This window comes from Pseudomonas sp. Pseusp3 (assembly GCF_047304225.1).
In the GTDB taxonomy this organism is placed as follows: Bacteria; Pseudomonadota; Gammaproteobacteria; order Pseudomonadales; family Pseudomonadaceae; genus Aquipseudomonas; species Aquipseudomonas fluorescens_CD.
Map to the genome: position 1 here is coordinate 1 of NZ_JBGLYV010000021.1, position 57,671 is coordinate 57,671.

Genomic DNA, 57,671 nt, shown 5'->3' on the forward strand with positions numbered 1-57,671 from the left:
TAAAACCGTGACCAACACTCAGGCGGCCACAGCCTACTGAGGCGGCAGTTTCATCTCGGAGAAAGGCGCCGAGAGGCATCCCCCCTGAAAGGCCCCCATAAAACCAGATAGCCGTCATACAAGCTTAACGGCAGCTACGCCCCCCCCGCAGATCCGTGTTGAGCAGTTGCCATCATCAGCGTTCCCCCGCTCCCATTCTTGCCCCATCAGGCATACGGCGCGACCGCTACATCAAGATTGGCAGCTTGCTCAATGAACGGAAATACTCTATCGTTCATGAACAAAATCAGCATATAGTTCACGAGCGTCCAGCATCCAGGCTCCCATCCCCTGAAAGCCCATGCGCCGTGGCGATGTGTGAGCCCTACCTGGATCTCAGCGGCAGGTTGGGTGGATTTGGCCATCCGAAGCTGATTGATACTGAGGCCGCTCCAGGTAATGAATTCATCACGGTCATAACATTGTCACATCGGCGGTTTTGACCACTAGGCAAATCACAAATCATATCGGGATGAGATTATGCAAACTACAGCCAACAATTACATTTTAAACGTAAGCTGTCCGGCTACGTCGGGGATAATCTCAGCGATTTCCTCTTTCCTTGCTGAGAGCGGTTTCTATATTAGTGAAATGGCACAGTATGACGACGAGCAAAATGGAAGGTTTTTCACACGCGCGTTGTTCCGCTGCAACGATGGAGCGGCTATCGATCTCAATTCTGTGCGAAACGATTTCGCTTCGATCGCCGAAAGATTCGATATGCACTGGTCTATTCATCCCGAGAATGACCCGATGCGGGTGCTTTTAATGGTGAGTAAATTCGACCACTGCCTCTCTGATCTATTATACCGACGCGCCAAAGGGGATCTCGAAATGGAGATTACTGCGGTTGTGTCCAATCATCTGGACTTACGCCCCATGGTAGAGCGCGAGGGAATCAGATTTGTTTACCTGCCAATAACAAAGGAAACAAAGGCGCAACAGGAGGCTGCATTAATGAAAATCGTGCAGGACACTGGCACGGAGCTGGTTGTACTAGCGCGCTACATGCAAATTCTCTCCGACAATCTGTGCAAGCAGCTGTCCGGACGCGCTATCAATATTCACCATTCCTTCCTTCCTGGCTTTAAAGGAGCGAAGCCGTACCATCAAGCATATGAACGCGGCGTGAAACTCATCGGCGCTACTGCACACTACGTCACCAGCGATTTGGACGAAGGTCCAATAATCGAGCAAGAGGTGCAACGCGTCGATCACGCATACGTTGCCGAGGCATTGGTCGCGGTTGGCCGTGACACCGAAACTCTCGCCCTCTCTCGAGCGGTGAAATGGCATATCGAACGCCGTGTATTCATGAACGGCAGTCGGACCATTATTTTCCGCTGACAACGGCTCGTATTTTCTTCAAGAGCTTGCCCATAAGCATTTAATTCATCAATCCGGCCTCCCGAAAATTAAGACTTGGAGGCTTAATTTGAGCGCAAATTTAAACATCGCGGATGAATGCGAGCCATGAACAATACCGTTCTTGAATCCTCGGCTTTTGCTGGAAACAAAAGGCGTAATATCGAATCCGGTAGCTCGCTTCTGTATAGCACTGCCACTACCTTATTCCTTTCAAAAGGGTTTCATGGGGTAAGCTTGCGGAAGCTTGGCGATCAGCTGGGCATCCACGCTGGTTCGCTTTATCACCATTTTGAGAGTAAGCAAGCGCTGCTTTTCGACCTACTCGAGGAACATGAGTACGCCCTGGCTGCGGCCCTTAAAGCTGTAAGAGGAGCAACTCCGAAGATTCAGCTTCTTGATTTCATCAAGCGATATTTAAGCTTCCTGTCTAGCCATTCGGAGAATTTCCAACTGGCGGTGCTTGAGCATAGAAATCTAACGCCTAACCAGCAGGTTGTTATCCGAGAATCTCGCGAGCGTTGGCAGCATTCGCTGAATTGCATATTGCAGCAGGGAAAGAACGTGGGTCTTTTTGCTTACGACGATCTACGGTGCACGAAGACCAGCATCATAGCAATGCTTAACCATTTGAGCACTTTGGAAATCTCCAGCACTGAAATTATTTGCCATGGGCAACGCCAGATCCTGCGAATGCTCAATCCAGCACCGGGCTAAAAATAGCGAAAAATGCTACCAAGAAATTAATCGTAAATATTTCTCTACCCGACTCCCTGAGAAAAAACAATGACAAAATCCGACCTGATTATCGATGGAAAATCTTTCGCCGCTCGTCTACTTGAGACGGTTTCAGTGGAGGCATTCGAATTCCGTGACCAGCATGGACATGCTCCTGGGCTTGCTGTCATCTTGGTAGGACAGGACGCCGCCAGCCAAGTCTATGTGTCTACGAAAATGAAAAAAGCTGAGGAGGCGGGGATTAAATCCTACCCGTACTTCCTGGAGTCAACCAGCAGCGAGGAGGAGATTCTCTCGCTCATTTGCAAACTTAACAGCGACCCTTTAGTTCACGGCATCTTGGTTCAATTACCACTCCCTCCCGAAATTGATGAACGGTTGATCACGACCGCGATCGATCCTGCTAAGGATGTCGATGGTTTCCATCCCGTTAACGTGGGGATGCTTAGTCAAGGGCACCCTAAATTGGTCCCTTGTACACCTTTAGGATGCCTGCTGCTTCTGAAGGATCGCTTAGGAGATTTGGCGGGAAAGAAGGCGGTAATAGTGGGGAGGTCGAACATCGTAGGAAAGCCTATGGCGAGCCTGCTATTGAACGAAAACTGCACCGTGACCATCGTACACTCACGATCACGGAACCTGCGGTATGAATGTTCAAAGGCTGACATACTAGTAGTAGCTGTTGGGCGGCCGCGCTTTATTTCCTCTAACTACATAAAGCCAGGCGCCGTGGTAATTGATGTCGGGATCAATCGTATTGATGACGACAGTGGCAAACAGCTCGTTGGAGATGTTGATTACGCCTCAGCTCTGAGTGTTGCCGGCGCGATAACACCTGTTCCAGGAGGAGTTGGCCCAATGACAGTAGTTTGCTTAATGAAAAACACGCTAATTGCAGCAAAGTCGCTTGCCGCAGCCATTGACAATTGATACCACCCGGCGAAGCCGACGATGTTTTACACCACTGCCGATAGTGAGGTCTTTTATGCCGCGCACAATTTCCAATGCTCAAGAAGCACTAGCATGGATGGATGTGTCGGCGCTGATTGAAAACTGACCCACCCTGCCGATTGAAAATTGACCTAGGGCGGATTGCTGATTTTTGCATCAGCAATTGTGGATAAGCTTAGCAGTCGTGTCCCGATGGAAGGGGCATTTAGCCCCACCGCATGTGGGCATGCGGCAGGGTATTTTCGGTGCAGATCAAAACAGCTCATCGTCCTCGGCACCATCATCGTCTTTGCGCTTTCGTTCACGTGATTTGATCTTGGTCTGGGCGACCAGGCTGCTGTGTTGCAGACGGTAGGACTCGTTGCCCGTTTCGACGATGTGGCAGTGATGTGTCAGCCGATCCAGCAACGCCGTGGTCATCTTGGCGTCGCCAAACACACTCGACCATTCCGAGAAGCTGAGGTTGGTGGTGATCACCACGCTGGTGTGTTCGTACAGCTTGGATAGCAGGTGAAATAACAGGGCGCCACCGCTCTGGCTGAAGGGCAAATACCCCAGTTCATCGAGTATCACCAGGTCTGTTCGTAGCAGCCCTTGAGCGATTCGGCCTGTCTTGCCGTCGTACTTTTCGCGCTCCACTAAATTGACCAGATCCACCGTGGAGTAGAAGCGCACGCGTTTGTGATGCGTCGTGATCCCGGAAACGGCCAAGGCGGTGGCGAGATGTGTTTTTCCTGTGCCAGGCCCGCCGATGAACACGACATTTTGTGCGGTATCGGTGAACTCGAGGTTGGACAGATCCTTGATCAGGCGGGCGTCTGCGCTGGAAGCGCTGAAGTCGAAGCCGGCCAAATCTCGATGCATGGGCAGTTTGGCCATGTTCATCTGGTGGTTCACTGAGCGTACCGCCCGATCCGCATGTTCTTGTTGGAGAAGATGCTCAAGTAGCCATTTCGACGACGCTGTCGAGGCTTCTCCTTGAGACGCCAGTTCTTCCCAGGCGCTGGCCATGCCATGCAGGCGTAGTTCTTTGAGTTCAGCCATCAGATCACGCATTGCGAGTCTCCTCATCGGTGGTACGGAGCCGGTCGTAGCGCGCCGTATTGGCGACAGGCGCTATCTTCAGTTGAAGGCTGGTTTCGGCTGACGGAGGGGCTGCTGTCGATGTCAGTCGAGCCAGGACATTCAGGATGTGGTCAGCAGTCAAGCTGCCTGATTCAAGTACCAACTCCACAGCCACCAATACGGCGTCGAGCCCGGCGATGGGAACCGCCGCTAGTACCTGCGTCATGACTCGATCACCATTGGTGTGACGCCTTAGACCGCGTTTTAGTAGTTGCAACGGCTTCGGCAGATCGGCAAATGGAGCGCCATTGCGCAGCGCACCGGGCTTGCGTTCGATGAGCGGGATGTAATGCTGCCAGTCAAAACTGACCTGATCTCGATCAAACAGGCGCTCGTGACAGGCAATCATCGTTTCTTCGGCGATCACCACCACCCGCGTGGGATACAAGCGGCTGCTGACCCACTGACCGACCCGCTCACACGGCACCGAGTAGCGATTTCGCGCCACGCTGATCAGGCAGGTGCTGGAGACCCGTACGGTGCGCTCGACGTAGCCATCAAAGGCGGTGGGCATCGACATCAATTCGGCGCGTTTCAGCTCCAGGACGTCCGCCACTGTCAGCCCGTTGTACTGCGGGTGCACCAGTTCGTCCCAGAGCACACGGCAGCGTTGGCCGAGCCAGGCATTCAGTTCCTCGAAGGTATGGAACATGCAGTTTTGAGCATCGAGCCAGATGCGCCGTCGGCTGTCTTGGACGTTCTTTTCAACGATGCCTTTTTCCCAGCCGGAGGCCACGTTGCAGAAGTCCGGATCGAATAGGTAGTGGGTACACATAACGGCAAACCGGGCATTGGCCGTGCGGCCTTTGCCTTTGTTGACCTTGTCGACAGCCGTTTTCATGTTGTCGTAGATGCCGCGACGCGGCACCCCACCTAACGCGCCAAACGAGCGGGTATGGGCATCGAACAACATCTCGTGGCCTTGGCTGGGATACGCAACCAACCAAAATGCGCGACTGGCGCACAGCTTCATATGGGAGACCTGGATGCGTCGGAACAGGCCGCCGATCAGCAGACCTTCTTCGCTCCAGTCGAATTGAAAGGCCTCCCCGAGTGCAAAGGTCAGCGACACAAAGGCCCGTAAAGACTTGCCTTGCTCGCCGCGCCACGAGCGTATGAAGGCGGTGAGCTGACTGTAGCCGCCGTCGTAGCCCTCGGCCTTGATCTGTTCGAAGAGTGCTTTGGCACTTCTGCGGTTGTGCTTTGCCCGAAACGAATCGGCCTTGAGCGCCTGCTCCAGCGTCTCGTGAAATGGACTGAGTTTGTTGAAGGTTGCGCACCGCTGGTACGCTGGCTGGGTGGCTTCGGATGCTCTGACCCATTTTCGAATGGTATTTCTCGACAGTCCGGTACGCTTGGCTATCTGATGCAGCGAGAGCTTGTCGCGGAAGTACATCCGCCGGATTTTTCCCAACATTTCCATGCTGATCACCCTGTGTTCTCCTGCTCGAAAAGTGAGCAGAAGCAGTTGAACACCTGGGTCAGTTTTCAGTCGGCAGAACAGCCTTTACTGGGTCAGTTTTCGGTCAGCGGCAACACTCACGCCCCTGTAAGGCACCAGATCCGCAACCTGGAAGACTGGTTTGACTTCCCGCTGTTTCGGAGAGATGGCCGAGGAATTTGCTTAATCGCATCGGGACAGGCGCTGTTCGACCGAGTATCTCCTCTATTCGAGTCTATGGCTGACTTCATCCAAAGGCGGCCAATTAACTTGACCGCATAACATAGCTCAGGGTGAGAGGGGAGCTTCCGCACTCATTATCGATGCTCTGAATTTAGGCCGATGCGAACCAGCCCACAGCCCCTTTTATCTCAAGATAGTCATGGATCCCCCAGTGAGCATATTCCCGTCCATTACCGGACTGCTTGTAGCCTCCAAAAGGAGCTTGGATGTTCCACTCTGGATAATTCAAATATACCGATCCGGCACGCATGCGTTTTGCAACCTCTCGAGCCCTCGCTTTGTCCGTGGACTGCACATATGCAGCTAGGCCATACACAGTGTCGTTGGCCATGCTGATGGCCTCCTCTTCTGTTGTATAGGGCATGATCACCAGCACTGGGCCGAAGATCTCCTCACGAGCCACTCGCATTCCAGGAGTGACATCGGCAAAAATCGTGGGGCGCACATAGTAGCCCGACGTTAGTCCGTTCGGACGTCCCAGCCCGCCACAAACTGGGGTAGCCCCCTCATCTAGGCCACTGGATATCAGTTCCTGAATCTTTTCGTATTGGAGAAGGCTGACAACAGGCCCAAGATTGGTATTTTCGTGACGTGGATCCCCGGTAACTATTTGCGATGCGGTACGCTTGGCAATCTCGATCACCTCGTCTTGCCGACTCGCTGGAACCAACATGCGAGTGGGCGCGTCGCACGACTGCCCTGTGTTCGAGAAGCAAGCTTGAACACCCTTACTGACAGCCATTTCAAAATCAGCGTCTTCTAGCAGGATATTCGCGGACTTTCCGCCTAGCTCCTGGGTCACTCGCTTGACGGTATCTGCTGCTGCTTTGGCAATACTGACCCCTGCTCTGGTTGACCCGGTAAATGAGACCATATCAACTAGAGGATGGCTGACCAAGTGCTCACCGACTTGAGCACCTGTACTGTTTATTAGATTGAAGACACCTGGTGGAACACCAGCGGCATGGATTATCTCTGCAAAAATAATTCCGCTAAGGGGAGCCACCTCGCTAGGCTTCAGCACTACTGCACAGCCCGCCGCCAGTGCGGGCGCAACTTTGCAGACGATCTGGTTTAAAGGCCAGTTCCATGGAGTGATAAGTGCACACACTCCAATGGGCTCTCTGATCACGAGGGTATTTCCGAGCCGCTCTTCGAAGCTGAATGCTTCCAAAGCCCGAATGTTTTCCTCTAAATGAGCACGTCCGGAGTAAACCTGTGCAGAACGAGCAAATGCTAATGGAGCACCCATCTCTTGACTGACGGCTTGTACGAGATCTTCGTAACGCTCGTTGTATGCCACTAATATTTTGCGGAGCAAATCAAGACGCTCCTGCCTTGTGGTCTGCGAGAAAGAATGGAAGGCTCGTTTCGCAGAGTCGACCGCCATATCAACATCAGCAGCTCCCCCGCACGCTATTTGAGCAATTGTTTCCTCGCTCGAGGGGTTAACAACATCAAGCCTTAGGGATGCCTGAGACTCAACCCAACACCCGTCAATGTAAAATTTCAGATATGACTGCATCAAAGAACTCCGAATATGGGTTACGAGGCACTGAAACAAAAATCTTTATCTGCTGCAGATTCGTCGAAAAAGAAACGGGGTCGGTAGGCAGCAAGCGGTTCTCGCCGCTTGATTAGGTCGGAGGCTTTTTCTGCAATCATGATCACTGTCGCATTGAGGTTGGCACTGATCACGTTCGGCATGACAGATGCGTCGATTACCCGCAGGCCTTCAACACCATGTACCCTCAAGTCAGGCCCGACTACTGACCCCCTATCAGTTCCCATTCGACAGGTGCAGGACGGATGGAACTCGGTATTCGCACACTGACGTATAAACCGAAGAATATCCTGGTCAGTGCTCACGGCCTCACCTGGATAGATTTCCTTCCCTCGAAATTTGCTCATGGATGGTTGGCCGATGATGTGCCGAGCCACACGAACTGCGTCGATTAACTCCCTCTTGTCATTTTCTGTATTGAGGAAGTTGAAAATAATTTTTGGAGGAGATTTAGGATTGGCATCGGCAAGCTCTACCCGGCCGCGAGACTCTTGACGTAACTGACTTACGTGCAGCTGAAATCCTTGTGTTAACTTCAGTTGGCCGTTAACGCTGTTAATACCGACAGGGGCAAAATGGAATTGGATATTTGGAACAGAGATACGCGAGTCGGTTCTAACCAAGCCGCCAGCTTCCCAAATATTGGATGCAACCGGGCCCTTTTTTGTAACGAGCCATTGAGCCCCAACCACAGCTTTTACGAATGGATTCTGCAGATACGCCAATGTTACGGGCTCAGGACAATTCCATTGCATCATGAAGTCGACATGATCTTGCAGGTTCATTCCAACTCCTTCTAACTCGATAAGAGTTCTGAGCCCCATCCTGCCTAAATGCGCGCTTGGCCCTATCCCTGAGAGCAGGAGTAACTGCGGAGAATTGATCGCGCCACCACACAGCAGAATTTCTAGCTTGGCGGACGCCAATAGTTGGCTGCCATCCTTAAGGAAGCGCACGCCAGTAGCTTTTGCCCCTTCGAGAACTACCTTCTGCACTGTCGCGTGAGTCAAAACCGTCAGATTCGCCCGCTGCATGGCAGGACGCAGGTAACTCACCGCAGTGGAACAGCGTTGGCCATTCCACTTGGTACTGTCGTAGCGACCTAATCCTTCTGGTCGGTAACCATTCAAATCCTCCGATGCCCCGTAACCTGATTCCGCTCCCGCCTCGACAAACGCGTCATATAGCACGTTTGGGGAACTGCTTACGCTAACGCCCAAAGGGCCATCTCCCCCGTGCCAATCGTTTGCACCACGCTCACTACGTTCAGCCTTTTTGAAATACGGGAGACAGTGGGCGTAATCCCAATCGTGTAGACCAAAATCTTTGGCCCAGCTGTCGTAGTCAGATGGATGCCCTCTCAGGTACACCATTGAGTTGATAGACGAGCTACCGCCCAAAACTTTCCCACGCGGAATCGGTATGCGCCGGTTTTCCATTTGGGCTTCTGCCTGGCTCACGTAGTTCCAATTAAACCTCGCATCGTGCCAAGCCTTGTACACGCCTCCCGGCATGTGGATGAATAAGTTGTTGTCATTCCCACCTGCTTCGAGCAGAAGCACCGAAATCTCTGGATCTTCAGAAAGTCGATTAGCGAGGACACAACCGGCAGACCCGGCCCCAACGATAATGTAATCGTATTCTTTACACTTGGACTCCATCAGCAGCTCTCTCCTTTACGCTTCAGTTACGTTTTCGTAACGTCGCGCGCGCCGCTGGCTCATTAGGGTAATTGCAAGCATGACGCATGAGAGCAACGTCATGATGGTCGCGACCACAGCTATTACCGGATCAATGTCCGAACGAAGCGAGGTAAACATGCGCTTGGTGAGCGTTGCGCCATCACCACCACTTATGAAAAGCGATACAACTGCTTCATCCAGCGACACGGCGAAGGAAAACAACGCAGCGGCGATTACCGAAAACCGGATTTGAGGGAGGGTAATATCCACAAAAGCGCGAATACGAGATGCGCCGAGGATGCATGCAGCGTGCTCTTGAGTCATATCGTAGGTCTTGAGGCCAGCGCTTACATTGATGATTACGTAGGGCAACGCCAATAGAGTGTGCCCAATGACTAGCCCTGGTATTGAATTGTTTAAGCCAAAATGGGCAAAGACAAAAAACAGACCGAGCGCGGTGAAAATAGTCGGCACAATCATGGGTGCCATCATCAGACCACGCAGTATCCTGACATAGCGCTGCGTGCTGTTATGTAGTGCATAAGAGGCAGCCGTGCCCAAAATCGTTGCCAGCAGTGTCGTAATCGTAGCTGTGATCAGAGACACGGTGGTGGAGGATCGCCATTCCACCGATGCCACATAATTCAAATATGCCTGAAAGCTCAGCGTCTTTGGTGGAAAGCTAAGATAGCGAGCATCAGAAAACGACATCGGAATGACGATTAGTGTCGGTATCAGTAAGAACAACATTGCGAGGATCACAAGCGCATATAGCCAGGATTGACTGGCAACGCTAGTTAGTCTGCGTTTGAAATTAGATTTCATGAGGTCACCCATTTCGCCGACTTCTATCGGCAATTCTCTTAACGGTGAACAGCAAGACTAAGGTCGTTACCAAAAGCACGACGCCCAGCGACGAAGCCACCCCCCAGTTAGCGCTCAGAGACACGTCACTTTCGATTCGCATCGACAGCACCTGAACTCGTCCTCCCCCCAAAAGTGATGGGGTGACGTAGAACCCAAGACACAAGACAAATACAAGAGTTGCGCCGGCAGCGAGACCAGGTAACGACAGGGGTAAGAACACGCCAAAGAATGCCCGCAAAGGAGAAGCACCGAAAGCTGCAGCCGCTTGGACATAGATCGGATTTATGCTCTTCATCGCTGCGTACAACGGCAGGATCATGAACGGTAACATGATGTGCACCATACCAATCATCGTGCCGACTTCGTTGTGTACTAACGTGAGCGGTGAATCAACGAAACCAAACGACATTAACAAGTCATTAACCAATCCACGTCTCTGCAGCAATACCAGCCAGGCATAAGTTCGCACCAACAGCGATGTCCAGAGAGAGATCAATAGGATAGCCATTGCCAGCCCCGCAAGCTTGCGAGGGCCATGTACCATGAAGTAGGCATACGGATAGCCTATAAAGACGCATGCCGCAGTTACTAGAAGGCTGATTTTAAAAGTTTGCGTGAAAGCCAATACGTAAATGGGTTGGACAAGGCGCGTGTAGTTTTCAAAACTAAGGTTGCCTTCCGCGTCGAGGAAAGACATCCCACCTAGCCAAAGCAAAGGCAACACGAACGTGAAACACACCAGTAATACAGCCGGGAGCATAGGTGTCAGCAGCAACCAACCTTGGCGTTTTCGTGCTCGACGCAACTCGCTTGTATATAACGTACTTTGCATGTTTAGTGCCGTCATGCTGCATCCCCAACCACGAGACTATCTTGTGGATGAAGACCAAGCACTACCGCGTCCCCGCGAAGTGGCAATGGAGCACCTTCTTTATTACGAGATGGTCGGCGGATAGATACACGCTCGCCTTGACCCAAATCCACCTCCAACAGCAGGCTTTCACCCTGATAGATAATGTCCAAGACTCGCCCATGAAATTGATTGTATGAGCCGTCTTCCGAGCTAATAAACCGCAACTTCTCAGGGCGAATCACCAGGCAAGGATTTTTCATTGCGCCTGGAACTACAAAGGCGTTCACCGGTTTATCTCTGAACCATGCAGTGCCATCTCGCATGGCGACCGGAATGCAAGACGACTCTCCAACGAACTCGGCGATGAAACGGCTGGCAGGACGCTCATAGAGAACCTCCGGAATATCTATTTGTTGAATACGACCTGCCTGCATAACCGCGATGCGATCAGACATAGTCAATGCCTCACGCTGATCGTGAGTTACGTATACAACAGTCATCCCTAGACGCTCATGCAGACGCCGAAGTTCAAGCTGCATGGATTCACGAAGGCGCTTATCCAAAGCAGAAAGAGGTTCATCCATTAGCAAGATCTTTGGTTCAAAAACGATTGCCCTGGCAAGAGCTATCCGTTGCCGTTGACCGCCAGACATCTCGTCGATGCGCCGCATTGAAAGATGCGCCAACTCGACCATCTCTAACACGTTTTGAACCCGTTTCTTGATGTCGCTGCTCGAGTAGCCGCGCAATTTCAATGGATAGGCGACGTTTTGAAAAACATTCATGTGAGGGAACAAAGCGTAATTCTGGAACATCATGCCCAAATCACGTTTGTGTGGCGGCTCAAATACCATTTCGCGCTCGCCGAAGCGAACGCTCCCGGTATCCGGCTGAACAAATCCTGCGAGCGCCATTAGCAGAGTGGTCTTGCCGGATCCTGACGCTCCGAGCAGTGAAAGGAATTCTCCACTGCGGACATTTAGGGAAACGTTGTCGAGAGCAACGAACTCACCATATTTTTTTGTCACACCCTCAATGGTGATCGAGGACGAAAGGTTATTATCAGTGGTCATACTCACCTCATTTCATCTAAATCATGTGAGCTCAAAATTCGGGCGGGACAAGAGCCCGCCACCGAACATCAATTGACGATGAACAAGCTGAAGCGCTGTCGCAAAGCTGCCTCGTTTTTCATCCAGTAGTAGGGATCGACAGTTGCAACTTTCCCGATATTTTCAGGTGAAGTTGGAAGTTTACGGCTGAGCTCTGGGGAAATTAGGCCTAACTCATAAGCCTTTGAGTTGACAGGTGCATAAGGAACCAAGGTAGCTAATGTCGCCTGACTTTTAGGTTGGAGAATTTCATTGATTAACTTCATCGCTAGGGCTTTGTTCGCTGCGCCTTTAGGGATGACAACACAGTCATGGTTGAGAATCCCCCCATCCATACTGAAGTCAACTTGGTCATCTTGGGCCTTTATATCCGCAACCCGCCCATTCCAAATTGCCAGGAAATCCACCTCGCGACTGCGCAGTAGTTGCGCCGAGTCTGCACCAGCACTCCACCAGCTAACCACTTGTGGCTTGATTCTTTCGAGCGCTTTAAATGCCCGGTCAACATCAAGCGGATACAGATCTTTTGGAGCAACACCATCACCAAGTAGTGCAGCTTCGAGTGTAAGGTGAGGTTGGCGATACAGCGCTCGAGCTCCTTTTACATTTGGATCGAAGAACTCTTTCCAGTTGTGAGCAACGGGTTTACCTGTGTCCTTCGCCCACGCAACCACTGTAGCGTACGCAAAAATCCCCACCCAGGTTTTACTGACGACCGCCGGATCTACGCCTTCGACGTTAATCACTTTGAAGTCAAGCGGTTCAACCAGACCCTCCTCTTCGGCTTGTGTACATTCGCTGGTGCCTAGCTCAACCAAATCCCAAGTAGGTTTTCCCGATAGAACTTGTGCACGAAGAGCGGCCAATCCATCAAGTGTATCTTCATTGATTTTAATTCCAAGCTTCTCGGACGCAGGTACGAGATAGGCTTTTCTTTGAGCGTCCTGCAATACTCCGCCCCACCCTGCAAACGTCATTGTTTCCGCTGCTAAAGCACTCATACATACCAAGGACGAGGCAGCTATAGCAAAAAGACTTTTTATTTTGTATCGCTTCATTTTCAACTCCGTATTTTTTTTGATAATTAGACAGTTGAGGTGAAACGGTTGGACATACTTCAAAGCAACGATCTATGTCGCTGTCTATCACTGCTACGCTGCATCACAAAAAAATCCAATCAGCACTTGATGCGCGTCATTTCTGGGTCATAGAAAGCTCGAAGACTTGCCTCAACCTTGTAACGCTTACAGGCGATCTCGATTTCGTAATCACCTTGTTTGATCCAGTCAGGTGTAGCGCCGGACTGATTGATGACATAGCCCATTGCAATGTTGCTTCCGACGTAATGACCGTACATGCCAGAAGTGGTGCGCCCCACAATTAAACCATCTCTATAGATGGGCTCCTCGTGGTAGCTAATTCCATCAGGGTCGATGAAACGAAAAAGCACCATGCGACGAGTGATGCCTTTGAGCTTCTGTGCCTCCAAGGCTTCCTTGCCAATAAAACCACCAGCCTTGGTGAAGTCAGATGCGAATCCCAACCCAGCCTCCAGGGGGCTATCCTCCTCCATCACATCGTGGCCAAAGTGGCGATAACCCTTTTCCATACGCAGGGAATTGAGCGCGTGGTAGCCACATAACTTCAATTCAAACGCTTTACCCGCCTCAAAAATGCAGTCGAATACATCGGGAGCGAATTCTGTAGGGATGTACAACTCCCAGCCCAGCTCACCGACGTAGGTGATGCGAGATGCACGTATGCGGGCATAACCCAGTTCGATCTCCCTTGACGTTGCAAACGGGAAGCCCTCGTTGGAAAGGTCGTCTTCGGTGAGCGACTGCAACAGAGCCCTTGAGTTGGGGCCCATCACACTAATTACCGCCATCGAGGAGGTCACATCTGTGACCACCACTGCCGCATCATGTGGAGTATTGCGGCGCAGCCAGTTCAAGTCACGAGTCTGAGTAGTGGGGCCAGTAACGACGAGAAATGATTCTTCAGAGAGACGTGTAACGGTAAGGTCTGCTTCAATTCCTCCTCTCTCGTTCAGCCACTGGGTATAGACAATCTTTCCTGGTTCAACATTTATGTCATTGCTGCAGATACGATTGAGCATCGGCATCGCATCACGCCCTTGCACCAAAATTTTGGCGAACGAACTTTGGTCAAAAAGACCTACATTTTCGCGAACTGCTCGATGCTCAGCAGCAGACCACTCGAACCAGTTCTGCTTACCCCAGCTATATTGGTATTCCGGCTTTACACCTTTAGGCGCGAAGAAATTCGCTCTCTCCCACCCAGAGACCTCGCCATAGCAAGCGTTCTCCTTTACCAGGCGGTCATGGAGAATACTTTTCCGTACATTTCGCGCAGTCTCAAATTGGCGGAATGGCCAGTGCATGGCATACAGCAGCCCTAGACCTTCAGTCGTGCGATCAAAGAGATATTTCGGCGCTCCTTGAAATGGCATGCTGCGGCGAATGTCTACGTCCCACAAATCCATGGGAGCATGGCCCTTCACAATCCACTCAGCTAGAACTTTCCCAGCACCACCGGCGGACTGTATACCCACCGAGTTAAAGCCCGCAGCCACGAAATAATTGCGCAGCTCTGGTGCTTCGCCGAGATGATAGCGATCGTCCTGAGTAAAGCTCTCTGGGCCGTTGAAAAACACCTGAAGTCCGGTTTTCTCAAGCGCTGGAATGCGCCGAATTGCGTTCTCCAGATAAGGTTCAAGATGCTCCATATCAGCCGGAAGTTCATCGAAGCTGAAGCTATCCGGAATGCCCTCATGGCCCCAAGGTTTGGCGTTGGGTTCAAAGGTACCAATCAGAAGTTTGCCGGCGTCGGTTTTGAAGTAGTTACAGGAGTCAAGATCACGCAACGTAGGCAAAACACCAGTGACTTCTGCCATCGGTTCAGTAACCACGTAATAATGTTCGGCAGCATGCAAGGGGATATTAACGCCTGCCTTCTTTCCGAAATTCCGAGCCCACATACCGGCGCAATTCACCACAAACTCGGCATCAATGTCGCCAAATTCGGTAACGACACCTGCGGCTCTACCATCTTTTATTTTTATATCAAGAACCTTCGTGTTCTCAATAATTTTCGCGCCCCCCATCCGCGCCCCCTTGGCAAGCGCCTGGGATACGTCGACAGGGTTCACGATGCCGTCCATAGGCAGGTAAATACCGCCGACGACGTCTTCAATATTCAGCAGCGGCCACAAATCCAGAGCTTGCTCTGGACTTACAACATCACAAGGAAAACCGCAGAGTTTAGCCATGGAAGCACCACGCTTCAGCTCGGTCAAACGCTCAGCATGGGTGGCAATGCTCAACGAACCATTGCGCACGAAACCCGTTGCCTGACCAGTCTCCTGTTCCAGTGACTCATACAGGCCAGCGCTATATTTGGCGAGCATGCTCATGTTGTATGTCGCGCGTAACGTCGGCACCAAACCTGCTGCGTGCCAGGTAGTGCCGCAAGTTAGGGTTTTGCGCTCAAGTAGCACGACATCCTTTATGCCTAATTTCGTCAGATGATATGCAACACTGCAGCCGATTACTCCGCCGCCTACAATCACCACTCGAGCCGAACTCGGTACGGAATTACTCACTTTTCAACTCCAATGGGTAGTGGTTAGAAAACGACTGTTTTGTTGCCATAGACAAGAACCCGATCTTCCAGATGACTACGCAAACCTCGAGCGAGGACTGTCTTCTCGACGTCCTTACCTAGGCGCACAAGATCATCGACGTTTTGCTGGTGGCTCACGCGGACGACGTCTTGATCAATGATCGGGCCTTCGTCTAAGTCTTCAGTGACGTAATGGCAGGTCGCCCCAATGAGTTTTACCCCGCGACGGGAAGCCTGGTGATATGGCTTCGCACCGATAAATGAGGGCAGGAAACTATGGTGAATGTTGATCACCTTGTGGCGGTATCTCTCACAAAGATTTTGTGGAAGGATTTGCATATAACGAGCAAGCACGATGCAATCAGCCTGATACTCGTCAATGAGCGCCTCAGTCCGGTCAAAACCTTCAGCCTTGTTATGTTTTTCGATAGGGACATAGTGAAACGGAATGTCGAACCAATCTGCTAATCCACGCATATCTTCGTGATTGGAAATGACACACGCGATATCGCAATGGAGATCACCACTTTTCCAGCGATCCAGGAGATCAGTCATACAGTGCGATCCCCTGCTGCACATCAGCACAACCCGCTTTCTACGGTGACTGTCGACTAGGCGCCAATTCATCTGCAGTTCCTCAGCAAGCGGTAAAATCTTGCGTTTGAGGGCTTCATAGTCGAACGGAACACTGTCTGCGCGAATCAGGATACGACTGAAAAAGCGGCGACTTTCTTCGTCGGAGTGATGCGAGGCCTCAGCTATCCAGCCACCATGATCTGCAAATATCCCCGAGACCCGGGCAACTATGCCCACCTTGTCGGGGCAGTCGAAAGCAAGACAATAAGTACGATCCATGATCATGTGCTCAAATGACTATGAAAGGGCGGCTTCAAGTGCCGGCAAGGCCTCGAACAGGTCATCTACTAACGCGTAATCCGCTACACGAAAGATCGGCGCATCTACGTCCTGATTAATGGCGACGATTACCTTCGAATCCTTCATCCCTGCCAGATGCTGAATGGCGCCAGAAATACCAACGGCGATGTACAGATCCGGCGCTACAATTTTTCCGGTTTGCCCAACTTGCATATCATTGTCTGCAAAACCTGCGTCCACAGCGGCCCGAGACGCCCCAACTGCTGCACCGAGTTTGCAGGCTACTTTCTCGATGAGTGCGAAATTCGACCCGCTGCCCATTCCTCTTCCGCCAGAGATCACAATCCTGGCGCTGCTCAAGTCGACCCCTGTTGAGTCCCTCAGCTCAGCACTAACAAATTGCGATAAGCCAAGATCATGGCAATCTGTGATTTCATCAATAACTGCGCATCCCTCCCCCTGATGGCTCGACAGGAAGGCACTACCACGCACACTGATAACTTTCACCGAGTCTTGGCTCTGCACCTTAACTAACGCGTTACCGGCGTAGATGGGGCGTATGAAGGTGTCTGAAGAAACAACTTCCACCACGTCAGAAATTTGCGCGACATCTAGGAGAGCAGCTACGCGTGGCAGGAGATTTTTTCCAGAGACACTAGCAGCCGAAATGACGTGACTGTAATGCTCTTGCTCTACAAGCCGCACTACTAGAGCCGCTACGTTTTCGGCTAACTGAGCGGAATATGCCGCATCATCAGCAACCCGAACTCGAGATACACCATTTAGCTTCGCAACCTGCTGAACCACCTCATCGCAGCAGTGGCCTGCGACCAAGATGTCCACTGGAGCACCTAACTCCACGGCAGCAGTTAACGTGTTGAGAGTAATAGGCTTCAAAACGTGGTTGTCATGATCTGCAACAATCAAAACGGCCATCAGATTACCCCCGCTTCATTCTTTAGTTTATCTACTAGCTCGTGGACGGATTGCACTTGCTTACCTGCCAAGCGCACCGGTGGCGAAGAGACCGCCAATACTTTTAGGTGTGGGGTCAAATCAACCCCAAGTCCCTCAACAGGCAAAACATCCAACGGCTTTTTTTTCGCCTTCATGATGTTCGGCAGCGAGGCGTAACGTGGCTCGTTCAACCGCAAATCAGCGGTTATTACCGCAGGAAGACTAAGGTGAAGAACTTCCACTCCACCATCGACTTCACGGGTGACTTTTAAACCAACACCAGCCACCTCGATATGCGAGGCAGATACACCTTGGGAAATCCCCATAAGCGCCGCCAGCATTTGACCGGTCTGGTTGTTATCACCATCAATTGATTGCTTTCCAAGCAGTATTAAGTCAGCGTTCTCTTTCTGGACGATGACCTGTAGAAGTTTGGCAACCGTCAGCGGCTCCAGCCCGTCCGCCGCCCGAACCAACACTGCACGGTCGACCCCCATGGCAAGCGCCATGCGCAACTGCTCCTGACACGCCTCACTGCCGACTGAGACAGCAATTACTTCCGACGCCTTACCTGCCTCCTTCAGACGGACAGCGGCCTCAACTGCGACTTCGCAGAACGGGTTGATCGCCATTTTGAGATTACTAAGTTCGACGCCCAAACCGTCGGGCTTGACCCTGACTTGAATGTTCGCATCCACCACACGCTTGACAGCGACCAACACTTGCATAAAGCCCCCGGAAACCTCGCATACTTTGGAGGCGATCCTAGGGAAGGTTAAAACTTGTGACAAACGATGGATTCAGTGCCTATGGATTAGTCAGCCTTATCGATTGGCAAAGACACAAAAATTACTTGTTAGGCCCCAACGCTAACTCTATGACATTGAAAGAAAAACCCCATACCTAAGATTAAGTCTATGCGCTCACAAGAACATACAACCTGGCCACCAGATGACTTAGCAGATTACCAAGAGAAATTTCTTATAAGCCAATCTTATTCATGGCACCGATATTGATCGTTTGTCGACGTGCAAGTCAGCGAGGTAGCATTTTCCCAAAATACGAATACCGCGTGAAAACCCTGCCGTGCACGTCGGTACCCCATGCGATTTATTCAATTACGTGAAAAGGTGCCAAGTGGCTAATATTACAATCTGCGAGTCAGAGCAAGAGAACTTGCCAAACGCGAGCCTGATCGATGGGAAGGCGATGGCAGAGAGTCTGCGGTTAGAAACGGCAGCTCGTGCCGTTGCATTTCGTGTCCGTCGCGGCTATCCGCCGGGACTGGCAGTAATTCTGGTTGGAGCGCATTCTGCAAGCCAAATGTATGTGCGCAACAAGATCAAGAAGGCTCAAGACTCGGGAATAGAGTCTTTCCCTCATTTTCTTGAAGAATCAACGTCCGAAGAGGAGGTGCTCGCCCTCATCCAGAAACTGAATGAAGACCGGTTCGTGCATGGGATACTGGTGCAACTGCCGCTTCCTGCCCACATTGATGAGTCAAAAATAGTTTCTGCCCTCTCTCCGTCAAAAGATGTTGATGGATTTCACCCTATTAATGTCGGCTTACTCGCCCAAGGTCACTCCAGGTTCGTGCCCTGCACACCTCAGGGATGCATGACCATGTTGAAACATCATTACGGGGATTTGCAAGGAGCAAAGGTTGTCGTAGTGGGGCGATCCAACATCGTTGGAAAACCTATGGCAGCTCTCCTCACGCAGGCCAATTGCACCGTGACTCTTGCGCACTCTCACACAAAGAATTTGGAAGCAGAATGCCGACAGGCTGACATAGTAATTGTAGCCGTGGGGAGGCCAGGCTTTCTCTCTGCAGCAGCCATAAAACCAGGAGCTATTGTTATAGATGTCGGCATAAATCGAGTCGAAGTCGACGGCATCGTCAAATTGGTGGGAGATGTTGATCAACAATCAGTCATGCGGGTCGCATCTGCTATAGCCCCCGTTCCTGGTGGTGTTGGCCCAATGACAGTCGCTTGCTTGATGAAAAACACCTTGAGCGCTGCTGAGGAAATTGAAGGAGATGCCTACGGACGCCTTACCGGCTAGTCACACAGCGAAGCCGTTTCGACCACATTTCCTAGTCCAATACATCGATTTTTAGAAGGTGAGAACATGTCAGCAGAAACCGCAGCACTACCGAACAGTCTCTGGGCAGCGACTGCTGCAGCTCTTAATTCCTGCCAAGAATTACCGAATAGCGTCAGAACCCACCACTTGATTATCGGTGCTGGCTACGTTGGGCTAAGCACCGCACTCCATCTTCTTGAGAAAGGAGAACAGGACGTCTTGGTCATTGACTCAGCTGAACCGGGTTGGGGTGCGTCAGGAAGAAATGGCGGACAGATAATTTCTGGTTTGAAGCAGCTACCCAGTGATTTGCGAGCCACTTTTGGTAAAGAAGTAGGAGACAAAATAATTAAGGGGTTTGGTTCAAGTGGTGAGTTGCTGTACTCGTTGGTGGAGCGGTATAACATTGATTGCAACTTAGTCAAAACCGGCTGGATCCAAGTCGCTCACGCTGACAAATCCTACATCAATACCTTAGTTCCGAGGCACCAAGAATGGTGTTTGGAAGGCATTCAAGGCCGACTCTTAAACCGCGATGAGGTTGCAGGGCTTGTAGGCTCTTCCAAAGGAGAATATGTCGGCGGATGGTTCGACCCTCGTGGTGGAACTCTGCAACCTCTGAGTTACGCCCGAGGCTTGGCGAATTCCGTTATGGCTATGGGTGGGCGCATCATAAAGCACTGCCCTGCCCTGTCTATGGAACGTAGCGGTGCCGGGTACCTAATTAAAACACCGTCGACCACAATCAACGCAGCCAAGGTAATCATTGCAACTAACGCCTACACCGGGTCATTGGTACCAGGGCTGAGCAAAACGGTAGTACCAGTCACAAGTTTCCAACTGGCAACGAAACCATTATCAGTACAGCAGTTAGATTCCATCCTTCCAGGTCGTCAAGGAATAACGGATACCAGGCGCCTGTTGCACTATTTCCGACTCGATGGAGATGGTCGTCTATTAATGGGCGGCCGCTGCCCTGTTGAGGATGCGCCTACATTCCATGACGCGAAGAACATTTATCGAGCGCTAACCAAAACCTTCCCACAGGTCGAAGGCATCGAAATGGAATACGTGTGGAGTGGCAAAGTCGCGCTCACCAAAGACTCAATGCCACATATACATATTTTAGAGCCAAATCTCTTTGCAGCACTCGGCTGCAACGGACGTGGGGTGGCCAATGCAACATTCCTGGGCCGGGAAATGGCAGCGCTTGTGAGTGGGGCATGCCGTGACACCCTGTCCTGCCCGATTACTGCGCTAGACCCATTCGCGTTTCATGCCTTCCGTCGAGTCGGAATCGTAGCTACCTCTACGTACTACCAGATGCTTGACAAGCTGGAAATGCTCAGAACCAAAAAAATCGCATCATAAGTAATACGACCCGCCGCAATAGAGATCCACTGACGAGATGACAACGATACACGCAGCCACCGTTCGAAAAGCCCAGATTGTGATTGATTGATCAATCAGTTTTCTGATATCTAGACTCTGCCACCCACAATTCTGGCGCAGAGCCGATCTGCCCATGTGGAGGTCAGTCGAGCTCATGCGTCGTTATCAATTGGAGGCTTTGATGAATTCTGCACAAATGAATACTGCGACTGATGAAAAGGCGAAACGCCATCTGCTGACGCCCGCTGAGAACATGTCGACTCTTGGAAGCACGTCTCGCCCGATGCTAGCCAGTGGTGATGGGATTTATGTAACGACACCAGAGGGCCGCAGGCTGATTGATGGCCCGGCAGGGATGTGGTGCACCCAAATCGGATACTCGCGCGGCGAGATGGCTGACGCGATCGCAAAGCAGGCGATGAGTTTGTCTTATAACTCACCGTGGTACACAACAAACTCCCCGGCAGCACTCTTGGCGGAGAGAATTGCTCGCGTCACCCCAGGCGACCTCAATCGGTTTTTTTTTACAACTGGGGGCTCCACCGCAGTAGACTCAGCATTGCGTTTCACTGAGTACTTCAACAATGTACTTGGCCGTCCAATGAAGAAGCGAATCATTGTTCGAAAAGACGGCTACCATGGAAGCACATACCTGACAGCTGCATGCTCTGGGCGTGAAGGTAATTGGCAAAACTTCGATATCCATCAGGATCGCATTCGTTTCATATCGAGCCCGAATATACGTTTGGCAAACGGCTTGACCGAAGAACGTTTCTTAGATCAGCTGGTGACTGAATTCGAAACAACAATTATGGAGTTAGGCGCCGACACCGTGGCTGCATTTCTTGCAGAGCCTTTCCTTGCATCAGGTGGCGTTATTATCCCGCCAAAAGGCTACCACTCTCGTATTAAAGCGCTCTGTGAGAAGTTCGACATCATCTATATCTCCGACGAGGTAGTTTCAGCCTTTGGGCGATGCGGCGAGTGGTTTGCTTCAGAAAAAACTTTTGGCTTCGTACCTGACATCATCACTTTCGCCAAAGGTGTTACCTCTGGATATGTACCACTCGGGGGGATGGCTGTGTCCGAAAAACTAATCTCGCGAGTGTCCGGAGACTCATCAAAGGGCGGTTTCTTCACAAATGGATATACCTGGAGCGGCCATGCGGTGAGCTGTGCTGCTGCATTGGCAAACATGGACTTAATTGAAAAAGAAAACCTTCTCGAACATACACGTGAGTTAGCACCATATTTCCAAAATCAATTAAGAACTTTAGCAGACCTTCCTGGCGTTGTTGATGTTCGCTCAGTCGGCCTGGTGGGTTGCGTAGAATGCATGACTCAGCAGGATTCTGTAATTGCAAGTGATGCAGATAAAGCATTCGCCAATAGGGTCGACGACATATGCTTCGACCTGGGTTTAATTGTGCGTCCGATTGCTAATATGTGCGTCATCTCGCCACCTTTGATTATCACCCGAGAGCAGATCAACGACATCATCAGCATTTTGAGGAAAGGGATCAAACTGGCCGCCGAAGAACTTCTATAATTTATTTTTGTTCCAGTGCGTACCGAACGCGAAGTTACTCAAAGGAGCATTACTACAATGCTAACTGTTTTCTGTGAAGATCACCGCCTACACTTCGGGCCGTCTGAAATGTTTCGCGGAAAAGTTGAGCCCTGGTTTGAGAAGCCGAGTCGCGCAGACATGGTACTAAACCGAGTGATGTCGGAGAATCTAGGGGACATCGTGGCGCCACATGATTTCGGGCTTGATGTGATCCACAAAGTTCATGACGAAGCCTACGTGTCCTTCATCCGGGAAGCATGGGGCCGGTGGGTCGCCGCTGGCCGATCCGGCTACATTTTCCCATCAACCTTTCCGACACATAAAATGTCCCGACAAGGCCCGATTTCCGATGCCATTGTTGGGCAGATGGGCTACTACAGTTTTGATAACGAAGCCCCAATTAGCGAAGGGACATGGAAGGCGGTATACGGATCCGCCCAAGTGGCACTCACCGCTCAAGACCATATTCGGCAAGGTGCTCGAGCCGCATTTGGATTGTGCCGCCCTCCTGGTCATCACGCTGGCACCAATTTTATGGGGGGCTATTGCTACTTGAACAATGCAGCTCTAGCCGCACAGGCTTTTTTGGAGCAAGGAGCAAAGCGTGTCGCCATTCTTGACGTTGATTACCACCATGGTAACGGTACTCAAGACATTTTCTACCAGCGTAAAGATGTGTTATTCGCGTCCATACATGCGACCCCCCAAGCTGAGTACCCATATTTTGTAGGGCACAAGGACGAACGTGGCGAAAGCGACGGTGAGGGGTTCAATTTCAACTATCCATTAGAGCTTGGAATCGCTTGGCAAGAATGGTCTGCCGCGTTGGAAGACGCATGTAAAAAAATCTCTGCTTACGCCCCTGACGCAATCTTAATTTCATTGGGCGTTGATACCTTTGAAGGCGATCCCATTTCACAGTTCAAGCTCCGCTCGACGGACTTCATACGGATGGGTGAGCGAATAGCTGATCTCGGGCTACCCACCCTTTTCATAATGGAAGGGGGGTATGCCGTGTCGGATATAGGGGTAAATGCGGTGAATGTACTTCTTGGTTTTGAGGGCAGAAGCTGCTGAAGTCATTCAGCCAGCGGCAGAAATGCACTGGCTGAATTACTCAGGGAATTTCTTTGTTGGTTCTTCTCTGCTGCTGTTTCTCGTAAGATAAATTTGGACTCGCCAATATGTCGCTCTCAAATCTACAATTGAACTGGCTGCGTACGTTTGAGGCGGTTGGCCGGCATATGAGCTTTTCTGATGCAGCAGATGAGTTGAACATGAGTCAGTCTGCCGTCAGCCAACAAATTAGGCTGCTCGAAAATAAACTGGGAAAAGACCTTTTTGTTCGCAAGACCCGGTCTATTCAGTTAACGATAGCCGGCCGCGCTTATTTAAGCGTAGTTCGCGAGGGACTGTGGCATATTCATCAAGGTGTAGTGAATATCTTTAGTTCAGTTGCCCAAGGAGTTCTTGAGATCAGCGTCAACAACTCTTTTGCTCAACTTTGGCTTGCACCTCGCATGTCCAGGTTCACTGCTTTGTACCCACAAATATCCTTACGTATCTATGGAGTAAACTGGGAAGCAGACGCCCCACCGTCAAAAGCAGAACTGGATATTCGGTATGGACTTGGTAACTGGCCACAATACGACATCACCCCACTAATTTCTTCTATATTAAGGCCTTATTGCTCGAACGCAATCGCCTCCCGACTGAAAGAAAGCGGTTCTGACTTTATGGATTTCCCATTAATTGACGTTCTGGGAACCCCTAGTGGTTGGAGCGATTGGCTGGCCACACATCCGCATAATGAATCAGAAAGCTATCAAAGATATTATGTCGACAGTTACGGGATAGCTGTCAGTATGGCTATAGAAGGTGCGGGTATTTGTTTGTTGAATGAAGAATTGATAGAGATGTCTACACTTCGAGGGCAGCTCGGCTCACCAACTCCCCTATCAATTGACAGCCATGCACGGTTCTTCCTTCTCAAGCCATTCAACAAACCTCTTTCAGCTGCTGCTCAAGCTTTTTGCAGCTGGCTCGAAATGGAACTACGATAAAGATTGTTACTAGAAGTCGTCCGGAAAATAAGATCTTAGTAAATCACGGCAGGAGTTTTTCGATAGTTTCTGCCATTCGACTCCTGTATTTCTCAACACAAGGTTCGACGTCCAAAGGCCATGGATCAGGGCATTCAACGAGTGGGCAACAAAGGTACTATCCAGATTTAGCGATCGCTGCTTTGCGAGCGCTGAAATCAGCTCCCCGTCCAGCTCAATATACCGCGCCTTGATATCCGCGCATTTTTTTCTATAGCTTTCCACTCTCACTGATTCAGCCCAAAATGCCAACCAAAGTGCCGCGCTTCTGGGCGTGCAGACATGCGTATCAAAGTCGTTTTCAATTAAAGCATTTAGATTTTCCAAAGGTGTTGCAGTGGGAGAAATTACCTGCCGCCGTTGCTGATCATACTCTTCGGCCAAGTAATCAAGGGCCGCAAGTATCACACCTTCTTTGGATTTGAAATGAAACGCGACCACACCAAAACTGCACCCAGCAGCCTTAGCAATCGCCCCCATTGTGATCCCCGTGAGCCCTTGTTGTGAAATTACATCCAATACCGCTCGAAGAATGCTGGACTGGCGTTGAAGCACCTTATCCTCACGCAATGTCGGCTTTGACTTCAACTCTCCATAAGAAGCTTTACTGTTCAATTAACTACCCTCATTAGACGGCTCATGAAGAATCGGCACCCCTCAAGTTTAACTTAATGCGCCCTACCACTGCTATTTAGCAAGCATACGCCCAACACGTCCCCGATTAGGAATTGCAGGAGTTGGAGCTAGATGTTGGTGACTCGTGACTTTTGATATACGAGCTTGTCAGCAACACACCCTGCCTAGTCCTATCTCAAAAATCCTCAAATTGCGGATCGAATTGACGCGCTCACTGAAGCATCGGATAGCGGACAATATGGCAATGCCTAGGAGAAATGAGGCGACGGCGATTCGCTTGCGTGATTCGCCTAGTCGACCTTCTGGCGTGACCTGAAAGCAGCCCATTCGCACGGCCAGCCCGAACGCTTCAAACGTAAACGCGAGCATTTCGGTTAGAAGCGAGGCCCCGGAGGTTCGCGGCTCCAAGGCCTCTATTTTCGCCTCCATCCCTTAATGGTTTGACGAACGTGATCAGGACATTACCAGCGTCGTTTTGATATTTCACTACGACTTTGGATAAACGTGTTCGATCAGCGACGTGTTTACCATGGACGCCGTTTCAACAGGAGGACTGCAAATGGATCTGAAATTCAGTCACGTAGATGTACTGGTCAAGAATCTCGACGAAGCCTGTGCCTACTACGCGCAAATACTCAACGCCAGTATCTCCAAAACGCTCGTCTGGGAACGAGGCGGTCTGCATGTGCGCTACGCGATTGCGCTGATGGGCCAAGAGCGCTTCATGTTGGTACAGCCGTTGGCGGGGAACCTGAAAGAGCTATTGGATACGTCGGGTGAAGGGATTATTTACCGCCACTACTACTCGACGCCGGACATCGAGAAAGCTTATGACGAATTGATGGCTGCAGGTGTTCAGCCAGAAGACGAAAATGGAAAGCCATTGGCTCGTGCGAACCTGAGATCCCCGTCTGGGGCACGCATCATTTGGTTGCCCAAACGCTTCGGTCACTTCTCTATTGAGATACTGGAAGATAAAGCGCTAGAGGCATTTATCGAGGCTGCGTTTTCCTGAGAAAAATCTGCAGTGGGCATGGGCGTCATGAGTACAATGCGCGCCCTTAATTGGCTAATGCTTTCCAATGAAAAAACTGCTTTCCGTAATAGCGCTGCTGACCTTCTCAGTAATCCCCCCCGCCTTCTCAAGCCCTCCATCGACCTTTTCCGAAGCCAAGGTCATCGCCAAGCAAAAGATCTACCTTGACCAGGCGAACAGTGCCATGGGCGAGCTGTATTGCGGCTGCAAATGGACATGGGTAGGTAAGTCGGGTGGTCGGATTGATGCTGAATCTTGCGGCTATCAAACCAGGAAACAACAGAGCCGAGCGGAACGGACTGAATGGGAACACATCGTTCCTGCGTGGACATTCGGTAACCAGCGCCAATGCTGGCAGAACGGTGGTCGAGAGCATTGTGTGGATGATGATCCCGTTTTCCGAGCCATGGAAGCTGATCTGTTCAACCTCTACCCATCTGTTGGGGAGGTGAATGGCGACCGTAGTAATTTCAACTACGGCATGACCTCCGGGATTGCGCCGCAGTACGGACAGTGCAAGACGCGGGTTGATTTTGAGCAACGTGCTGCGGAACCGCGTGACGAAGTCAAAGGGCTGGTCGCGAGGACAACCTTTTACATGTTCGACAGATACAAACTGAGCATGTCACGTCAGCAGCAACAGCTCCTGATGGCCTGGGACAAGCAGTACCCGGTTTCGGCTTGGGAAAAAGAACGGGATCGCCGTATCGCGGCAATCATGGGGCACTCCAATCCGTTTGTAACTGGCGAGCGTCGCTGGTCGCAAGGCTACAAGGCAGTTGGTGATGGGGTAGTTAGTGCCCTTCCCGTCAATCCTCCGCGAGTAGCAGCCCAGCAAACCCTGGCGAGCGCGACCGGTACAGGTGTGATCATCGGTAATCGGAAGAGCCAGGTGTATCACCTCTCAGTGGGGTGCCCTAGTTATGGCCAGGTGTCCGAAAAAAATCAGATCTCCTTCACGTCAGAATCTGAGGCCCAGGCAGCGGGATATCGAAAGGCCGGCAACTGCAAATAGTTGCTGCTTGTTGAAAGTCGGCCTTGCTAAACCGAGGCCGGCCCCCAAAATTAGACTGAGACATGCGTCCTGTTTTTGCGATTTTCATACTTGATAAAGCCATTCACCGCAGGCGATTGCAGCTAAGGCTTGGACGCGCCATCTTTCATCATCCGATGAGCTAATCGCTGGCTGCCAATTAGGAGTACAAAAATGCTTAGCCGTCCCGATAAAGACGCCCTCCGTGCGATGCTCGAATCGCAAGTACAAGAAAAGCTGCAGCACGACCCAGACGCGTTAACGACTTATGCAGCCAAGCCTGTACCAGAGCGTAAACCATACACCAGCAAACCCACGGTACAGGACAAAGCATTTCATAAAGAGCTCGAGCAGATGCGTGCGGACGCTGAAGCTGGAGTAATACACACGCCTAAGTGCGAGTCTGAGGATGGATCCGCTCCTAGCCTTAGACTTGATGATTACCCAGGCCTGTAAAAAGTGCTGCTGAGAATTTACAGGCGGGAACGGCTTGCCGACTGAACGTAACGGAGACCACACGTGATAAAGCCACCTGTGAAAATCATGATCGAAGAATGGGATGGTGACGGTGCGATTCGAATTCCCGATGAAGCATTGCAGGAGCTCGAGCTTGATGTTGGCGACTCGCTGTATTTGATAGAGGAATTTGTCGGCAACACGCGGTGCCTAGTCCTATCAAAAAAGCCTCAAATCGCGGATCGAATAGACGAGCTCACTGAAGCCTGGGATAGCGGGCAGCCTGGTAACGCCGAGGAGAAATGAGCAGTCAGGCAAAAGGTTCAGCACTACCCTGTATCAGACCAATGTGCCCTTATTCCTGTCCTTTAAGTCACGAGCCTCAGTCACTTCTCAAACCATTCCCGACGGTTTACTGAACGCCTCAATGTAGTCCTTCGCGTTAGGCCAGCAATATCGACAATCCGATCTGGTTTTAGGGTGGTTCAAAGCAAAAATCTAGCCGCGACATACGTCGCGAAGAAGCGATTTCTCCTGCCATGCGTGTGAGTCTGACTGCGCTCCTCCGCCATATTCAACTTCTTAAAGCTCTTGAAGGTAGTAGATATGGACAAAAGCAATGGCAAAGCAACGAGTCGATAGCCCAAAAATCTGTTGAAAAAATGAAGCCCCGGAGGTTCGCGGCTCCAGGGCTTCTATTTGCGCCTCCATCCTTTAATGGCTCGACGAACGTGGCCAGGACATTACCAGCGTCGTTTTGATATTTCACTACGACTTGTGAGCGTGAATTCCATTTTGAATAACTTATCGTTTGATCACGTAATGGATCGTGCGGCATACCGGACGAACGACGCGCCTTTACCCCTTCTTTCTGCCGTCTGTAGTGTGAAGCATCACCATGACAAACCGACTTCGCTCGGACGAAGAGATCGATGGAACTCAACAGCTAATGAAAAAAACCGCAACAGTCGTAACATGTTGCGGTGCGTTAAACCCTGCAAAGCACGCGAAAGAGATTTAAAGTATGAGCGAATACGTTTTCGCACTGCTTTACTCTTACTCCAAAATAGCATGAGTTTTATGCTCGCAGTGAATTTAGGATTCACCTCAATATTTTCTTTCCGCTAAGCCAGATCAAAGTACTTTATAATTTGTAAAAATTGTAATTCTGACGCAGTGATAGATCACCACCGCGTCTTGTACACTATCGGTAAGCAATGTCAGCGATTATCGAGCCGCCCAAGAGTTGAAACGTTGCTCCAGTTGCTCGCCATAATCCGCCCAGAAAGCGGCATTCACGTGAAGTTGTTGCGACAGATTCGCGTCTGCTGTTGGCAGAGAGTCCCGCCGTTCAGTAGGCAGTAATTTTAGGGCATAAATGTTAACCGGGCCGTAGCTAACTTTCTCGGAGAATGCTTTTTGCTGCTGAGATGCCAGCGTGAAATCAATGAATTTCTTGGCTTCAGCAACGTTTTTAGATCCCTTAGGAATCACCCAGGCATCCATGTCGTAAATCCCACCGTTCCAAACAATACGCAGGTTACTATCTTTTTGTACTGCGCTAATCCGACCATTCCAAGCGGAGCTCATGACAACATCACCTGCGGCCAGAAACTGCGGCGGTTGAGCACCTGCTTCCCACCATTGAATACTTGGTTTGATCTCATCAAGTTTACGAAATGCGCGATCTTGGCCTTCTTTGGTTGCTAACACGGTATACACATCAGCTGCAGGCACACCATCAGCCAACAGTGCAAACTCTAAGGTGTTGAGCGCTCCTTTTCTGAGGCCCCTCTTCCCTGGAAACTTTTTCAGATCCCAGAAGTCCGCCCAACCAGTAGGCGCTACTTTCAATTTATCCGCGTTATAGGCGAGCACTGTCGACCACACAAAGAAACCCACGCCACAGGTGTTCAAAGCCTCAGGCAGTAGCTGCTGAGCGACTGAAGGATTCGGGCTGAATTCCTCAAGCAAGCCCTCATCACAGGCGCGGCTCAAAACAGGCATTTCCATCTCCACCACATCCCATGTGACGGTACCTGTGTCTACCATTGCTTTGATCTTGGCCATCTCGCCATTGAACTCACCGGCAATAATCTTGGTTCCCACTTCATCGGTATATGGCTTATAGAACGCAACGGCCTGGGCCTCCTTGTTAGCTCCTCCATGGGACATAACAGTGATGTCTGCCATGGCATACTGGCCAAAAAATGGTGCTGAGGCTAATGCGAGGGTGAGCGCGAGCTTATTATTCATTATTTTCTCCGCAAATGAGGTTGGGCACCGGAGCCCAAGTCGCTGAATGCAAGTCGAGTGTGTGCACCCTTCGCAGTGTTGACCACCAGACGGAAAACAAAATTGGTGGTATGCGATTTATAAAATCGTATGAACGAGGGATCTACCTAGAGGGATTAGGAATCAGATAACACTTGCTAAGAATTTGCTATTCCACGCCAGAGAGCCACGGGGGCATAAAGACATCTTGAGAATATTAAAATATGCCGGGTGCCACCCAGGCCTCCAAAGACCGGCAGGCTGTCGTAAGTGCGATCAATTGGGCCACACCAGGAGTGGGGTGGTTGGTTCATCGTTGAGTTCCGGATTGGTGCGGCGGAAATCGCGCTCGGTGTCTTCGCTAAAATTTGGATCGTTGGCATACCCCCCACCCACGCGGCTGGCGTAACTAATCATCCCGGTATTCTTGCCGAATGCTATACGGGCATCCTTAGTGATACGGTAGTAATTAACCATGAGCTGGGAGTCGGTAATTGCCTCTCCACTTGTCTAACCATTTTTTTGCAGTCGATCCGGGATAGGCGAAGTGGCAACTATCGTGCTTGTAACCGAAGAATTGTTCGGCGCAGTTCAGGGATTTGGGCAGCCCACGCATTGCGGGCAAGCACGAGGCGGTTGGCAGTGATCGAACCCTTAGGAGTCTTTAGGACTGCTGGAGCCGAGCGATCGAGGCTGTCCATCGAGGTGTTCTCGAAAATTTTAATGCCCTTTTCAAGCGCTACCCGGCGCAGACCGCGAACCAGTCTATCGGGTTGTACTGTGGCATTGCTGACTTCAAGTACGCCTTCAAGGGACTCAACGGTCACATGACTGAATGGCATTATTACAAAGTCATGGCCGATGCAGGAGAGGTGCTCCTCAGGAAGGTAGGCTTCACAGAAGAGTATCGACTGAGGCTATAGCTTTTTCAAGGTCCAGGGTCGGCAGCGAAATCTAAAAGAATGCACAGTTGGCACCTCTTGAGGTGTATACGGAAATCATCGGGTACGATGATGTACGATTGCACCCGTACACGTATGTCGTGGATGTAAGGAGATATCACAGTGGCGACCGGGGAACATATGATGCTCCACGTTGACACCAAGCTGCGGAAGGCAAGCCCTATGGAGCCATATATGCTAAATGCGATTGTTGAAGCGTCCAAGACGCTGACGCCCGCACTACAACCGAAAGGGCTCGGATTGCCATTTGAAATATTGGTGCCGCCTAGCGTCTCTCAGGGGAATTCGGCCTGCTGATCGGTCCTCCCTGCTCACCTACACACGATTGCCTAGGGCTGCGATTCTGCGGCTATGTCCATTGAACGCAACGCAATCCAAAACTCGACCACGCCTTCCGTGTCGTCCAACGATCGCCCGGTGATTTCCTCAATCCGGTGCACACGATAAATCAACGTCTGCTTGTGAACATTGAGAATCTGCGAGGACTTTTGCCACGAGCGATTCTGCTCCAGGAACACCCGCAAGGTATGGATGAGCTGACTTCCGTTTTGAACATCGTAGTCAACTAGACTGCCAATGACCCGACGATACATTCTGTTGGCTTGCTCGAGATCACCGGGCAGCCAGAACGCTTCGTCCAAGGCACTGCCGTATTCAACGATTTGCCGTGTCGGTGTCGAATGGGCAAGCGCTAGACGGGCCTCCCGTAGCGCCTCTTGCACCCTGAGCCCCGTTCCCAGCACAGCGCTTACTCCCATGCAACATCCCAAAGCCGCTTGTAGTGGTTGGCACGCGGCAGGATTTGTCAGCAAGATCACGAGCTCATCACCGGACTGCCGGACTAGCAACTTCAAGCTCTGCCTACTCAGCTCCAGCTGCCAGTTGTTTGGTGCCTCATGCTCTAATCGGGCAAGAACAAGATGGGCGGTTCCAGGTGGACAATCCAATTGCTCCAGCCGCTCGGATGCAGCTCGCTCGGTAAGCCTATTGTTCAGAAGATCATCCACGAGCTCAGAACCCAATCGAAGCATCCGCTCGTGCTCGCTCTGAAGGCGCTCCAGTTCGATCGCCAGAACTGAGGCAATGTGGTGGAGGATGCCGTAATCAAGCAGCTGACCACCCGTCGCAAGGATGGCGCACTGTGGCAGAGCTGGTAGCGCCATAACCAATGCTTCGCTTTCACCGGTATTACAGCGTGTTAGATCGTAGGTGAGTCGTACACGGGAGCTGAGAACTTCGCGCCATTGCTCAGGCAGCGGCGCAAGTCCCTCTTCCCAAGGCCCTAAGGTGTGAGTGTCAAACAGGTACAGGTCTGCCATGACATCGGCTGAGAGCCTTAGCAAAAGACCATCCAGGCCGAGATGCCGTAGCCCGATCCTTGCGCTCTCATAAAGCCGTACAACAGCTCTTCGGCGCTGATCTTCGTTCTGTTGCCTTGCATCCAGAATGGCTTTCGTGACCGCAGAAAATGGCACGGAGTAATGAGTGATCAGTACTGGAAAACCTAACAGCGATGCTTGGTCACGCAGGCCCGAGATGTCTTCCGGGGCTTGCATGTTCTCACCGATCATCATGCCTGCCACTTTGGCTTCGGAGAGTCTAGTGACGTATGCACGTTGCTGCTCGGCATCAGGAGGTATACCAATGCCTGTGGTCATCAGCAGGTCACCCTCCCCGAACCACTCGCTTGGGTCAGACAGTTCGCATACGTGGGCCCATCGCAAGGTTCGCAGCGCACCTTCCGCGCCGGTCAGTAAGCGAGTGCGCAGCGATACGTTGTCGATGATGTCCTGGATACTGAAAGGCATAGTAATGGGCTGCCAAGCTGAGCCTGCAGAAACGCCCAGCGGCGTAGATGACTTGTAGCCACCAACGCCGTTAGGTTCCGCCCCCACCCTATCAGTGACGCCCTGCGAACGTCGAGCCAGAAAAGTGCTTGGGGAATTCAATTATGTCGCCATGCTCAGCGACGCAGATTGTTGCAGGGATCGACCTTTGGTTTCCGGAGCCCAGGCCAAGCAAACGAAGAAGGCAAGCAGGGTTACACCGGCACCGATCATCAAAGTCGCTTGCAGACCGATCGACTCGATACTGATTGGAGTCAGGTAGGTACCGGCTGCAGCTCCTATGCGACTGATACCCACCGCTACGCCGACAGCTGTAGCGCGAACGGAGGTGGGAAACAGTTCGTTGGGGTAGATCCACTCCAGGATGCTTGGCCCACCCGATACGAAGGCGTAGAACGCGAAGGCGCCGATGATGAACCAGGGCGGGGCATCCGCCCAAAGACCTAGGACGAACAACGGGATCGCCATCAACGCGAACGGCACCAATACCATGGGACGACGACCCCATGTTTCCACGAGCTTCAGCGCTGGAATCACCCCGACTGCGAACAGTGTGGCGATCAACAGTTCGCCCAACGTCGACGCGTTTGTGCCTTTGATGCCGGCGGATATCAGGATCATTCCACCAAAGGTGTATAGCACGTACTGAGGGGTAATCTGAGCAAAATAAAGCACGCCACACATGATGGTGCGTTTGAGGTAGCCACCCGAAGAAATCATTTTCAGATCTGCGAGCATGGAGCGTGGTCGCCCTCCATCATTGAGCTGATCAATATCATATTGAGTGATCTTTACGGACTTGCCGTAGACCTTGCGAATGACCTCTTCCGCTTCATGCACACGACCCTTGCTGGCCAGCCAGCGTGGTGATTCGGGAATACCACGACGCATAATCACGACTATCAAGCCGACCACAGCACCGCTGAACAACATCCAGCGCCACAACGAGTGGTCGCCACTAAAGTTGACCACTAGGTAGCCCACCACGAACGCCGTCATCGCACCTACTGACCAAGCTAGGCCAGACAATCCGATCATGAAGCCGCGACGCTTCGAGGGTGTGAACTCAGTAAGCAACGAGGTCGCGATGGGATAGTCCGCACCGACCGCCAAGCCTATGACGAATCGCAACAAGATCAACTGCCAAGCATCAGTCACAAAAGCGCTCAGACCGCACGCGATGATGAGTACAGTCAAATCCAGCGCATACATGGTCTCGCGACCGATCCGGTCTGTGACCGCACCGAACACCGTCGCGCCAAAGAAGATACCCAGCAATGAAGCTGCACCAATGAGTCCGGTTTCAACAGGCGTAGCTGGAATGTCATTGGCAAAACCGATTAGGGCGATGCCGATCAGGCTGAGGATGTAGCCGTCCAAGAATGGGCCACCGCAGCAGGCAAGAAGTAATTTGCGGTGAAACTTTGAGACAGGAGAATTTTCGATTATATCGAATACACTCATATAAAGACCTTTCTTATTAAACTTATGGAGGTGTCAAAGGCAGTCAGCCAACGATGAAGTAGTGCTTGGTGACCGTTTCCTCGATCTCCCAAACACCGGTTGTTTTTGGCGCGAAGTACACGGCGTCCCCGGCCTGGAAGTGGATGGCCTGACCATCGTCAGGCGTGAAAATTCCTTTGCCGCTGATGAAATAGCTGTATTCAGCCTGAAGCACCTGACGCCGCCATGCACCGGGCGAGCATTCCCAGACACCCAGCGAAAAACGCGGGTCTTCAACTACCTCATCAATGGCGAGACGGGATTGGGAAATCAGATCACCGAGAGGCTGAGCAACTGGTGCATGCGCGGAAAATGGAGTATCTGCAGTAAGGCGTTTAACAATTGGGGTCATGCTGTTGGCTCCTGTATGGTCAGGCTTTATCTTCAAGTCCGGCTGGGGCAAGCCCGGCCAGCATGCGGTCAATAATGGAAGGTTGAGCGCCGCTCATTTCTGCGCGCTCTTTGCGGATGACGGCGTTTCGGACGAGGCTGCCACCCAGGTAACGGAATGGCTCCCGAGGAAAGGTTTTGCAGCGGCGGTTAACCAGTGGGCAAGTACTCCATTCATCCTTGATCCCGAGTGCAAGGCTTGCGAGGATGCGCCCACCGAGTCGACTGGGCCCGACTCCATTACCGCTCCAGCCAATGCCGTAATGGATGTTCTGGGTGCCGGCTAGAGTGCCGAACAACGGCAGGCTGTCGTAAGTACGATCGATTGGCCCTGACCAACCATTCGTAAGCTGAGTCGAAGCCAAGCCTGGATAGGTACGGCGGAAGTCAGCCTCGGTCAGCTCGATGCTGTCCTGGTGCTGGCTGAACGTGTCATCAATTCGCGAACCATAAGCTAAGGCACCTGTGCCCTTGCCAAATGCGATGCGACCATCACGAGTAGTGCGGTAGTAGTCGACCATCAACTGCGAGTCGGTGATCGATTGCTGCCCCGTCCAACCCATCTTTTCCAGCTTCGAAGGAATGGGTTCGGTAACCACGATCGAGCTGTTCACCGGTACGATCAGCTTTGCCAACTCGGGAATGGCCGCCGCCCAGGCATTGGTGGCCAGCACAACGTTATCCGCGCTGACAGAGCCCGAGTTGGAGGTCAGGCGCACCGTTCTGCCTGGTTCTATGCAAATGACCGGCGTCTGTTCGTAGATGCGGATCCCGGCTTCCATTGCAACTTGCCGCATGCCACGAACTAGCGCACCCGGCTGCACCGTGGCGTTGCTGCGCTCATAAACCCCGGCAAGGTGCACATCGGAGCCAGTCATTTTGGCAACAGCACCCGCCGACAACCGCTCGAAGGGCTCGACACCAAGGCGAGCGCAGGTCTCAAGCGTCCCATTCCAGCTATCAATATGAGCCGGCGTCGTCGCCGTCCAGAGCCAGCCTTTACGTGTGTAGTGCGCATCGATCTGATGCTTTTCGCAAAACTCGCCTAACTCAGTGATGGCGTGCTCGGCGGCGTTTGCCAGGAAGAGCGCCTGTTCCTTGGAACAGAAGTTCAGCAGCGAGCCAATCTTAGGCCACCAGGACATTACGAAGCCGCCATTACGACCGGACGCCCCGCCACCGCAAATATCCTGCTCCAATACAACGACATCGATGTTGGGATCGCGCTCTTTGAGCGTGAGAGCCGTCCACAGACCAACGAAACCGCCACCGACGATTGCAATGTCGGCAGAGTATTCGCCATTAAGGGGGGATGATGGTTGGAGATCTTCCTCCAGACTCTGTAGCCAGTAGCTACGTGTCAGAGGGCGAGAAGACGCCAGGCGCATGGGAGAACTCCACTGTGTTGTTTTGCACAGTTTCCCCTCGTCTACAACGGCCTCACCATTGAGCGTTATTAGGAAGATGATACGAGGCCTTCATAACATCAGACGAAACAGAATCTGGAGCACCAACAAGGCCAATGCGCAATAACCCCAGGCCAAATCGCAGTCGATTTTGTAGGTTCCTATGCGCGCCTTGATGATATCGACAGCCTCGTTGCCCATTTCCCAAAAAAGGCGAGCCTCATCCTCGGTCAATTTTTCACCTAGTGATTCAGCGCTTGTGGAGAACCCACCCAGAATCTGCCCCCCGTTACGCCCGCTAGCGCCCCACCCAATGCGAGCCGCCTCAAGCAGTATCACCCTATAGCCTCTTTCAGCCAAATGGAGAGCTGTAGAGACGCCGGAACACCCACCACCAATAACGCAAACATCTGCGCGCTCTTGCCCCATAAGTTCAGGGTACGTGACGTGTCCGCCCAGTGTGGCTGCATAATAGGTGGAGGTATGTTCATCATTTTCAACTGGTGCCTTGAGCAACATGACGGCATTCCTGTTTTGATCATTAGCAGATAGCAAGGCGGGGCATTTCACCTGCTAACGCAGCAGATATAAGCACCTTTAAAATGCTTCTTGGATGCAGCTACGCACTTCCTGCCCAGGCCGTGCGCAGCAGCATCATTAGAAATTAGATACGAATACGCTCACTTTTTGGATCATAGAGCGGAGCAAGTGATGCAACAGCCTCGACCCGCTTATCATTGATTTCGATTTCAAAGTGACAGTTACGAAGCTGCTCACCCGTAATACCGACCTCCAACTCGATTACGCCGAGCCCGACGGAAGCGCCTAAGGTATGACCGAAAGCACCTGACCGCATGTAACCCACATAATTACCATTGCAAAGGATGGGTTCTTGCCCATGAAAAAGCGGTTCAGGGTCTTTGAGCAGGAATTGCACGAGACGCTTTTTCAGAGGACCTTCCTCGCGTTGTTTTACTAGTACATCACGACCAATGAATTCGTCCTTGTTGAAGTCAACAACAAAGCTGAGCCCCACCTCCAGCGGGGTGTCGGTGTTGTCGATATCTACTCCGAAATCGCGATAACCCTTTTCCAAGCGGAGGCTTTCCAAGGCCATGAGACCAGCATGTACTAGCGGCGTACCTTGAGCCTCCACGCCATTGAGCAATGTGTCATAAGCGCAGTGGCTATATTCGGTCGGAATGTAAAGCTCATACCCCAACTCTCCCATGTACGTAACCCGGACCAGCAGAATGCGGGCATAACCGAGTTCAACCTCACAACTTGCCCTGAAAGGCAATGTCTCAGTCGATAGATCTGCCCCGGTCACTTTTTGCAGTACGTCACGAGACTTTGGACCCTGCAAGCTGAGTAACGTATAAGCAGAGGTCACGTCCGTAACCGTACAGATCTCTCCATTGGACGTGTGCTTCCGTAACCAGGAGAGAGTAATGCGCTGTAGCACATCGCCGGTAACTAGCATGTATTCCTGTTCGGAAAGTCTTGTAATCGTCAGATCAGAAACGATGCCGCCTTGGGAGTTCAACCATTGAGTGTAGATGTTTCGACCCACCGGAATCGAAACAGAGTTTGCACTGACACGATTAAGAACCTTTTCTGCGTCCGGTCCTTGAACGATGAATTTCCCCATGAACGATTTATCGAACAGTGCCACTGCATCGCGAGTGGCACGGTGTTCAGCTTCAGAATATTTGAACCACTTCTGCCGTCCAAAGCGATATTCAACTTCCGGCATTTCGCCGTCCTGGCTGAACCAATACGGCATTTCCCAACCACTCAGTGTTACAAAGTAAGCACCTCTAGCAGCGTAACGGTCGTGCAATGCCAAGCGGCGCACGCCCCTCGCACTCTTATGCTTGTAATTGGGCAATGAAGCGTGGCTGAACGTATAGCCAAGGGCGCTAGGAATGCGATCAGCAAGGAATGAACGCGTCGATTCATGTCGAGGCGTACGCGCGAGGGTGACGCCGGTCATGTCCTGAGAGGCGTTACCGAACACTATTTGCTCGGCCACCAAACGCCCCATGCCACCCGCAGATAGAATACCAAGTGAATTCAATCCACTTGCAACGTAGAGACCATCAACCTCAGGAGCCTCGCCCATCAGGAAGGACCCGTCGGGAGTAAAGCTTTCTGGCCCACAGAAGAATGTCCGAATTCCGGCGTCATTCATAACGGGGAATCGTTCGAACGCTTTTTCCAAGAACGGAGTCATCCGGTCCCAATCAGGCTGAAGGTGCAGAAAACTTGCATTGTCTGCGATCCCTTGCGGAGACCATACAGCTCCTTGCGGTTCGAAGAGGCCAAACAGCAACCCTCCGTTCTCCTCTCGAACATATGAATACGTATCAGGATCTTCCACCACAGGAAGATTAGGGTGAGCGCCCTCAATGTCCTCGGTAAGGAGGTAGTAGTGCTCTGCGGCTTGTAACGGGACAGAGACGCCGAGCTTCGCTCCAAGCTGACGTGACCACATGCCGGCAGCCAAAATTACCACCTCGGACGTAATGTCACCCAGATTGGTTTTTACCCCTGTCACGCGCTGGTTCGTCACGATGACGTCTTGAACCTGGACGTCCTCGAAAATGCGCACCCCATGCATCCGAGCCCCCTTAGCCAAAGACATCGTCACGTCAACAGGGTTGGCGCGGCCATCTGAAGGGGTGTAGCTGCCAGAGACAAGTCCAGCCGTTTCGATCAGTGGAAACAGCTCTTTGATCTCATCTGGACCCAGCTCGAATTTATCAAGACCCTGGGAGCGCGCGAAATTAATCTCACGGCGCTGGACCTCTCTACGAGTTGCATTAGTAGCGATGTGCAGGTGACCAATACGCTTGAAGCCTGTAGACAATCCCGTCTCAGCCTCAAGGTTCTCGTAAAGCTTGCGTGTGTACTGCTGCGACCAGAGCAACGTTTCGCATGACATACCGGCAGAGGCGATTAGCCCTGCCGCATGCCATGTGGTCCCGGAGGTCAGTTGATCCCGCTCTAGAAGAACGATGTCGGTCCAGCCTAGCTTGGCAAGGTGGTAGGCAATGCTGGTACCCATGGCGCCGCCGCCGATGATGACTGCACGGGCATGGGGAGGAAGAGAACGAGACATGTTGGGCACCTGTGAACAAAAAACCATGTGTGTTCATGAACATTAACCAAATAATGTTCACATGACAACGTTGATTGTTTGCTCACTCAGGCCATAATCATCCGATGCACCGATGGCACTTCCGATGCGCTAGTCATGGCCCTGCCGTCTTTGGACAATTGCTCGATACTCGCAACTGGAGGAGACCTGATCGATTACGGATTACTGCATCACCTTGTCGCCGTACTAGGGATCGAACTCGAACGCTTGCAGGTGGAGCATGAGCGTGTGCTCAGAGTCGGCTCAGAATTGATCGATGATCTGCTACAAGAACGCTTGACCGAGCGCTCTGCACAAGAGCGATTGGAACAGCTGAATTTCCCCCTTGATCAAGCGTGTCTTGTACTGGCGCGCCCTAAGACCGAGCTGGCGGCTCAATGGCCGTTACAGCTGCGCAGGGAAGGACTTGAGGTACTAATACGCAAGCAAGGGGGAGAGTTGATCTTGCTGCTGAAGGATCGCGCCGATGCACAGCTCTTGCAGCACCAGCTGCAATGCCCCCTAGGAGTGAGTAATGCTCTACTGAGAGGCCTGCGTACCGTAGAGGCACTGCGCGAGGCGCGATTGGCACTTGCGCACGGACCCAAGAGCGGCCGCTGGTTTTCTATGCCGAGGCGCAAGATGAGCAGTCATGGCTGCCTAGCACGCTGGATGAGGCGCGCAGGCTACACCGACGCGTGCTTGGCGCACTCGCTGACTACGACCTTCAACAAGGCGGACAGCTCCAGCACACGTTACGGGTTTTCTTGGAGCAGAATCGGGCTTGGCAAAAGTCTGCCCAGCGCCTGAATGTGCACAAACAGACGCTGGTATATCGGATTCGACGTATTGAGGAGATTACAGGTCGGTCTCTGGACCTGACAGAAGATGTCGCAATCCTACGGATTGCATTCTGCTCCGCCGAAATTGCGGGAATTTCTGGAGTCAGCGAATGATGACAAAACTTTTACGCACGGTTTCAATGATCTCCCAAGTCCCCTCACAGTTCGCAGGGAAAAATACTGCATCGCCGGCACGAAGCTCGATAGGCTCCCCCCATCAGGGGTAAAAATACAATGGCCAGCGATGAAATGGCTGAATTCCTTCGAGAGAATTTTCCGCCGCCAGCGTCCTGGGGAACACTCCCAACCCCCCGCGAGCACGCTGTCCTCTCCCTCGACGGCATGAGTGGAGGTCGCCGCGACCTGCGCGCCAAGCGGCTCAACTACTGGAACGGAAGCCGGTAATTCCATAGTGGCCGGAGCACCAAACAACAAAGGTTGAGGCATCAGGTTCTCCTTATCTTAAAGGTTTTTGTCTTCGAGGCCCGCAGGTGCCAGCCCCGCGAGTTGACGATCAAGCCAAGCTGGGCTGCTGCCTTCAGCTTCTGCCGCTTCTTTGCGTTTAACCGCACTGCGCACCAAAAGCCCGCCTAGGTATCGGAATGGTTCAGGAGGGAAGCATTTAGGATTACGACCCACTAAACCACAGCTACTCCACTCGTCTTTACGGCCCAGCGCGAGACTGGCGAGTATTTTCCCGCCCAAACGGCTCGGCCCCACACCATTACCACTCCAACCGATTCCATAAACGATGTTTGGGGCATTCTTCAAATGACCAAACACTGGAAGGCTGTCGTACGTGCGATCGATCGGCCCACACCAAGTATGGGTGATCGCCAAATCTTTGAGCTGCGGATAAGTGCGTCGGAAATCTTGCTCAGTATCGGCACTCAGCCGCGGGTTATCGTCATAACCAGCGTTAATCCGGCTGCCGTAGCTGATCATCCCCGTCCCTTTACCGAAGGCGATGCGACCATCCAAAGTCGTCCGGTAATAATCCACCATCAACTGCGAATCCGTGATGGTCTCTCCTCCGGTCCAGCCGATGTCCTTGAGGCGCTCAGGGATCGGGGCTGTTGCCACAATCGTACTGGTAACCGGCAATATCGTACTGCTCAGCTCAGGGATCCCAGCGGCCCAGGCGTTATGAGCCAAAACTACGCTTCGTGCAGTCAACGTCCCACCCGGCACGTTTAGAACTGCCGGCGCGGTCCGCTCAAGGCTGATCATTGCAGTGTTCTCGAAAATCTTTACCCCTTTTTCCAACGCAACCCGGCGCAATCCACGCACCAGCCGTGCCGGCTGCACGGTTGCATTGCTGATTTCGAGCACACCTTCCAAGTGCGCAGCTGATCCAGCACGCCTGGCGACTTCGGCATTGGATAATGGGCTAAAGACAGCCTCACCCAGCTTTTGGCACGTTTTTAATACATCGTTCCACGCACCGCGTTGGGCGTCAGTGGTCGCTGTCCACAGCCAGCCTGCACGACGAAAGTGGGCATCGATGCCGTGGGCCTGGCAAAAATGTTCGATCTCACCAATGGCGGCAACCGAAGCTCTAGCTAAGCGTACGGCTTCCTCTTTTCCACACTGCGCAGAAAGAGAGCTAATTTTTGGCCACCACGACATGACAAAGCCGCCATTTCGCCCTGAGGCACCACCGCCGCAAATATCACGTTCAATAATTGCGATTTGGCAACCAGGCTCCTGCTCTAGCAGCTTCAACGCAGTCCACAGCCCCACGAAACCACCCCCGACGATGGCTACATCGACAGAGAGATTGCCCTTCAATGAGGGTAGAGGCGTCAGCTCGGAACCGATTTCCTCCAACCACAAGGATCGTTTCATTGTTGTAATCCATGCTTGACCTGTAGGTGGTTCACAGTGGCCCTTCCCCACGCCGGCAACAATCGTCTGTTTGGAGCAAACTGATGAGCGAGCCTCATACAAAAATATGAGGCTCGTCACGAGCTACATTGGGATCACCGGCAACCCTTGGCTGGCCTCGACGAGGCTCGTTGGCCCTCTCTTAAAAGCGGGGCCAATGGCACCCCAGAGATGAAAAACGGCGTACTCCCCCGAGGCTAGAGGCGATCAACCTCCGTAAATGATCATCTCCACCATGAGATCTTAGGATTTTACTAAGGCATTCAGTAGCCAGGCACCTTGTGTCCAACCAGAGACCCGGCATAATTGCGCTACGTTTCTCTCAGAACCAGGGACAGCCCTGCATGACCACGCCTGACACAGCTTATTTGGCTAAGATAATCCGTGATTTACGCACCCGCAAGAATGTCACGGTCCGTCAGTTAGCGAGTAAGATTGACCGCTCAATCGGATTTATTTCCCAAATCGAGCGCGGACTTTCGCAACCCAGCGTGGAGGATCTCGACGCTATCAGCCGGGCCTTGAACGTTCCTTACAAATACTTCATGGACCCTGTCGCCTCACCTCAGCAACAGTGGATAACTCATCCTGACGAGCGACGGACGCTGACGTATGCACGAGGCGTAACCGATCAGGTGATATCTCCATCAATGTCCAACCAGCTGATCATGCTCGAGACCACACTGGATCCGGGATCGGATTTCGGCGACCGCAATATCATTGACAGTTCAGAACAGGGCGGCTATGTACTGGAAGGTGAGTTGACCCTTTGGGTCAATGAGGAAGAGATACGTATCGGCTCAGGGGACGGATTTCAGATTCCGGCTGGAATACCTTGTCGCTGCGCTAATAAAAGTGAGGTCGTTACACGAGTGCTTTGGGTTTATAACTGAGCACCAGATGACTGAGCCTCATGTTTTTGGGGCTCCAGTGCTGATCACATGTTGATAAATGGGCTACAGGAGCCCTCCGGAAGCCTCTTTTATCTCAAGATAATCATGGAGGCCCCAGTCAGGGGTTTTCTTCTGCTCCCAGACTGCTCGTATCCTCCAAACGGGGCCTAAAGACTCCAATCCGGATAGTTCATATATCCCCATGTCACGGACCTGGCTCAATCTATTTTGGCGTAAATCGGCAATGCACATGCGGCGCTCAGGTCTGCCTTATGTCTATGCACTGCGCCTCCCTTATTTTGAAGTCTTCACTGCATTCGGATTGATCATTACTACCAGAAAAACACCTGTACTTCAGCCGCTCCCTACCTACCTGAAAACTGCGACATTCAAGGTCGGCTTGATAAGCTGCCCATCTTGAGTGGTTAATGGACAAGGGCTGATCGCGACCGCAGTGGCAAGAAGATCATCAATTGGAGTCTGGAACAGATCATCCCGAGGAAGTACTTCCAGAACCTTGATGAGTTCTTTGCTCAGGTGGCTGCGTGGAATGAATCCGGAGCCCTTGGCGATCTGAGTGACCTTGTTCCGGATAAGCGGAATATCACGAACACTTTCGTTGTAGGTCCGGCTTGCAAAAATGCCTACAAAACGGCATTCCTTCAGCACCTTACCTTTTGGAGTCGCAATCCGAATGGAAACCAAATCTGGATAAGCAGGTCTGTGCACCCGGCTCAAACTGTCTTCCTTGGCAAACGAAAGCAGCAGCGGCTCGCGCAGATAAGCTGCTACAAAAGGCTCAACCACTGCTTCGTCGAGTCCTAAACGGAGGCGCTTTGAAAGCCCCAGCAGCGATGATTGATCGTAAACCACGCGAGCACCTTCGTGATTTTCGGCCAATTTAAACTCTTCGTATCCGAGGAAGGTAAAACGATCCTCGAGCATCCAATCCAGAAACTCGGTTTCTTCGAGCGTCTGCTCTGAAGAGAGCGATTTGCTCTTACGAAGTTGATTCCGCAGATCAATAACCCGTTCACGCATCGCCTGATGGTCCTGAACCACCAGACGCACTTCGGCTAGAACATCTTCAAGCGCGTCCTGGAGAGCGGTCAGCTCGGCCGCAGTCGCACAACGGTCTAACTCGATGAACATCAGAGACTCACGACCAACTGCCTCTACCTGCTCAGCATCAGCAACCAGCTCCTGCAACCTGCTGTGTTCGTCGCGGCGCGTGCTCAGCACGCTGTTCTGCAGCACGTGAATGCTATATCCGCGACGAGTGATCTCTGTACGAACTGAGTCGACCAGGAAAGGACAATCCGCATGAAGAATGAGGGCTACGCTGTGAGTCGACTGCCAACCGTTCTTTTCGTAATCAGGATTGAAGACGACTACTTTAGGGGCGACCACGTGAAAATCCTGGAGCATGTTCCAAGAAAACAGCGTGCAACCGATCAGGTCCGCAAGACGTCGCTGATTCAGTTCCTCAATCGCAATCACGTTGAAAAATTGCTGAGCGAAAAGACTAATCTGCGCACGCATTTCGGGGGTAACCAGATCAGCAATTGCAGCATCGAATCGCGCTTGGAACTCGGACTTTTCAGATGTCTGGGGCAGCGTGAGAGAGAGCATGCCGGAACCTCATGGCTATAGACGTTCGCAAAAAAAGGTCATCAGTAGCCGCGGTTTAAAGCTGACTATGACAACCTCGAGGAAATCAGATCAGGCTTGCAGCCTGAGACGGCTTGAACCTGATCCTGACTAACGCCTGGGGTGAGTTCGACAAGTCGAAGCCCCTGCTCGCAAACGTCCATGACCGCAAGGTCGGTGATGATTCAGGGTAGATTTTGTTCATGTTGTACTACCTGCTTTACGGTGTTGCCGATCACGCTGAATAAAAAAGGGGTGCCGCGGTGACGTGAAACCGAAGCCCCCCATAAACCTTTAGGGCTCGATAAATGGGAGTGGGATGTCCGTATCTCGACGCACGGCAAAAACGTTCAATGTCATCGCAACCAGTGCGTAATAGCCAAATATCCCTACCAGCTCGACCACCGCCGGCTCACCGAATACATCGACTGCCTCGGCGTACAGCTGCTCGCTGACTCTGCGCGTCCGATATAGCTCTTCACCGACTCGATAGACGATGACCTCGTCTCTGCGCTGGAACGCCGGACTACGTTGCTCACGCACAGCGTCTATCACTTGTTCAGCCAAGCCCGCCTTGCGCGCAATCGGCTCATGAATTTGCCACTCAGCCTGAGACTGCCACCAAGCCGCAGTCACTAGGATGGCCAACTCGCTAAGGCGTAACTCAAGCTTGGTGTGATACCTGCAAAAAGCCCCAAGACGCTGAGCATGGTTTGCCAAGGCCGGGCTATGAATCCAGGCTAGAAACGGCCCATCCAGATTACCGCGGGGCCCCGAAAGGATTTCCTTCAGGACCTCGCGCTGTGCGTCATCCATCTGTGATTCGTTCAAATCGGTGAGGCGAGACTGAATGTTCATAATGTTTTCCTCAGACCTCGGCTAACGTCTTGCGAACCGCTGTAACCAGCTTGCCGGTGAGTTCTTCCAGATGGAGGTCATTCAGAATGAATGGAGGCGCGAGAAGGATGTGGTCACCGCGTAGGCCATCAATGGTCCCGCCCATCGGGTAACACATCAGTCCCTCAGCCATCGCCGCTTTTTTAAGTCGTGCATGGAGCTTAAGAGCTGGATCAAAAGGCTCCTTAGTTGAACGGTCAGTTACGAATTCAATACCCTGAAACAGGCCGCGTCCGCGTATATCACCCACGTTCGGATGGGTGCCAAACACTTCGACTAGACGATCACGCAGACGCTCTCCCAGGTAGTTCACCTGCTGGAGCAGACCTTTGGATTCGATGATCTTCTGTACCGCCAGTGCGGCAGCGCAGGCCGTGGCGTGGCCAATGTATGTATGACCGTGCTGGAAGAAGCCGGAGCCTTGCGCGATTGCATCACGAATTCGCGCACTCACCAGTGTTGCCCCGATAGGCTGGTAGCCGGCACCCAGCCCTTTGGCGATGGTGATCAGGTCGGCGGTGACACCTTCTTGTTCAGCAGCGAAAAGAGTGCCGGTGCGGCCCATGCCGCACATAACTTCATCCAAAATCAGCAGCACACCATGGCGATCGCAGACCTCCCGCACACGTTTGAAGTAGCCTGGTACGGCTGTTACGGCACCCAGCGTCGCACCAACCACAGGCTCAGCAACAAACGCCATAACATTCTCGGCACCCAGCTCCTGAATTTGCGAGTCGAGTTCGGCAGCGAGTCGGACACCCAAAGCTTCCGGAGTTTCTCCTGGGCGCTGCTCGCGATAGGCATAGCATGGAGTTACATGCGTTACATCAATCAGCAACGGCTCGAACTGTTGACGACGCCATTCGTTGCCGCCAGTTGCGAGGGCACCCAACGTGTTGCCGTGATAGCTCTGACGGCGCGCGATTACATGTTTGCGCTGAGGCTGGCCAACTTCAACAAAGTATTGTCGAGCCAGCTTGAGCGCAGCCTCGACAGCTTCCGATCCACCTGAGACGAAGTAGACCGAATCGATACCCTCAGGTGCGCGAGCAACAAGAAAATCGGCGAGCTCTTCCATGACCTCGGTAGTGAAGAAGGATGTGTGCGCGTATGCGACCTTTGCCACCTGCGCGTTGATCGCCTGGGCCACCTCGGGGTCGCTATGCCCTAGACAGGACACCGCCGCACCACCACTGGCATCCAGATAGCGACGCCCTTGAGCATCGATCAGGTAGGGACCATCACCTTTGACGGCAGTTGGATATTGTTGTTTGAGACTGCGGTGAAATACGTGGCTCATGATGTCCTCCGGGTTTGTGCAAATCATAAATGCACAAAGCTATTTTGCAATGTTTTTTTGCATTTTATCCGACAAGCAGTTTTTATTTGCATCCGTTAATGCGTGAGGCTGCCTTTTATGCACGCCGTTTTGCACGGAAAAATTGCATTAGGAGACCATGGGAGGTTTACTTGCTGGGATGCTTGGCGTTCGCGCCCAAAAGCCCCCCCACAAGATGGAAATCGACCATGACACGGTTGCAAGATGTGGTTCCCGAAACTCTCGCCGGTCTAAAGCAACTCCTTGAGTCGATTGAGCGCAGGGAGTCGGAGATCGTTCTAGGCGGGAGCTCAAGGCGTGTGCTGATGGCGTTGATCGAGTCGCCTCAGCGTGCAGCTGTGTCTTCGATAAGTGAGCTGGCAGCTCAGCTTGAAGTTAACGCTTCAACTCTTTCGCGCCTGGCTCAGCGTCTTGGCTATGGAGGCTTCAGCAAACTGCAAGATGTCTTTCGTAGGGAAATCACCGAAGGCAAAAGCTTCTATAGCGACCAAGCGAGTCGTTTGATGCTGACCTCTATTGACCACGACGCGATGAATCAGCTCACCCGACTTGGTCGCCAAGAAAGCGCCAACATCGCGAGCATGATCGAGCATGTTGATCCGCAGACTTTTTTGGAAACCGTTGAGTTGCTGAGCACTGCGCACCGCGTTCGAATACATGGCATGCGTCAATTCAATTCCCTCGCGCTTTTCATGGCATACGGGTTGGGCATGCTGAGGCCTGACGTTGCCGCCCTGGACTCAAGTCGCCAAGGGGTAGCCGATGCAATTGCGCAACTCGATGAGGGCGACGTTCTTGTCGTATCCAGCTGCTTCCCCTATACGCCTAGCGTAATCGCAACGGCCGAAGTCGCAGCACGGCACGGGATCAAGGTGGTTGCTCTGACCGACTCTGCAAGCTCACCCTTGGCCAAGGTCGCGATGCACCGATTTTACGTGCCCAACCACAGCCTTTTTTTCAGCAACAGCATGTGTGCATTCATGCTCTTGGCTCAGGGGCTATTGACCGCCGTTGCCGGACGACTGGGCGAAGAAGGCGTAGCCGCCCTGAAGTATCGAGAAACATTGATCACTGAGCTCAACTCTTCCCTGTAGCGAACTGCGCCCTCCGTCGGGCTTGCTACGTCGCCATTTGCGCCCCCATACGCTCGTCCGCAAAATGCAAATTTTCATTGCAAATATTCAATATGCATGATTACATGTGCATATGCAGATAGCCAATACAAAAAAAACCTGCATTTGCACCATTCTCTGCCTTCAACAGTACTGTCACCCAGAAAATAATAGGGATTGTCTTATGAAGCGCTTCTATAAAGTTATAGGTATCTTGACCCTCGGCGCTGCGCTCAATGTGCAGGCGGCAGAATCGTTGTCCGGAACCCTCGATAAAATCCAGAAATCCGGCACCATCGTGCTCGGGCATCGTGAATCATCAATGCCGTTCTCGTACTATGACGACCAGCAGAAACCCGTGGGTTACTCCATGGATCTTTGCATGGCAGTAGTTACGGCCATCAAGCAGAAGCTAGGTTTGGACAACCTGAGCGTCCGCTTCCAGCCAGTCAACTCATCCAACCGCATCGCGCTCGTGAAAAACGGCACGGTGGATCTTGAGTGCGGCTCGACGGCAAACTATCTGGAGAGACAGAAAGAGGTCGCCTTCTCCGACTCTACGTTCTGGGTCTCCAAGCGGTTAATCACCAAGGCCGACTCACCATACAAAACTATCGATGACCTCAAGGGTAAGCCTGTTGTTGTAACCCAAGGCACCGACACGGCCCTGCTGATCCGCAAGATTAATGAAGAGCGTAACCTGGACCTTCGAATCCAGGCAGGTAAAGATCACGCGGAATCACTGCTCATGGTCACCACGGGCCGCGCCGCAGCGTTTATGGAAGACGACATCCTAGTCTCAAGCCTTCGAGCGAAGGAGCGCGATCCTGCATCCTTGAAGTTGCTGAACGACTCTTTTGGCGGCGATCCCTATGCGCTGATGTTCCGCAAGGACGATCCGCAATTCAAAGCTCAAGTCGATGCCACGCTCGGTGAAATGATGAGCGATGGGCAGGCAACTAAACTGTATGAGAAATGGTTCCTGAGCCCTATCCCGCCTGCCGGCATCACCATAGGTTTCCCTATGCCCGGCCGCCTCAAGGAGCTGTTTGCTGCGCCTTCGGACAAGGCTTCCAGCTAATTGATCTCCTGATGCCGAGGAAACGGCATGCCCTCTGATTTATAGCCCACGCACGCTTCCCGGACGAAGCGTGGTGCGGCGTGGAGTTCCCGATGTCATTTAATTTCGACGTGTATCTCCAGCAATCGCCTGAGCCCGGGATGACTTACATTGGCCTGCTGGGCTCCGGCCTCGCTTGGACCGTGGCGTTGGCTCTCTCAGCGTGGATCATTGCGCTGGTGATGGGGACACTGGTCGGTGTTGCACGGACGCTTCCCTACCCTTGGCTGGTGCGCCTGGGAAATGGCTATGTCGAGCTGTTTCGAAACATTCCGTTGCTGGTGCAACTGTTCCTGTTTTATTTCGTTTTACCTGAGCTTCTACCGACTGACCTGGGAGACTGGATCAAATCGTTCGGCGCTCCATGGGGACCATTCTTCACTGCGATGATTGTCCTGGGTCTCTTTACCTCCGGACGTATCAGCGAACAGGTGCGGGCCGGTATCAACTCGTTGGCGAAGGGACAACGTGCTGCTGCACTTGCGATGGGTATGACCCTGACTCAAGCGTATCGCTATGTGCTGCTGCCTATGGCCGGACGCAGGATCATCCCACCACTGACCAGCGAGTTCATGACCATTTTCAAGAACTCTTCGGTTGCTTTGACCATCGGTGTTATTGAGCTGACCGCACAAGCCCAGCAGATGAATGAATTCACTTTCCGGACCTACGAAGCCTTCGGTGCAGCGACACTGATCTACGTCTTGGTAGCGCTGACAGTCAACCGACTGATGGCGATGATCGAACGTGCCAGCTACATCCCCGGTACGGCAACCCAGGAGCGCTAGTCATGCAAAACCTCGATTTCAGCGTCGTTCTCAACGCTCTGCCCTACCTCGCACAAGGCATGCTGTTTACCTTGCAAGTCACGGCGGTCGCGATGATCGGCGGCATCATCTTCGGGACGCTTTTGGCGCTTGCGCGCTTGAGCCAACTTGTCTGGTTGCGATCCTTGGCAGGTGCATACGTCAATCTGATGCGTTCGATCCCTCTAATCCTGGCGATATTCTGGATCTTCTTCCTGGTACCGGAAATTGTCGCTTGGCTGTTAGGATCTCCTGAACCAGTCCAAGTCGGCACCACAAAAACCGCGTTCATTGCCTTCACGATTTTTGAGGCCGCCTACTTTTGCGAAGTCATTCGTGCTGGTATCCAATCCGTTGCGAAAGGGCAAAGCGCGGCAGGACAGGCCGTCGGCTTCACTTACGTGCAGAACATGCGATACGTCATTTTGCCCCAGGCATTTCGAGCCATGATTCCTGTGCTGCTTACCCAAGTCATCATCCTTTTTCAGGACACTTCGCTGTTGTACGTCATTTCCGCAACTGATTTTCTTGGCGCCGCCTCTAAGGTTGCCCAGCGGGATAGTCGACTCGTTGAGTTCTACACCTTTGTAGCAATCGTATATTTCGTCATCTGTTTCACCCTGTCCAAAGTCGTGCGCCGTTACCAGTCACGACTCAACCGCAGCAGCGCTAACGCCTAGGAGTTGAATCGTGATCAAAATTGAGAATATCTCAAAACACTACGGCCCATTCCAGGTCCTGAAGAACTGCAGCACAGAAGTGAAAAAAGGCGAAGTGGTTGTTGTCTGCGGACCTTCTGGCTCGGGCAAATCAACGCTGATCAAATGCGTCAACGCACTGGAGCCTATCCAGTCGGGCAGCATTTCGGTGGACGGTACAAGCGTGACCGATGGGAAGATAAACCTGCCACGCCTTCGCTCAAGAGTCGGCATGGTGTTTCAGCATTTTGAGCTGTTCCCACATATGAGTATTACCGAAAACCTCGCCATCGCGCAGGTCAAAGTCCTGAAACGCTCTCGCGAAGAGGCAATGTGCAAAGCTCAGGGCCTGTTAAAGCGTGTCGGACTTCAAGCGCACGCACATAAGCACCCGGGTCAACTGTCTGGTGGGCAGCAACAGCGCGTTGCGATCGCACGAGCACTGGCGATGGATCCGATCTGCATGCTGTTTGATGAGCCGACCTCCGCGCTCGATCCGGAAATGGTCAATGAGGTTTTGGACGTTATGGTTGAACTGGCCGAAGAGGGAATGACGATGATGTGTGTTACCCACGAAATGGGTTTTGCACGCAAGGTCGCCAACCGCGTGATCTTCATGGACCAGGGCGAAATTATCGAAGACCGAAATTCCCAAGAGTTCTTCGATTCACCCGAGTCAGATCGGGCTCAACAATTCCTTTCAAAAATCCTTACTCATTGACTCCGTAACAGGCACTCGGAGCACTGAGTGCAGACGTTGCAATCCATGCCGCGACGCGATCGGTACCTTTTAAGGATCGTTGACCAACCAGATGCAATAGCTTCAAGAGCCGCTGGCTGCCAAATCGTTGTTTCACGGCTACAGGAGATGATGAAAGGCGAAAGCGGAAAAAACTCGTGGCTGTGCATCGGCGGTGGCCAAGCCATCGCTATGGCTTTTGAACACTGAATACGGAGTACAGTGGTGAGTTTATCTTTTCAAAGTAAGCTGCTTTTGGTCGTCGCGAGTGTTCTGCTGGGGGCATTCGCCGCGTCGGTCGGACTGAATAATTTTCGGCAAATGGAGCTCTTGAACAAAGAGGCAGACGCTCAGTTATCCAAGACTGGGAAGTTAATGGCCGCCGGTATCAGTACTTGGCTCAACGGCCAAATCGATACGTTACAGGCGCTTTCTGAAACTATCGGCAGAGACGGGACCTCTGGTCCATCGGTATTGCAGAGCATTTCGCTGACTAGCTACTCAGAGCGCTACGCCTTCACTCAGTTCGGTTCCGCGGAAGGCGCAATGTATTCGATCCCGGCCGGCAACCGGCCGGCTGACTACGATCTCCGCAAACGCCCATGGTACACCGCAGCTGCAGCGGCACGATCTCCAGTGGCGAGAGTATTACGCGACAGCCCCGAACGTTTGGCGAACTGACGCAGCGACAGCTTGTCGCACAATTACATCCGCCGATTTTTCCTGTCATGTCCGTACTGATCACTCAGTGTACTCCTGCTCAAAAGTTGAGTAGGCGTCGTTGTGAACTGCTTGTCGGTTTCCGGACGACGGCAACAAGTTCGGGTGCTGGCGGGAGACTGAAAGGCGCACTTCGACGTGTTCAATCTTGCACAGCAGAGGGTATGTGCGCCCGGATGTCTCCATGTGTGATCGACAATCACTCGAATATCAGATAAGTCTTGAGCACCGCTTCGCGGATATCCCAGGTACCGTGGGAGTTGGCCTCGAAGAAGAGTGCATCGCCTGGCTTGAACTGGATGGCTTCTCCATTATCCGGCGTGAACGTGCCCTCACCACTGACAATGTAGCTGTACTCGGCGCCTACCACTTGACGGCGGAATTGCCCCGGGCTGCACTCCCAGAAACCTGTCACTGCGTCGCAGCCTTCCAGGGGAATGTGTTCGGCTGTACGGGTCATCGCGATGGGCTCTCCAATAGGCTGCCCCACCGGAGTTTTGGGGGAAAATGTGCTTTGGTCATGCAAACGGATGCGGACAACGGACATGTTGGTCTCCTTGATGTTTTACGTCGAATAGGCGATGCGGGGATTTTGATCGACAGCGGCTGCCCCCGAGATGCTGAGTCAGTTGGGCGCCACTGGACGTCAGGTCAAAGCGTCGAGCAGACGGTACCAAGCGATACCCAGGCCGACATACAAACGCTGCAGGCCATGAAACGGAATCGGCTTGATGCCGGTAATCGGAAAAGGGAATTTCTGCCCGTTACCGAGAATGTTCATGGCTAAATGGCGACCCAGGCTGGTTGAAAGTGCAATACCGCGTCCGTTATAGCCAAGCAGCATACTCAAGCCCGGCTTTGGCTGATGGACATGAGGCAGGAAATCCTTTGTCAGTGCTACGCGACCGCTCCAGCGATATTCCAAAGGCACGCCTTCCAGTTGTGGAAAGACGCCTGTCAATGATCGCTCCAGATGAGCCCAGTCAGTATTCGACCTTGGCTCTGAAAATGGCCCACGACCACCAAACAGAACTCGACCTTGAGCATCTTGCTTAAAATAGGTCAGCAGCCGACGGGCGTCGGAGCAGACTTCGCCACCAGGTAATACCGTTTTCCTAAGCTTTTCGGGCAGAGGCCGGGTCGCGATAATGAAGCTGTTGGCGGCAAGGACCGTCTGCCGCAAACCTGGCCAGAGGTTGTCGGTGTATCCATTAGTCGCGAGTACCACATGCTGGGCTCGGACCTTGCAACCTTGGCCCGTCGTCAAATTCCAATAGCCGTCCCTGGACTCCAGCTTAACGACCGGGCTGTGACCATAAATTTCAGCACCGTGGTTGAGGGCGATGCGAGCCAGTCCACGGGCATAGTTCAATGGGTGCACGCTACCGGCACGTGGATCGACCCAGGCCCCCAAGTAATCATGACTGCCGATTCGCTTGGTCACGCTGGCTTTATCAAGCATTTCCACAGGCACGCCACGTCGTCGCCATTGCTCTGCCCGGCTCTCGATATTTCGCATTGCCGTAGCGGATACACCTGGTTGAATCCAACCTTTACGGGTGGCATCGCATTCAATACCGTAGCGATCGATCAGTTCGAACACTTCGTCAGCCGCATTGCCTACCACATCGATCAGGGCCTCGGCGAGCTCGCCCCCAAACATCCTTAGCAAATCGTCCGGATCGTGCTTAAGCCCCGGAATTACCTGGCCTCCATTGCGTCCCGACGCTCCCCAGCCAGGCTCGGCTGCGTCCAGAACGCACACATTCGCACCACCTGCCGCCAGGTGCAGGGCCGTTACCAGGCCGGTATAGCCGGCCCCGACGATAGCAACGTCTACCTGCTTGTTTTCACCAAGCCGCGGTGTCACCGGCCCGGTAGCGGCCGTGGATGCCCAGAGAGAAGGAGGTAATGCCAACGGCTGCCCGGTCATGCCGACACCTCATCGGTGTTGAGCAGACGGCGCAAAAAATCTTGAGTTCGTGCATGCTTGGGTGCACCCAGAACTTCCTGGGCAGGACCTTCTTCCACGATACGACCGCCATAAAGGAAGCAGACCTTATCAGCAACCTCCCGGGCAAATCCCATCTCATGAGTCACCACCACCATGGTCATGCCTTCGTCGGCCAGTTTGCGCATTACCGCCAGTACTTCACCCACCAATTCAGGGTCGAGCGCAGAGGTCGGTTCATCGAAAAGGATGGCCTTCGGGCGCATCGCCAATGCACGCGCGATCGCTACCCGTTGCTGCTGACCGCCCGAAAGCTCGTCCGGGAAGGCATCGATACGATGCGAAAGGCCAACCTTCTCCAATAGCTGGCGAGCGTGCTCGCGAGCTTCTTGAGGGTTTTCCTTTTTCACATAGATCGGGCCCTCCATCACGTTCTCAAGGGCGGTGCGATGAGGGAACAGATTGAAACGCTGGAAAACCATGGCAACCTGAGTACGGATCTCGTGGATGCTTTTGGCGTGACGATCAACGCGTTCGGAGGACACCAGGATGTCCCCGCCCTCATAAGTCTCCAGGCCATTGATGCACCGAAGAAGCGTGGATTTACCAGAGCCTGACGGACCGATCAGACAAACCACTTCACCGCTATTAACTTGCAGGTCGATACCTTCGAGCACGCAGGTGTTGCCGTAGCTCTTGCGCAGGGCTTTGATCTCTATCATGACGATTTCCTCATTCCAAGCCGCTTCTCAAGGCGGCGTAACGCGAAGGACAGCGGCAGGCTCAAAGTGAGGTAGAGCAGCGCTACCAGGGTATAGACCGTCATGTTTTCGAATGTGGATGAGGCGATCAGTTGACCTGCTCGGGTCATCTCCACAACGGTAATAGTGGACACCAGCGATGAGTCCTTGAGCATCATTACCAAGGTGTTGCCGTAGGGTGGCAAAGCGATACGGAATGCTTGCGGAAGGACAACACGGCGCATCACCATGTAACTGCGCATACCCAGCGATTCCGCGGCCTCGATTTGCCCTTGCTGAATAGCCTGTATGCCGGCCCTGAAGTTCTCTGCCTGGTAGGCCGAGTAGGCAATACCGAGACCGATAATGCCGGCCTGCATAGCTGTCAGTTGAATGCCGAATTCGGGTAGTACGAAATAGATGTAGAACAGTTGAACGATGATTGGAAGACCGCGGATCAAGTTGACCACGGTGATCGCGAACAACGAAATGGTGCGGACCTTGGACACCATCATCAAGGCCAAAACCAGGCCGATGACCGAACTGAGCAGGAAGGATGCAACCGTAACCTGCAAAGTGACCACCGCCCCGCTCAAGAGAATGGGAAGGAAGTCCAGAGCATTCTGGAGAAACATAGGATTATCCATGAGGCGAGTTCAACCAAGGCCTGGCGAGGTACCAGGCCAACAAAGGCGCTTAGTTAAGCTTCCACTTCTCGACAATGCGTGCGAGGGTGCCATCTGCCCTGATAGTGGCGATGCCCTTATTCACTTTGGTGAGCGCCTGCTCATCGCCCTTGCGCAGAATCAGGCATACCTCACCCTTGATCTGAGGCTGATAGGAGTCAACCAGCCGCACCTTCTGCAGGGTGCCTGAAGACATCTGGTACGCCAGGATGGGGCGGTCGGCGAAACCGGCCTTGATCCGCCCCAGGGACAGGTCGCGGGTCAGGTCCGCGATCGAGTCATAGCCACGTACTTCCTTGTAGATGCCGCGCTTATTGAGCGCATCGAGGAAAATGGTGCCGACCTGGGCACCCACCACCTCACCCTTGAAGTCATCCATGCCGGTGTACGGCGTATTGTCGTCAGCCCGCACTACCAAACCCTCGCCGTACTCGAAAACCGGATCGGAAAACTGCACGATTTTCTCGCGCTCCGGGGTACGCACCATCGCTGCTGAGATCATGTCAATTTTACTGGCTGTCAGGGACGGGATAAGCGAAGCGAAGGTGGTTTGCGCGATATCCACCTCGAAGCCAGCAGCCTTGGAGACGGCTTCGACGGTGTCGATCATCATGCCCTGGATATTGTTGCTTTTCACATCCAGGAAGGTGAAGGGTACTCCGGTGGCGGTGGCACCGACCTTGAACGTTTCCGCTTGAGCAACAAGCGAAGCAGTACAGCCAGCGAACAGAGCAATGGTACAGGCGAACACACGAAGACGAGGATACATGTCGAATACTCCAGTTTGACGCGGTTTGTTGTAGTTGTGCGTGATGGACAGCCTTCTCGTATCAAAAGTCGGCCTTGAATTAAATATATACGATTTACAAAAATCGTAAAGCGGTTTATAAGTATCGCATATCGATATTAAAACCAATCAAGCCAGAGAGATGAGCCATGAGTGAGAACGAAAACAGCCTCTTCAATCAGTCTCTAGAGAAGGGGCTAGCAGTGCTGCGTGCATTCAACGCGCGCCAGCGGACAATGAATCTGGCGGAAATTGCCGAGGCCGCAGGCATCAACAAGAGCTCTGCACAGCGCATGATTTTCACCTTGGAGACGCTGGGGTACGTGTGCAAAAACCCTCAATCCAGGCGTTTCCAGCTCACTCCCCGCGTCATGGAAATTGGTTACAACTATCTGGCCGCAGATACGCTGGTAGACGTCGCCAATCCTTTTCTCGCCGAACTGGCTCAGCTCACGGGGGAATCCACGAACCTCACCGAACCGGTCGGCCTGGAAATGATCTATGTGGCTCGTTTCGTAGCCCCTAAGTTCATTCCGATCCACCTGCCTATCGGCAGTCGCATACCGATGTATTGCACCGCTTCTGGCAGGGCTTATCTAAGCACCTTAAGCGATGAGGGGCTTGGTGAGGTGCTGGCTGCCAGTGATCTGAAGCGGCATACGCAACACACCCTGACAAGGGTGGACGAGATTGTCAGCGCGATTCAGGCGGTCAGAGACAAAGGTTATGCCGTCAACCTTGAGGAGCTTTACCTCGGGGATATGACCATTGCGGCGCCTGTCATCAACAGCCACCATAAACCCGTGGCCTCGGTGCACGTGGTTGCGCCGACCAGCCGATGGACGTTAGAGGAGGCGCAACGACAGATAGCTCCAGCGGTCGTAAAGTGTGCCCACGCAATCAGCACCTCGATACGTTCTCTCTGATGATGAATTGCAATCGCCCTCCCCCCCCCGACTGGTAGCCCTCTCCCTACCTGAAAATGAGGCCTCGGCCTGTTCGGCATCGCCCTGCAGGCGCTACGCTTGGTCGGCCCCTAGTGCAGTCGCCAGGTGAACCGACGTCTCGATCGCTTCGTGGTTCCCAGTACACGAATCGAGCGCTGCGTCGGCAAGGTCGGCGGGCTGAAAAGAGTAGCCGGAAGGCCGGGGTGGAAAAACAGGAAAGCTCGCCGATAAAATGGCACTGCGCTAAGGTGTGCAACTCGTTTAACCACGACGATCTCTGTAGCAAGTAAGCCCGCCCTGCCCTTTAGAGCGGGCTCCAATGGCCTATCGACCTGGCATTCGGACGACGATCTTCCCTATGTGATCGCCTGAGTCCATGTGCCTGTGTGCCTGTGTGCCTCCACGATCTCCTCGAAGTTAAACACATCGTCAATCACGGGAACTACCCGCCCTGCCTCAATATGAGGCCAGGCGTCGCGCAAAACGCCGGCGACAATGGCTTGTTTGGCCACCAGAGAACGGTCTCTCAACGAGGTGGTATGCAGTGATGCTCGCTTGCCCA

53 protein-coding genes and 1 pseudogene (1 of these 54 running past the window's edge) are annotated in these 57,671 nt (G+C 52.5%); 22 read left to right on the forward strand and 32 right to left on the reverse strand.

Going from position 1 to position 57,671, the window contains the following annotated elements; all coding sequences use genetic code 11:
* Positions 1-519 precede the first annotated feature (519 nt).
* From purU (ACCD00_RS09615) to folD (ACCD00_RS09625), 3 genes are all read left to right on the forward strand, one after another.
* Entirely contained in the window at positions 520-1,386 is an 867-nt protein-coding gene (purU, locus tag ACCD00_RS09615) for a formyltetrahydrofolate deformylase (RefSeq protein ID WP_413423932.1), read from the forward strand.
* 126 nt (positions 1,387-1,512) lie between these two features.
* On the forward strand, positions 1,513-2,121 hold the full coding sequence (locus ACCD00_RS09620) for a TetR/AcrR family transcriptional regulator (protein WP_261398014.1): 609 nt from the start codon (positions 1,513-1,515) through the stop codon (positions 2,119-2,121).
* A gap of 69 nt (positions 2,122-2,190) precedes the next feature.
* Positions 2,191-3,072: a bifunctional methylenetetrahydrofolate dehydrogenase/methenyltetrahydrofolate cyclohydrolase FolD gene (gene folD, locus ACCD00_RS09625; RefSeq protein WP_413423934.1), complete on the forward strand. Its 882-nt coding sequence runs from the start codon at positions 2,191-2,193 to the stop codon at positions 3,070-3,072.
* Positions 3,073-3,345: 273 nt separating this feature from the next.
* On the opposite strand, the gene istB is transcribed toward folD (ACCD00_RS09625), so the two are convergent.
* The 12 genes from istB to ACCD00_RS09685 form a co-directional block, all read right to left on the reverse strand.
* Complete coding sequence (istB, locus tag ACCD00_RS09630; protein WP_413423936.1) at positions 3,346-4,149, reverse strand: IS21-like element helper ATPase IstB; 804 nt, start codon at positions 4,147-4,149, stop codon at positions 3,346-3,348.
* The gene (gene istA, locus ACCD00_RS09635; RefSeq protein WP_413424031.1) at positions 4,142-5,641 is read right to left on the reverse strand and encodes an IS21 family transposase; all 1,500 of its coding nucleotides are present in this window, start codon (positions 5,639-5,641) and stop codon (positions 4,142-4,144) included. Before istA ends, istB begins: the two co-directional genes overlap by 8 nt.
* A 352-nt stretch (positions 5,642-5,993) precedes the next feature.
* Complete coding sequence (locus ACCD00_RS09640; RefSeq protein WP_413423938.1) at positions 5,994-7,427, reverse strand: aldehyde dehydrogenase family protein; 1,434 nt, start codon at positions 7,425-7,427, stop codon at positions 5,994-5,996.
* A 20-nt stretch (positions 7,428-7,447) separates the two neighbouring features.
* Positions 7,448-9,127 carry a choline dehydrogenase gene (locus tag ACCD00_RS09645; protein WP_413423940.1) on the reverse strand — a complete coding sequence of 560 codons (1,680 nt, stop codon included), beginning with the start codon at positions 9,125-9,127 and terminating at the stop codon, positions 7,448-7,450.
* A gap of 15 nt (positions 9,128-9,142) precedes the next feature.
* The gene (locus tag ACCD00_RS09650) at positions 9,143-9,973 is read right to left on the reverse strand and encodes an ABC transporter permease (RefSeq protein ID WP_413423942.1); all 831 of its coding nucleotides are present in this window, start codon (positions 9,971-9,973) and stop codon (positions 9,143-9,145) included.
* Between the two features lie 4 nt (positions 9,974-9,977).
* Complete coding sequence (locus ACCD00_RS09655) at positions 9,978-10,862, reverse strand: ABC transporter permease (protein ID WP_413423944.1); 885 nt, start codon at positions 10,860-10,862, stop codon at positions 9,978-9,980.
* Positions 10,859-11,941, reverse strand: a complete 1,083-nt coding sequence (locus tag ACCD00_RS09660) for an ABC transporter ATP-binding protein (RefSeq protein ID WP_413423946.1) — start codon at positions 11,939-11,941, stop codon at positions 10,859-10,861. Before ACCD00_RS09660 ends, ACCD00_RS09655 begins: the two co-directional genes overlap by 4 nt.
* Before the next feature lie 68 nt (positions 11,942-12,009).
* A complete protein-coding gene (locus ACCD00_RS09665; protein ID WP_413423948.1) occupies positions 12,010-13,038 on the reverse strand; it encodes an ABC transporter substrate-binding protein in 1,029 nt (342 codons plus the stop codon).
* Positions 13,039-13,157: 119 nt separating this feature from the next.
* A complete protein-coding gene (locus ACCD00_RS09670) occupies positions 13,158-15,605 on the reverse strand; it encodes a GcvT family protein (protein WP_413423950.1) in 2,448 nt (815 codons plus the stop codon).
* Between the two features lie 23 nt (positions 15,606-15,628).
* Positions 15,629-16,486 carry a formyltetrahydrofolate deformylase gene (gene purU, locus ACCD00_RS09675; protein WP_413423952.1) on the reverse strand — a complete coding sequence of 286 codons (858 nt, stop codon included), beginning with the start codon at positions 16,484-16,486 and terminating at the stop codon, positions 15,629-15,631.
* Positions 16,487-16,498: 12 nt separating this feature from the next.
* Positions 16,499-17,437, reverse strand: coding sequence for an electron transfer flavoprotein subunit alpha/FixB family protein (locus ACCD00_RS09680; RefSeq protein WP_413423954.1), 939 nt, complete (start codon positions 17,435-17,437; stop codon positions 16,499-16,501).
* Positions 17,437-18,186, reverse strand: coding sequence for an electron transfer flavoprotein subunit beta/FixA family protein (locus tag ACCD00_RS09685; protein WP_413423956.1), 750 nt, complete (start codon positions 18,184-18,186; stop codon positions 17,437-17,439). Before ACCD00_RS09685 ends, ACCD00_RS09680 begins: the two co-directional genes overlap by 1 nt.
* Positions 18,187-18,595: 409 nt before the next feature.
* On the opposite strand from ACCD00_RS09685, the gene folD (ACCD00_RS09690) reads away from it, so the two are divergent.
* From folD (ACCD00_RS09690) to ACCD00_RS09710, 5 genes are all read left to right on the forward strand, one after another.
* Complete coding sequence (folD, locus tag ACCD00_RS09690; protein WP_413423958.1) at positions 18,596-19,525, forward strand: bifunctional methylenetetrahydrofolate dehydrogenase/methenyltetrahydrofolate cyclohydrolase FolD; 930 nt, start codon at positions 18,596-18,598, stop codon at positions 19,523-19,525.
* 66 nt (positions 19,526-19,591) lie between these two features.
* The gene (locus tag ACCD00_RS09695) at positions 19,592-20,917 is read left to right on the forward strand and encodes an NAD(P)/FAD-dependent oxidoreductase (protein ID WP_413423960.1); all 1,326 of its coding nucleotides are present in this window, start codon (positions 19,592-19,594) and stop codon (positions 20,915-20,917) included.
* Positions 20,918-21,092: 175 nt separating this feature from the next.
* Positions 21,093-22,487, forward strand: coding sequence for an aminotransferase (locus ACCD00_RS09700; protein WP_413423962.1), 1,395 nt, complete (start codon positions 21,093-21,095; stop codon positions 22,485-22,487).
* A gap of 57 nt (positions 22,488-22,544) precedes the next feature.
* Positions 22,545-23,585 (forward strand): histone deacetylase family protein, encoded by a 1,041-nt coding sequence (locus tag ACCD00_RS09705; RefSeq protein WP_413423964.1) that lies wholly within the window; start codon positions 22,545-22,547, stop codon positions 23,583-23,585.
* 107 nt (positions 23,586-23,692) lie between these two features.
* The gene (locus ACCD00_RS09710) at positions 23,693-24,571 is read left to right on the forward strand and encodes a LysR family transcriptional regulator (protein ID WP_413423966.1); all 879 of its coding nucleotides are present in this window, start codon (positions 23,693-23,695) and stop codon (positions 24,569-24,571) included.
* 9 nt (positions 24,572-24,580) lie between these two features.
* Here ACCD00_RS09710 and ACCD00_RS09715 read toward each other — a convergent pair whose 3' ends face one another.
* Complete coding sequence (locus ACCD00_RS09715; RefSeq protein WP_413423968.1) at positions 24,581-25,225, reverse strand: TetR family transcriptional regulator C-terminal domain-containing protein; 645 nt, start codon at positions 25,223-25,225, stop codon at positions 24,581-24,583.
* A gap of 580 nt (positions 25,226-25,805) precedes the next feature.
* Between ACCD00_RS09715 and ACCD00_RS09720 the strand changes: the two genes are divergently transcribed.
* The 3 genes from ACCD00_RS09720 to ACCD00_RS09730 all read left to right on the forward strand — a co-directional run bounded on the left by ACCD00_RS09720 (position 25,806) and on the right by ACCD00_RS09730 (position 28,077).
* Positions 25,806-26,261, forward strand: a complete 456-nt coding sequence (locus ACCD00_RS09720; RefSeq protein ID WP_413423970.1) for a VOC family protein — start codon at positions 25,806-25,808, stop codon at positions 26,259-26,261.
* Between the two features lie 67 nt (positions 26,262-26,328).
* Positions 26,329-27,297, forward strand: a complete 969-nt coding sequence (locus ACCD00_RS09725; protein WP_413423972.1) for an endonuclease — start codon at positions 26,329-26,331, stop codon at positions 27,295-27,297.
* 537 nt (positions 27,298-27,834) lie between these two features.
* Positions 27,835-28,077: an AbrB/MazE/SpoVT family DNA-binding domain-containing protein gene (locus ACCD00_RS09730; RefSeq protein WP_413423974.1), complete on the forward strand. Its 243-nt coding sequence runs from the start codon at positions 27,835-27,837 to the stop codon at positions 28,075-28,077.
* 921 nt (positions 28,078-28,998) lie between these two features.
* On the opposite strand, the gene ACCD00_RS09735 is transcribed toward ACCD00_RS09730, so the two are convergent.
* The 9 genes from ACCD00_RS09735 to ACCD00_RS09775 all read right to left on the reverse strand — a co-directional run bounded on the left by ACCD00_RS09735 (position 28,999) and on the right by ACCD00_RS09775 (position 39,277).
* Entirely contained in the window at positions 28,999-30,027 is a 1,029-nt protein-coding gene (locus ACCD00_RS09735) for an ABC transporter substrate-binding protein (protein ID WP_222585684.1), read from the reverse strand.
* A 294-nt stretch (positions 30,028-30,321) separates the two neighbouring features.
* Complete coding sequence (locus tag ACCD00_RS09740; protein WP_413423976.1) at positions 30,322-30,522, reverse strand: hypothetical protein; 201 nt, start codon at positions 30,520-30,522, stop codon at positions 30,322-30,324.
* A gap of 77 nt (positions 30,523-30,599) precedes the next feature.
* Complete coding sequence (locus tag ACCD00_RS09745; RefSeq protein ID WP_261398011.1) at positions 30,600-30,887, reverse strand: FAD-dependent oxidoreductase; 288 nt, start codon at positions 30,885-30,887, stop codon at positions 30,600-30,602.
* Positions 30,888-31,336: 449 nt separating this feature from the next.
* Positions 31,337-32,956, reverse strand: coding sequence for a PucR family transcriptional regulator (locus ACCD00_RS09750; protein ID WP_413423978.1), 1,620 nt, complete (start codon positions 32,954-32,956; stop codon positions 31,337-31,339).
* Complete coding sequence (locus tag ACCD00_RS09755) at positions 32,957-34,234, reverse strand: MFS transporter (protein ID WP_413423980.1); 1,278 nt, start codon at positions 34,232-34,234, stop codon at positions 32,957-32,959.
* 127 nt (positions 34,235-34,361) lie between these two features.
* The gene (locus ACCD00_RS09760) at positions 34,362-34,709 is read right to left on the reverse strand and encodes a cupin domain-containing protein (RefSeq protein WP_413423982.1); all 348 of its coding nucleotides are present in this window, start codon (positions 34,707-34,709) and stop codon (positions 34,362-34,364) included.
* A 19-nt stretch (positions 34,710-34,728) separates the two neighbouring features.
* Positions 34,729-36,135, reverse strand: coding sequence for an NAD(P)/FAD-dependent oxidoreductase (locus tag ACCD00_RS09765; protein WP_413423984.1), 1,407 nt, complete (start codon positions 36,133-36,135; stop codon positions 34,729-34,731).
* A 90-nt stretch (positions 36,136-36,225) separates the two neighbouring features.
* Positions 36,226-36,672 carry an NAD(P)/FAD-dependent oxidoreductase gene (locus tag ACCD00_RS09770; RefSeq protein ID WP_413423986.1) on the reverse strand — a complete coding sequence of 149 codons (447 nt, stop codon included), beginning with the start codon at positions 36,670-36,672 and terminating at the stop codon, positions 36,226-36,228.
* A gap of 145 nt (positions 36,673-36,817) precedes the next feature.
* Positions 36,818-39,277 carry an FAD-dependent oxidoreductase gene (locus ACCD00_RS09775; RefSeq protein WP_413423988.1) on the reverse strand — a complete coding sequence of 820 codons (2,460 nt, stop codon included), beginning with the start codon at positions 39,275-39,277 and terminating at the stop codon, positions 36,818-36,820.
* 135 nt (positions 39,278-39,412) lie between these two features.
* Here ACCD00_RS09775 and ACCD00_RS09780 point away from each other — a divergent pair, with 135 nt between their 5' ends.
* Entirely contained in the window at positions 39,413-40,105 is a 693-nt protein-coding gene (locus ACCD00_RS09780; RefSeq protein ID WP_413424034.1) for a hypothetical protein, read from the forward strand.
* Entirely contained in the window at positions 39,994-40,251 is a 258-nt protein-coding gene (locus tag ACCD00_RS09785) for a PucR family transcriptional regulator (protein WP_413423990.1), read from the forward strand. The genes ACCD00_RS09780 and ACCD00_RS09785 overlap by 112 nt, the downstream gene beginning before the upstream one ends.
* Here ACCD00_RS09785 and ACCD00_RS09790 read toward each other — a convergent pair.
* Positions 40,241-40,584: pseudogene (locus ACCD00_RS09790) on the reverse strand (cupin domain-containing protein). The gene ACCD00_RS09785 and the pseudogene ACCD00_RS09790 overlap by 11 nt on opposite strands.
* 15 nt (positions 40,585-40,599) lie before the next feature.
* Complete coding sequence (locus ACCD00_RS09795) at positions 40,600-41,985, reverse strand: NAD(P)/FAD-dependent oxidoreductase (RefSeq protein ID WP_413423992.1); 1,386 nt, start codon at positions 41,983-41,985, stop codon at positions 40,600-40,602.
* A 383-nt stretch (positions 41,986-42,368) separates the two neighbouring features.
* Between ACCD00_RS09795 and ACCD00_RS09800 the strand changes: the two genes are divergently transcribed.
* The gene (locus ACCD00_RS09800; protein WP_222585678.1) at positions 42,369-42,917 is read left to right on the forward strand and encodes a helix-turn-helix domain-containing protein; all 549 of its coding nucleotides are present in this window, start codon (positions 42,369-42,371) and stop codon (positions 42,915-42,917) included.
* A gap of 369 nt (positions 42,918-43,286) precedes the next feature.
* On the opposite strand, the gene ACCD00_RS09805 is transcribed toward ACCD00_RS09800, so the two are convergent.
* The 3 genes from ACCD00_RS09805 to ACCD00_RS09815 form a co-directional block, all read right to left on the reverse strand.
* On the reverse strand, positions 43,287-44,549 hold the full coding sequence (locus ACCD00_RS09805; RefSeq protein ID WP_413423994.1) for a hypothetical protein: 1,263 nt from the start codon (positions 44,547-44,549) through the stop codon (positions 43,287-43,289).
* A 312-nt stretch (positions 44,550-44,861) separates the two neighbouring features.
* Positions 44,862-45,425 carry a carboxymuconolactone decarboxylase family protein gene (locus ACCD00_RS09810; RefSeq protein ID WP_413423996.1) on the reverse strand — a complete coding sequence of 188 codons (564 nt, stop codon included), beginning with the start codon at positions 45,423-45,425 and terminating at the stop codon, positions 44,862-44,864.
* 10 nt (positions 45,426-45,435) lie between these two features.
* Positions 45,436-46,764: an aspartate aminotransferase family protein gene (locus tag ACCD00_RS09815; protein WP_222585675.1), complete on the reverse strand. Its 1,329-nt coding sequence runs from the start codon at positions 46,762-46,764 to the stop codon at positions 45,436-45,438.
* Between the two features lie 227 nt (positions 46,765-46,991).
* On the opposite strand from ACCD00_RS09815, the gene ACCD00_RS09820 reads away from it, so the two are divergent.
* The 6 genes from ACCD00_RS09820 to ACCD00_RS09845 all read left to right on the forward strand — a co-directional run bounded on the left by ACCD00_RS09820 (position 46,992) and on the right by ACCD00_RS09845 (position 51,959).
* Positions 46,992-47,897: a MurR/RpiR family transcriptional regulator gene (locus tag ACCD00_RS09820; RefSeq protein ID WP_222585674.1), complete on the forward strand. Its 906-nt coding sequence runs from the start codon at positions 46,992-46,994 to the stop codon at positions 47,895-47,897.
* 202 nt (positions 47,898-48,099) lie between these two features.
* On the forward strand, positions 48,100-48,996 hold the full coding sequence (locus tag ACCD00_RS09825) for a transporter substrate-binding domain-containing protein (protein ID WP_222585673.1): 897 nt from the start codon (positions 48,100-48,102) through the stop codon (positions 48,994-48,996).
* A 92-nt stretch (positions 48,997-49,088) separates the two neighbouring features.
* On the forward strand, positions 49,089-49,823 hold the full coding sequence (locus tag ACCD00_RS09830; RefSeq protein WP_222585672.1) for an amino acid ABC transporter permease: 735 nt from the start codon (positions 49,089-49,091) through the stop codon (positions 49,821-49,823).
* A 2-nt stretch (positions 49,824-49,825) separates the two neighbouring features.
* Complete coding sequence (locus ACCD00_RS09835; protein WP_222585671.1) at positions 49,826-50,521, forward strand: amino acid ABC transporter permease; 696 nt, start codon at positions 49,826-49,828, stop codon at positions 50,519-50,521.
* Positions 50,522-50,531: 10 nt separating this feature from the next.
* Positions 50,532-51,260: an amino acid ABC transporter ATP-binding protein gene (locus ACCD00_RS09840; protein ID WP_222585670.1), complete on the forward strand. Its 729-nt coding sequence runs from the start codon at positions 50,532-50,534 to the stop codon at positions 51,258-51,260.
* Between the two features lie 243 nt (positions 51,261-51,503).
* Entirely contained in the window at positions 51,504-51,959 is a 456-nt protein-coding gene (locus ACCD00_RS09845; RefSeq protein ID WP_413424000.1) for a hypothetical protein, read from the forward strand.
* Between the two features lie 238 nt (positions 51,960-52,197).
* Here ACCD00_RS09845 and ACCD00_RS09850 read toward each other — a convergent pair whose 3' ends face one another.
* The 5 genes from ACCD00_RS09850 to ACCD00_RS09870 all read right to left on the reverse strand — a co-directional run bounded on the left by ACCD00_RS09850 (position 52,198) and on the right by ACCD00_RS09870 (position 56,144).
* Entirely contained in the window at positions 52,198-52,545 is a 348-nt protein-coding gene (locus ACCD00_RS09850) for a cupin domain-containing protein (RefSeq protein ID WP_222585668.1), read from the reverse strand.
* 99 nt (positions 52,546-52,644) lie between these two features.
* On the reverse strand, positions 52,645-53,931 hold the full coding sequence (locus tag ACCD00_RS09855; RefSeq protein ID WP_222585667.1) for an NAD(P)/FAD-dependent oxidoreductase: 1,287 nt from the start codon (positions 53,929-53,931) through the stop codon (positions 52,645-52,647).
* On the reverse strand, positions 53,928-54,671 hold the full coding sequence (locus ACCD00_RS09860) for an amino acid ABC transporter ATP-binding protein (RefSeq protein ID WP_222585666.1): 744 nt from the start codon (positions 54,669-54,671) through the stop codon (positions 53,928-53,930). Before ACCD00_RS09860 ends, ACCD00_RS09855 begins: the two co-directional genes overlap by 4 nt.
* Positions 54,668-55,336, reverse strand: a complete 669-nt coding sequence (locus ACCD00_RS09865; protein WP_222585665.1) for an amino acid ABC transporter permease — start codon at positions 55,334-55,336, stop codon at positions 54,668-54,670. Before ACCD00_RS09865 ends, ACCD00_RS09860 begins: the two co-directional genes overlap by 4 nt.
* Positions 55,337-55,385: 49 nt before the next feature.
* Positions 55,386-56,144, reverse strand: a complete 759-nt coding sequence (locus ACCD00_RS09870; RefSeq protein ID WP_222585664.1) for an ABC transporter substrate-binding protein — start codon at positions 56,142-56,144, stop codon at positions 55,386-55,388.
* Between the two features lie 167 nt (positions 56,145-56,311).
* Here ACCD00_RS09870 and ACCD00_RS09875 point away from each other — a divergent pair, with 167 nt between their 5' ends.
* On the forward strand, positions 56,312-57,088 hold the full coding sequence (locus ACCD00_RS09875; protein WP_222585663.1) for an IclR family transcriptional regulator: 777 nt from the start codon (positions 56,312-56,314) through the stop codon (positions 57,086-57,088).
* A gap of 576 nt (positions 57,089-57,664) precedes the next feature.
* A protein-coding gene (locus ACCD00_RS09880; RefSeq protein ID WP_413424004.1) for a hypothetical protein crosses the window boundary here: on the forward strand, positions 57,665-57,671 show its 5' end (the start). The gene runs 257 nt beyond the window's last position; the window shows 7 of its 264 coding nt (coding positions 1-7); it begins with the start codon at positions 57,665-57,667; its stop codon lies beyond the right edge, outside the window.

Coding starts and splice junctions, on each gene's coding strand:
- ACCD00_RS09655 (WP_413423944.1), bottom strand. CDS start 10,862: ATGACGGCACTAAACATGCAAAGTACGTTATATACAAGCGAGTTGCGT.
- ACCD00_RS09665 (WP_413423948.1), bottom strand. CDS start 13,038: ATGAAGCGATACAAAATAAAAAGTCTTTTTGCTATAGCTGCCTCGTCC.
- ACCD00_RS09865 (WP_222585665.1), bottom strand. CDS start 55,336: ATGGATAATCCTATGTTTCTCCAGAATGCTCTGGACTTCCTTCCCATT.
- ACCD00_RS09720 (WP_413423970.1), top strand. CDS start 25,806: ATGGATCTGAAATTCAGTCACGTAGATGTACTGGTCAAGAATCTCGAC.
- ACCD00_RS09660 (WP_413423946.1), bottom strand. CDS start 11,941: ATGACCACTGATAATAACCTTTCGTCCTCGATCACCATTGAGGGTGTG.
- ACCD00_RS09800 (WP_222585678.1), top strand. CDS start 42,369: ATGACCACGCCTGACACAGCTTATTTGGCTAAGATAATCCGTGATTTA.
- ACCD00_RS09705 (WP_413423964.1), top strand. CDS start 22,545: ATGCTAACTGTTTTCTGTGAAGATCACCGCCTACACTTCGGGCCGTCT.
- ACCD00_RS09685 (WP_413423956.1), bottom strand. CDS start 18,186: ATGCAAGTGTTGGTCGCTGTCAAGCGTGTGGTGGATGCGAACATTCAA.
- ACCD00_RS09710 (WP_413423966.1), top strand. CDS start 23,693: ATGTCGCTCTCAAATCTACAATTGAACTGGCTGCGTACGTTTGAGGCG.
- ACCD00_RS09725 (WP_413423972.1), top strand. CDS start 26,329: ATGAAAAAACTGCTTTCCGTAATAGCGCTGCTGACCTTCTCAGTAATC.
- ACCD00_RS09820 (WP_222585674.1), top strand. CDS start 46,992: ATGACACGGTTGCAAGATGTGGTTCCCGAAACTCTCGCCGGTCTAAAG.
- ACCD00_RS09795 (WP_413423992.1), bottom strand. CDS start 41,985: ATGAAACGATCCTTGTGGTTGGAGGAAATCGGTTCCGAGCTGACGCCT.
- ACCD00_RS09620 (WP_261398014.1), top strand. CDS start 1,513: ATGAACAATACCGTTCTTGAATCCTCGGCTTTTGCTGGAAACAAAAGG.
- ACCD00_RS09760 (WP_413423982.1), bottom strand. CDS start 34,709: ATGACCCCAATTGTTAAACGCCTTACTGCAGATACTCCATTTTCCGCG.
- ACCD00_RS09780 (WP_413424034.1), top strand. CDS start 39,413: ATGGCCCTGCCGTCTTTGGACAATTGCTCGATACTCGCAACTGGAGGA.
- ACCD00_RS09835 (WP_222585671.1), top strand. CDS start 49,826: ATGCAAAACCTCGATTTCAGCGTCGTTCTCAACGCTCTGCCCTACCTC.
- purU (WP_413423932.1), top strand. CDS start 520: ATGCAAACTACAGCCAACAATTACATTTTAAACGTAAGCTGTCCGGCT.
- ACCD00_RS09825 (WP_222585673.1), top strand. CDS start 48,100: ATGAAGCGCTTCTATAAAGTTATAGGTATCTTGACCCTCGGCGCTGCG.
- ACCD00_RS09700 (WP_413423962.1), top strand. CDS start 21,093: ATGCGTCGTTATCAATTGGAGGCTTTGATGAATTCTGCACAAATGAAT.
- istA (WP_413424031.1), bottom strand. CDS start 5,641: ATGGAAATGTTGGGAAAAATCCGGCGGATGTACTTCCGCGACAAGCTC.
- folD (WP_413423934.1), top strand. CDS start 2,191: ATGACAAAATCCGACCTGATTATCGATGGAAAATCTTTCGCCGCTCGT.
- ACCD00_RS09745 (WP_261398011.1), bottom strand. CDS start 30,887: ATGCCATTCAGTCATGTGACCGTTGAGTCCCTTGAAGGCGTACTTGAA.
- ACCD00_RS09805 (WP_413423994.1), bottom strand. CDS start 44,549: ATGCTCTCTCTCACGCTGCCCCAGACATCTGAAAAGTCCGAGTTCCAA.
- ACCD00_RS09740 (WP_413423976.1), bottom strand. CDS start 30,522: ATGGTTAATTACTACCGTATCACTAAGGATGCCCGTATAGCATTCGGC.
- ACCD00_RS09775 (WP_413423988.1), bottom strand. CDS start 39,277: ATGTCTCGTTCTCTTCCTCCCCATGCCCGTGCAGTCATCATCGGCGGC.
- ACCD00_RS09735 (WP_222585684.1), bottom strand. CDS start 30,027: ATGAATAATAAGCTCGCGCTCACCCTCGCATTAGCCTCAGCACCATTT.
- ACCD00_RS09695 (WP_413423960.1), top strand. CDS start 19,592: ATGTCAGCAGAAACCGCAGCACTACCGAACAGTCTCTGGGCAGCGACT.
- ACCD00_RS09680 (WP_413423954.1), bottom strand. CDS start 17,437: ATGGCCGTTTTGATTGTTGCAGATCATGACAACCACGTTTTGAAGCCT.
- ACCD00_RS09875 (WP_222585663.1), top strand. CDS start 56,312: ATGAGTGAGAACGAAAACAGCCTCTTCAATCAGTCTCTAGAGAAGGGG.
- ACCD00_RS09810 (WP_413423996.1), bottom strand. CDS start 45,425: ATGAACATTCAGTCTCGCCTCACCGATTTGAACGAATCACAGATGGAT.
- ACCD00_RS09860 (WP_222585666.1), bottom strand. CDS start 54,671: ATGATAGAGATCAAAGCCCTGCGCAAGAGCTACGGCAACACCTGCGTG.
- ACCD00_RS09830 (WP_222585672.1), top strand. CDS start 49,089: ATGTCATTTAATTTCGACGTGTATCTCCAGCAATCGCCTGAGCCCGGG.
- istB (WP_413423936.1), bottom strand. CDS start 4,149: ATGCGTGATCTGATGGCTGAACTCAAAGAACTACGCCTGCATGGCATG.
- ACCD00_RS09640 (WP_413423938.1), bottom strand. CDS start 7,427: ATGCAGTCATATCTGAAATTTTACATTGACGGGTGTTGGGTTGAGTCT.
- ACCD00_RS09645 (WP_413423940.1), bottom strand. CDS start 9,127: ATGGAGTCCAAGTGTAAAGAATACGATTACATTATCGTTGGGGCCGGG.
- purU (WP_413423952.1), bottom strand. CDS start 16,486: ATGATCATGGATCGTACTTATTGTCTTGCTTTCGACTGCCCCGACAAG.
- ACCD00_RS09815 (WP_222585675.1), bottom strand. CDS start 46,764: ATGAGCCACGTATTTCACCGCAGTCTCAAACAACAATATCCAACTGCC.
- ACCD00_RS09850 (WP_222585668.1), bottom strand. CDS start 52,545: ATGTCCGTTGTCCGCATCCGTTTGCATGACCAAAGCACATTTTCCCCC.
- ACCD00_RS09650 (WP_413423942.1), bottom strand. CDS start 9,973: ATGAAATCTAATTTCAAACGCAGACTAACTAGCGTTGCCAGTCAATCC.
- ACCD00_RS09770 (WP_413423986.1), bottom strand. CDS start 36,672: ATGTTGCTCAAGGCACCAGTTGAAAATGATGAACATACCTCCACCTAT.
- ACCD00_RS09765 (WP_413423984.1), bottom strand. CDS start 36,135: ATGCGCCTGGCGTCTTCTCGCCCTCTGACACGTAGCTACTGGCTACAG.
- ACCD00_RS09870 (WP_222585664.1), bottom strand. CDS start 56,144: ATGTATCCTCGTCTTCGTGTGTTCGCCTGTACCATTGCTCTGTTCGCT.
- ACCD00_RS09855 (WP_222585667.1), bottom strand. CDS start 53,931: ATGACCGGGCAGCCGTTGGCATTACCTCCTTCTCTCTGGGCATCCACG.